General features: G+C 49.9%; 57 protein-coding genes and 1 tRNA gene (1 of these 58 running past the window's edge). 36 read left to right on the forward strand and 22 right to left on the reverse strand.

Annotation, left to right across the window (positions count from 1 at the left end; genetic code table 11):
* Positions 1–22 precede the first annotated feature (22 nt).
* Both B2X65_RS01110 and B2X65_RS01115 read right to left on the reverse strand, forming a co-directional pair.
* Positions 23–109 (reverse strand) — tRNA-Leu (locus B2X65_RS01110).
* A gap of 79 nt (positions 110–188) precedes the next feature.
* Entirely contained in the window at positions 189–1499 is a 1311-nt protein-coding gene (locus B2X65_RS01115) for a hypothetical protein (protein ID WP_290609994.1), read from the reverse strand.
* Between the two features lie 373 nt (positions 1500–1872).
* On the opposite strand from B2X65_RS01115, the gene leuA reads away from it, so the two are divergent.
* From leuA to B2X65_RS01160, 9 genes are all read left to right on the forward strand, one after another.
* Entirely contained in the window at positions 1873–3480 is a 1608-nt protein-coding gene (leuA, locus tag B2X65_RS01120) for a 2-isopropylmalate synthase (protein ID WP_290609995.1), read from the forward strand.
* Positions 3480–4556, forward strand: a complete 1077-nt coding sequence (gene leuB / locus B2X65_RS01125; protein ID WP_290609997.1) for a 3-isopropylmalate dehydrogenase — start codon at positions 3480–3482, stop codon at positions 4554–4556. The genes leuA and leuB overlap by 1 nt, the downstream gene beginning before the upstream one ends.
* Positions 4556–5995, forward strand: coding sequence for a 3-isopropylmalate dehydratase large subunit (gene leuC / locus B2X65_RS01130; RefSeq protein WP_290609999.1), 1440 nt, complete (start codon positions 4556–4558; stop codon positions 5993–5995). Before leuB ends, leuC begins: the two co-directional genes overlap by 1 nt.
* Positions 5992–6594 carry a 3-isopropylmalate dehydratase small subunit gene (leuD, locus tag B2X65_RS01135; RefSeq protein WP_290610000.1) on the forward strand — a complete coding sequence of 201 codons (603 nt, stop codon included), beginning with the start codon at positions 5992–5994 and terminating at the stop codon, positions 6592–6594. Before leuC ends, leuD begins: the two co-directional genes overlap by 4 nt.
* 48 nt (positions 6595–6642) lie before the next feature.
* On the forward strand, positions 6643–7041 hold the full coding sequence (locus B2X65_RS01140; protein ID WP_290610002.1) for a hypothetical protein: 399 nt from the start codon (positions 6643–6645) through the stop codon (positions 7039–7041).
* Between the two features lie 29 nt (positions 7042–7070).
* The gene (locus tag B2X65_RS01145; protein WP_290610003.1) at positions 7071–7418 is read left to right on the forward strand and encodes a gamma-glutamylcyclotransferase family protein; all 348 of its coding nucleotides are present in this window, start codon (positions 7071–7073) and stop codon (positions 7416–7418) included.
* 6 nt (positions 7419–7424) lie between these two features.
* Positions 7425–8015, forward strand: a complete 591-nt coding sequence (locus tag B2X65_RS01150) for a uracil-DNA glycosylase family protein (protein WP_290610005.1) — start codon at positions 7425–7427, stop codon at positions 8013–8015.
* A gap of 88 nt (positions 8016–8103) precedes the next feature.
* Positions 8104–9354: a S1C family serine protease gene (locus tag B2X65_RS01155; protein WP_290610006.1), complete on the forward strand. Its 1251-nt coding sequence runs from the start codon at positions 8104–8106 to the stop codon at positions 9352–9354.
* Positions 9342–10337, forward strand: a complete 996-nt coding sequence (locus B2X65_RS01160) for an FHA domain-containing protein (protein ID WP_290610007.1) — start codon at positions 9342–9344, stop codon at positions 10335–10337. Before B2X65_RS01155 ends, B2X65_RS01160 begins: the two co-directional genes overlap by 13 nt.
* 76 nt (positions 10338–10413) lie before the next feature.
* Here B2X65_RS01160 and B2X65_RS01165 read toward each other — a convergent pair whose 3' ends face one another.
* Positions 10414–11367, reverse strand: a complete 954-nt coding sequence (locus B2X65_RS01165; protein ID WP_290610009.1) for a hypothetical protein — start codon at positions 11365–11367, stop codon at positions 10414–10416.
* Positions 11368–11641: 274 nt separating this feature from the next.
* On the opposite strand from B2X65_RS01165, the gene B2X65_RS01170 reads away from it, so the two are divergent.
* The 11 genes from B2X65_RS01170 (at position 11642) to B2X65_RS01220 (ending at position 24223) form a co-directional block, all read left to right on the forward strand.
* Positions 11642–12274: a trimeric intracellular cation channel family protein gene (locus B2X65_RS01170; protein WP_290610011.1), complete on the forward strand. Its 633-nt coding sequence runs from the start codon at positions 11642–11644 to the stop codon at positions 12272–12274.
* A gap of 2 nt (positions 12275–12276) precedes the next feature.
* On the forward strand, positions 12277–13497 hold the full coding sequence (locus tag B2X65_RS01175; protein WP_290610012.1) for a DUF418 domain-containing protein: 1221 nt from the start codon (positions 12277–12279) through the stop codon (positions 13495–13497).
* A gap of 3 nt (positions 13498–13500) precedes the next feature.
* Complete coding sequence (locus B2X65_RS01180) at positions 13501–14127, forward strand: YigZ family protein (RefSeq protein ID WP_290610014.1); 627 nt, start codon at positions 13501–13503, stop codon at positions 14125–14127.
* Positions 14128–14256: 129 nt separating this feature from the next.
* Complete coding sequence (locus tag B2X65_RS01185; protein ID WP_290610015.1) at positions 14257–17922, forward strand: ATP-binding protein; 3666 nt, start codon at positions 14257–14259, stop codon at positions 17920–17922.
* Complete coding sequence (locus B2X65_RS01190; protein ID WP_290610016.1) at positions 17922–18542, forward strand: condensin complex protein MksE; 621 nt, start codon at positions 17922–17924, stop codon at positions 18540–18542. Before B2X65_RS01185 ends, B2X65_RS01190 begins: the two co-directional genes overlap by 1 nt.
* Positions 18542–19801, forward strand: a complete 1260-nt coding sequence (locus B2X65_RS01195; protein WP_290610019.1) for a hypothetical protein — start codon at positions 18542–18544, stop codon at positions 19799–19801. The genes B2X65_RS01190 and B2X65_RS01195 overlap by 1 nt, the downstream gene beginning before the upstream one ends.
* On the forward strand, positions 19801–20670 hold the full coding sequence (locus tag B2X65_RS01200) for a DUF7281 domain-containing protein (RefSeq protein WP_290610020.1): 870 nt from the start codon (positions 19801–19803) through the stop codon (positions 20668–20670). Before B2X65_RS01195 ends, B2X65_RS01200 begins: the two co-directional genes overlap by 1 nt.
* A 119-nt stretch (positions 20671–20789) precedes the next feature.
* On the forward strand, positions 20790–22166 hold the full coding sequence (locus B2X65_RS01205; RefSeq protein WP_290610021.1) for a hypothetical protein: 1377 nt from the start codon (positions 20790–20792) through the stop codon (positions 22164–22166).
* A 101-nt stretch (positions 22167–22267) separates the two neighbouring features.
* Positions 22268–22882 (forward strand): hypothetical protein, encoded by a 615-nt coding sequence (locus tag B2X65_RS01210; RefSeq protein ID WP_290610023.1) that lies wholly within the window; start codon positions 22268–22270, stop codon positions 22880–22882.
* A gap of 175 nt (positions 22883–23057) precedes the next feature.
* On the forward strand, positions 23058–23417 hold the full coding sequence (locus tag B2X65_RS01215) for a helix-turn-helix domain-containing protein (protein ID WP_290610024.1): 360 nt from the start codon (positions 23058–23060) through the stop codon (positions 23415–23417).
* A gap of 107 nt (positions 23418–23524) precedes the next feature.
* Positions 23525–24223 (forward strand): CPBP family intramembrane glutamic endopeptidase, encoded by a 699-nt coding sequence (locus B2X65_RS01220; protein ID WP_290610026.1) that lies wholly within the window; start codon positions 23525–23527, stop codon positions 24221–24223.
* 94 nt (positions 24224–24317) lie between these two features.
* Here the strand turns inward: B2X65_RS01220 and B2X65_RS01225 are convergent, their stop codons facing one another.
* Positions 24318–24461, reverse strand: coding sequence for a DUF3096 domain-containing protein (locus tag B2X65_RS01225; RefSeq protein ID WP_290610027.1), 144 nt, complete (start codon positions 24459–24461; stop codon positions 24318–24320).
* A 178-nt stretch (positions 24462–24639) separates the two neighbouring features.
* Here B2X65_RS01225 and B2X65_RS01230 point away from each other — a divergent pair, with 178 nt between their 5' ends.
* Positions 24640–25779 carry a PQQ-dependent sugar dehydrogenase gene (locus tag B2X65_RS01230; RefSeq protein ID WP_290610028.1) on the forward strand — a complete coding sequence of 380 codons (1140 nt, stop codon included), beginning with the start codon at positions 24640–24642 and terminating at the stop codon, positions 25777–25779.
* 70 nt (positions 25780–25849) lie between these two features.
* Here the strand turns inward: B2X65_RS01230 and B2X65_RS01235 are convergent, their stop codons facing one another.
* Positions 25850–26158, reverse strand: coding sequence for a nucleotidyltransferase family protein (locus B2X65_RS01235; RefSeq protein WP_290610029.1), 309 nt, complete (start codon positions 26156–26158; stop codon positions 25850–25852).
* Positions 26151–26561, reverse strand: a complete 411-nt coding sequence (locus tag B2X65_RS01240; RefSeq protein ID WP_290610030.1) for a nucleotidyltransferase substrate binding protein — start codon at positions 26559–26561, stop codon at positions 26151–26153. Before B2X65_RS01240 ends, B2X65_RS01235 begins: the two co-directional genes overlap by 8 nt.
* Positions 26562–26713: 152 nt before the next feature.
* Between B2X65_RS01240 and B2X65_RS01245 the strand changes: the two genes are divergently transcribed.
* Complete coding sequence (locus tag B2X65_RS01245; protein ID WP_290610032.1) at positions 26714–26950, forward strand: helix-turn-helix domain-containing protein; 237 nt, start codon at positions 26714–26716, stop codon at positions 26948–26950.
* On the opposite strand, the gene B2X65_RS01250 is transcribed toward B2X65_RS01245, so the two are convergent.
* Positions 26947–27273: a YceK/YidQ family lipoprotein gene (locus B2X65_RS01250; RefSeq protein WP_290610033.1), complete on the reverse strand. Its 327-nt coding sequence runs from the start codon at positions 27271–27273 to the stop codon at positions 26947–26949. The genes B2X65_RS01245 and B2X65_RS01250 overlap by 4 nt on opposite strands.
* A gap of 181 nt (positions 27274–27454) precedes the next feature.
* On the opposite strand from B2X65_RS01250, the gene B2X65_RS01255 reads away from it, so the two are divergent.
* From B2X65_RS01255 to B2X65_RS01270, 4 genes are all read left to right on the forward strand, one after another.
* Positions 27455–27964, forward strand: a complete 510-nt coding sequence (locus B2X65_RS01255) for a hypothetical protein (protein ID WP_290610034.1) — start codon at positions 27455–27457, stop codon at positions 27962–27964.
* A gap of 86 nt (positions 27965–28050) precedes the next feature.
* The gene (locus B2X65_RS01260; RefSeq protein WP_290610035.1) at positions 28051–28269 is read left to right on the forward strand and encodes a DUF4177 domain-containing protein; all 219 of its coding nucleotides are present in this window, start codon (positions 28051–28053) and stop codon (positions 28267–28269) included.
* A gap of 1 nt (position 28270) precedes the next feature.
* On the forward strand, positions 28271–28531 hold the full coding sequence (gene yidD / locus B2X65_RS01265; protein WP_290610036.1) for a membrane protein insertion efficiency factor YidD: 261 nt from the start codon (positions 28271–28273) through the stop codon (positions 28529–28531).
* Positions 28509–28895, forward strand: a complete 387-nt coding sequence (locus B2X65_RS01270) for a TM2 domain-containing protein (protein ID WP_290610037.1) — start codon at positions 28509–28511, stop codon at positions 28893–28895. Before yidD ends, B2X65_RS01270 begins: the two co-directional genes overlap by 23 nt.
* Here B2X65_RS01270 and B2X65_RS01275 read toward each other — a convergent pair.
* Both B2X65_RS01275 and B2X65_RS01280 read right to left on the reverse strand, forming a co-directional pair.
* Complete coding sequence (locus B2X65_RS01275) at positions 28892–29557, reverse strand: hypothetical protein (RefSeq protein ID WP_290610038.1); 666 nt, start codon at positions 29555–29557, stop codon at positions 28892–28894. The genes B2X65_RS01270 and B2X65_RS01275 overlap by 4 nt on opposite strands.
* 174 nt (positions 29558–29731) lie before the next feature.
* Positions 29732–30292 carry a histidine phosphatase family protein gene (locus B2X65_RS01280; RefSeq protein WP_290610039.1) on the reverse strand — a complete coding sequence of 187 codons (561 nt, stop codon included), beginning with the start codon at positions 30290–30292 and terminating at the stop codon, positions 29732–29734.
* Positions 30293–30570: 278 nt separating this feature from the next.
* Between B2X65_RS01280 and B2X65_RS01285 the strand changes: the two genes are divergently transcribed.
* The 3 genes from B2X65_RS01285 to B2X65_RS01295 all read left to right on the forward strand — a co-directional run bounded on the left by B2X65_RS01285 (position 30571) and on the right by B2X65_RS01295 (position 33027).
* On the forward strand, positions 30571–31260 hold the full coding sequence (locus B2X65_RS01285) for an SDR family oxidoreductase (RefSeq protein ID WP_290610040.1): 690 nt from the start codon (positions 30571–30573) through the stop codon (positions 31258–31260).
* A gap of 192 nt (positions 31261–31452) precedes the next feature.
* A complete protein-coding gene (locus B2X65_RS01290) occupies positions 31453–32076 on the forward strand; it encodes a DUF2799 domain-containing protein (protein ID WP_290610041.1) in 624 nt (207 codons plus the stop codon).
* Between the two features lie 84 nt (positions 32077–32160).
* Positions 32161–33027, forward strand: coding sequence for a hypothetical protein (locus B2X65_RS01295; RefSeq protein ID WP_290610042.1), 867 nt, complete (start codon positions 32161–32163; stop codon positions 33025–33027).
* Positions 33028–33030: 3 nt separating this feature from the next.
* Here B2X65_RS01295 and B2X65_RS01300 read toward each other — a convergent pair whose 3' ends face one another.
* Complete coding sequence (locus tag B2X65_RS01300; protein ID WP_290610044.1) at positions 33031–33885, reverse strand: PA4780 family RIO1-like protein kinase; 855 nt, start codon at positions 33883–33885, stop codon at positions 33031–33033.
* Between the two features lie 263 nt (positions 33886–34148).
* On the opposite strand from B2X65_RS01300, the gene B2X65_RS01305 reads away from it, so the two are divergent.
* Entirely contained in the window at positions 34149–34478 is a 330-nt protein-coding gene (locus tag B2X65_RS01305; RefSeq protein WP_290610045.1) for a four-helix bundle copper-binding protein, read from the forward strand.
* A gap of 27 nt (positions 34479–34505) precedes the next feature.
* Here B2X65_RS01305 and B2X65_RS01310 read toward each other — a convergent pair whose 3' ends face one another.
* On the reverse strand, positions 34506–34901 hold the full coding sequence (locus B2X65_RS01310; protein ID WP_290610046.1) for an MAPEG family protein: 396 nt from the start codon (positions 34899–34901) through the stop codon (positions 34506–34508).
* Between the two features lie 199 nt (positions 34902–35100).
* Here B2X65_RS01310 and B2X65_RS01315 point away from each other — a divergent pair, with 199 nt between their 5' ends.
* Positions 35101–36153, forward strand: a complete 1053-nt coding sequence (locus tag B2X65_RS01315; protein WP_290610047.1) for a hypothetical protein — start codon at positions 35101–35103, stop codon at positions 36151–36153.
* 4 nt (positions 36154–36157) lie between these two features.
* On the opposite strand, the gene B2X65_RS01320 is transcribed toward B2X65_RS01315, so the two are convergent.
* The gene (locus B2X65_RS01320) at positions 36158–36622 is read right to left on the reverse strand and encodes a MarR family winged helix-turn-helix transcriptional regulator (protein ID WP_290610049.1); all 465 of its coding nucleotides are present in this window, start codon (positions 36620–36622) and stop codon (positions 36158–36160) included.
* 142 nt (positions 36623–36764) lie between these two features.
* Here B2X65_RS01320 and B2X65_RS01325 point away from each other — a divergent pair, with 142 nt between their 5' ends.
* Positions 36765–37181, forward strand: a complete 417-nt coding sequence (locus tag B2X65_RS01325) for an organic hydroperoxide resistance protein (protein WP_290610050.1) — start codon at positions 36765–36767, stop codon at positions 37179–37181.
* A gap of 88 nt (positions 37182–37269) precedes the next feature.
* Here the strand turns inward: B2X65_RS01325 and B2X65_RS01330 are convergent, their stop codons facing one another.
* Positions 37270–39207 (reverse strand): alpha/beta hydrolase family esterase, encoded by a 1938-nt coding sequence (locus B2X65_RS01330; RefSeq protein ID WP_290610051.1) that lies wholly within the window; start codon positions 39205–39207, stop codon positions 37270–37272.
* Between the two features lie 223 nt (positions 39208–39430).
* Between B2X65_RS01330 and rlmF the strand changes: the two genes are divergently transcribed.
* Entirely contained in the window at positions 39431–40318 is an 888-nt protein-coding gene (gene rlmF, locus B2X65_RS01335; protein ID WP_290610052.1) for a 23S rRNA (adenine(1618)-N(6))-methyltransferase RlmF, read from the forward strand.
* An 18-nt stretch (positions 40319–40336) separates the two neighbouring features.
* Here the strand turns inward: rlmF and B2X65_RS01340 are convergent, their stop codons facing one another.
* A complete protein-coding gene (locus tag B2X65_RS01340) occupies positions 40337–41377 on the reverse strand; it encodes a DUF2804 domain-containing protein (RefSeq protein WP_290610053.1) in 1041 nt (346 codons plus the stop codon).
* 265 nt (positions 41378–41642) lie between these two features.
* Between B2X65_RS01340 and B2X65_RS01345 the strand changes: the two genes are divergently transcribed.
* Positions 41643–43280 carry a S41 family peptidase gene (locus tag B2X65_RS01345; protein ID WP_290610054.1) on the forward strand — a complete coding sequence of 546 codons (1638 nt, stop codon included), beginning with the start codon at positions 41643–41645 and terminating at the stop codon, positions 43278–43280.
* A gap of 88 nt (positions 43281–43368) precedes the next feature.
* On the opposite strand, the gene B2X65_RS01350 is transcribed toward B2X65_RS01345, so the two are convergent.
* From B2X65_RS01350 to B2X65_RS01365, 4 genes are all read right to left on the reverse strand, one after another.
* The gene (locus B2X65_RS01350) at positions 43369–43989 is read right to left on the reverse strand and encodes a DUF6445 family protein (protein ID WP_290610055.1); all 621 of its coding nucleotides are present in this window, start codon (positions 43987–43989) and stop codon (positions 43369–43371) included.
* A 78-nt stretch (positions 43990–44067) separates the two neighbouring features.
* Positions 44068–44568, reverse strand: coding sequence for a DUF962 domain-containing protein (locus B2X65_RS01355; protein WP_290610056.1), 501 nt, complete (start codon positions 44566–44568; stop codon positions 44068–44070).
* A gap of 129 nt (positions 44569–44697) precedes the next feature.
* Entirely contained in the window at positions 44698–45438 is a 741-nt protein-coding gene (locus B2X65_RS01360) for an endonuclease (protein ID WP_290610057.1), read from the reverse strand.
* A gap of 94 nt (positions 45439–45532) precedes the next feature.
* Positions 45533–46900, reverse strand: coding sequence for a M28 family metallopeptidase (locus B2X65_RS01365; RefSeq protein ID WP_290610058.1), 1368 nt, complete (start codon positions 46898–46900; stop codon positions 45533–45535).
* Between the two features lie 303 nt (positions 46901–47203).
* On the opposite strand from B2X65_RS01365, the gene B2X65_RS01370 reads away from it, so the two are divergent.
* On the forward strand, positions 47204–48613 hold the full coding sequence (locus tag B2X65_RS01370) for an alpha-amylase family protein (protein ID WP_290610059.1): 1410 nt from the start codon (positions 47204–47206) through the stop codon (positions 48611–48613).
* A gap of 9 nt (positions 48614–48622) precedes the next feature.
* Here the strand turns inward: B2X65_RS01370 and B2X65_RS01375 are convergent, their stop codons facing one another.
* Positions 48623–49714, reverse strand: a complete 1092-nt coding sequence (locus B2X65_RS01375; protein WP_290610060.1) for a serine hydrolase domain-containing protein — start codon at positions 49712–49714, stop codon at positions 48623–48625.
* Positions 49715–49885: 171 nt separating this feature from the next.
* On the opposite strand from B2X65_RS01375, the gene B2X65_RS01380 reads away from it, so the two are divergent.
* Positions 49886–50299 carry a c-type cytochrome gene (locus tag B2X65_RS01380; protein ID WP_290610061.1) on the forward strand — a complete coding sequence of 138 codons (414 nt, stop codon included), beginning with the start codon at positions 49886–49888 and terminating at the stop codon, positions 50297–50299.
* A gap of 89 nt (positions 50300–50388) precedes the next feature.
* On the opposite strand, the gene B2X65_RS01385 is transcribed toward B2X65_RS01380, so the two are convergent.
* From B2X65_RS01385 to B2X65_RS01395, 3 genes are all read right to left on the reverse strand, one after another.
* Positions 50389–52113: a hypothetical protein gene (locus tag B2X65_RS01385; protein WP_290610062.1), complete on the reverse strand. Its 1725-nt coding sequence runs from the start codon at positions 52111–52113 to the stop codon at positions 50389–50391.
* Between the two features lie 189 nt (positions 52114–52302).
* The gene (locus B2X65_RS01390) at positions 52303–55557 is read right to left on the reverse strand and encodes a DEAD/DEAH box helicase (RefSeq protein WP_290610063.1); all 3255 of its coding nucleotides are present in this window, start codon (positions 55555–55557) and stop codon (positions 52303–52305) included.
* Positions 55558–55659: 102 nt separating this feature from the next.
* Positions 55660–56501, reverse strand: partial view of a FimV/HubP family polar landmark protein gene (locus tag B2X65_RS01395; RefSeq protein WP_290610064.1) — the final stretch only. It continues 847 nt past the right edge of the window; the window shows 842 of its 1689 coding nt (coding positions 848–1689); its start codon lies beyond the right edge, outside the window; it ends in the stop codon at positions 55660–55662.

Genomic DNA, 56501 nt, shown 5'->3' on the forward strand with positions numbered 1-56501 from the left:
AACCTTACTGCTAAGCAGTAAATGGTGCCCGGGGCCGGACTTGAACCGGCACGCTTTGTTAAGCGAGGGATTTTAAATCCCTTGTGTCTACCGATTTCACCACCCGGGCAGAGTTGCGTTGCACTGAAAAGTGCTGGCAGAACGGCGCGCATAATAATGAACGCCGCCGGCTTATGCAAGTAATTTATTTACCATTCAATAGACGAAGGCACCCGGGGTGACGATAACAGCCGGGTAAACCGGGCCCAACGCTCGGCCTGATCATCCGTTTGCTCAACATAGTCTCTTACCAGTTGCTTACCCCAGTTATAGTTTATGACGTAAGCGCCATAGGTATCGAAAAAGCGTAGCCGCTGCCGTGCTTCGGCTTCACTGTTCAGGCTGTACTGTTGCAGCAAGGCTACGGCACGTTCGCCATCAATATCGCCGTTAATATATTGGCGGGCAATTTCATTACCGGCATAGCTTAAGCGGTTCATTAACTGTAAAAAGGCCGCATATTCTGCTGCTTTTGCTGGATCCAGCCCGGCCAGCGGATACAACACATCGCGCTCAAACTGCATTTTCTGCTCGCCCGGAAACGCCATTTCAATGCCATAATTGGCGCTGCCTTCGGCTATCAGTGATTGCGGGCTGTATAGCGGATAAACGCTGAATTCCTGCCAGCCAAGCTCATCAACCAGCTTGTGTTCCAACAAGGCGTTGTAAGTATGGTGCCCCGGGTAACCCTCATGGCAACCCAGGTCAACAGCACGGGAAATATCGATCGGCCGTTCACTGTTAATCTGAATTAAACTGTACGCTTTACCTTTGTACCAGTTGTAGCCGCTCCAGGGTTTATCCTGCACATATTCCAGGCTAAAATCTTCGTCCTCGGGCAGGCTAATGTGGGCCTGAGTGCGCTGCTTACATTCTTCAATGGCTCGCTGAAATACCACATCAAGTTTATCGGCCGGGATCACAAAATTTTTGCGGTAAGCCACGACCCGCTCGGTTAAGTTGCCTTCTCCCGGCACCAGCTCGGCAATGCCTGCCAGCACTTCATCAAAATCTGTCAGGGTGTAATTGGGCGGCGTGGTGTCATACAAAGCCTGAGCCTGAGCTTCAAAATTCGCTTTTTTGCCGTTGCTCAGATGCTCAGCATGAAATGCCAGTGCCTGTAATTGCTTATCCAGATAATGCAGCCGCAATTTACGCATATCGCTATCTGCCAGCGGCTGAGTATCAATTTTTTCAAGCAACGCCTTAGCCTCTGCGGCAATATCGGCTGCACTCATACCGCGGGCCACTGCCTCGTCGCGTAGTTGCCCGGGGCCATAATAAGCATCAACATAGTTGCTGTCATGCTCGCCCAGCGCTAATACCAGTTGCGTATACTGGCGGGCAATGTTGTCGACATCAACCGTTGCGGCAACCCGCGGCTCCGGCGCGTCACCACAGGCTGTTATCAGCATCAAGCTGGCGGAAAGTACCAATGGTTTAAACAGGCGTCGTTGCATAATTAGCTTCCTTGGTTTGTTTTAGTTTTAATGAGTTAGAACATTATTATGTGCTTAAGCCTAGCGCGTAGCGTGCCTGCCAGCAACTTTTTCATGCGTTTAGCCATCTATACTGTTGCAGTTAAAAAATAACCGTGTTATTACTATTGGCGTCTTGCTAAAAAGTAATCAATACGAGCAATTAATGAATTTACAACGTTGCGTTTCTACTATCAGCCTCCTCGTGCTCCTCTGCGGCGCGCGGGGTGTGGTTTATTGGTAAAAAACGTAACGACCAATAACGAAAACCCCGTGCCACTGGCCGGGGTTTTTTGCTTTTAAGTCCCCGCCACAGGTTGCAATCCAAACCGAAAAACGGAACAGGAAATACAAGATGAGCGGCGATAATAAAATCTGGATCTTCGACACGACCTTACGGGACGGCGAGCAGGCCTTGCGGGCCAGCTTAAGCCAGAAGCAGAAAATACAACTGGCCCATGCCATTGCACGCTTAAAAGTAGATGTGATGGAAGTTGGATTTCCGGTATCCAGCCCCGGCGACTTCGACTCAGTACAGCGCATTGCCCGCGAGGTAAAAGGCCCGATTATTTGTGGCCTGGCCCGCGCGGTTAGCGCCGATATCGAAGCCTGCGGCGAAGCGTTAAAGGATGCAGAGCGGCGGCGTATTCATACCTTTATTGCCACCTCGCCACTGCATTTACAGTACAAATTGCGCAAAACCCTGGCCCAGGCCAGCGAACAGGCGGTAGCCGCCATTAAACTGGCCAGCCGTTATACCGACGATATCGAGTTTTCCTGTGAGGATGCCGGGCGTACCCCGATTGATGACTTATGCTGGATTGTCGAGCGGGCCATTAACGCCGGTGCCACCACCATTAATATTCCGGATACCGTGGGTTACACCATCCCCAACGAATTTGCAGCCATTATCAGTACCTTACGCAATAAGGTGCCGAACATCGACAAAGCCCGCTTAAGCGTGCACTGCCACAACGATTTAGGCTTAGCCGTTGCCAATAGCATCAGCGCCATTCAGGCCGGTGCAAGGCAAATTGAATGTACGGTAAATGGCATTGGCGAGCGCGCGGGTAACTGCTCGCTGGAAGAGGTGGCGATGATTATTAACACCCGCAAAGACGTATTGGCGCCCTTATATACCGATATTAAAACCACTGAAATTTACCGAAGCTCTCATTTAGTTAGCCAGATTTGTAATATGCCCATTCAGCCGAATAAAGCGATTGTCGGTGAAAACGCCTTTGCTCACAGTTCGGGCATTCATCAGGATGGTGTGTTAAAGGCGCAAAACACATACGAGATAATGGCACCGGAGCAAGTGGGCATTCGCCAGAACGAGCTGAATTTAACCTCGCGTTCGGGCCGGCATGTTATTCAGCATCGTTTAGCTGAGTTGGGTTACACCCAAGACGATTATGACTTAGAGGCGGTATACCAAAGCTTTGTCGCGCTGGCCGACCAAAAAGGCCGGGTGTTTGATTATGACTTAGAAGCGCTGGTATTTTTTGAAAACATGCAGGAGCAAAACGATTACTTTGCCTTAGAGTTTTTAAGCTCGTCTACCCACACCGGTCATATTGCCAGCGCCACGGTTGGCTTGCGCTGTGGCGATCAGCTGTTTACTGAAGCGGCTACCGGCAATGGCCCGGTAGAGGCTGCATTCAGCGCCATTACCCGCATCAGCAAACTGACGATAAAGATGGTCGATTTTAACTTGCAGGCCAAAGGCAGTGGCGAAGACGCCCTGGGCCAGGTGGATATTATCGCCGAACATGAAGGCCGCCGTTTTCATGGTGCCGGTCTGGCAACCGATATTGTTCGCAGCTCGGTGCTGGCCTATGTCCATGTACTGAATATGATCCAGCGCACCCAGACTATCGACGCCCATAAACATGCTCAGAAACAGGCGCGTGACCATACACCAGAAAAAAACACAATAAAAATTGCAGCAGGTGAACAATAATGAACAAGCAATACAACGTCGCGGTGCTGGCCGGTGATGGCATTGGCCCGGAGGTGATGGCCGAAGCAGTAAAAGTATTACAGGTGGTAGCCGATAGGTTTCAGTTTGGGTTAAAGCTTACCCCAGCGCTGATTGGCGGTGCCGCCATCGATGCCAGCGGTGAGCCCCTACCGCCGCAAACCTTGTCAGTTTGCCAGCAAAGTGATGCCATTTTATTTGGCTCAGTGGGCGGGCCGAAATGGACCGGTTTGGCGCCGGATAAACAACCTGAACGTGGCTCGTTGTTACCGCTACGTAAAACCTTCGATTTATTCTGTAATTTACGCCCTGGCCAGATTTACCCGGCGTTTGCCGACTTATCGCCATTACACCCGCGCGTTAGCAGCTTAGGCATGGATGTGTTGTGCGTGCGCGAACTGACTGGCGGCATTTATTTTGGCGAAAAAGGGCGAAGCGACAGCGACGCGTTTGATACCCAGCGCTACAGCGTATTTGAAATTGAGCGGATTGCCAAAGTAGCGTTTGAAGCTGCCTGCAAGCGCAGTAATAAAGTCACTTCAATTGATAAAGCCAATGTGCTGCAAACCAGTATTTTATGGCGTGAAACGGTCGAGCGCATTGCCAAAGACTACCCCGATGTCACCCTGGAACATATGTACATTGATAACGCGGCCATGCAGCTTATCCGCAGCCCTCAGCAGTTTGATGTCTTGCTGTGCGACAACCTGTTTGGCGATATTTTATCCGATGAAATTGCTGCCATTGCCGGCTCATTAGGCTTATTACCGTCGGCCAGTTTAAATGGCAGTGGCTTTGGCTTGTATGAGCCGGCTGGCGGCAGTGCACCCGATATCGCAGGCAAGGGCATCGCCAACCCTATCGCTCAGATTTTAAGTGCGGCGTTAATGCTGCGCTACAGCTTTGGCGAAGAAGACGCCGCCCGGGCCATTGAGCAGGCCGTACAGCACTGCTTAGAGCAGCACATTGTCACACGTGACATTGATCCGAAATCGACTTATGGCACGGCCGCTGTTGGCGCCGCTATTATTGCAACCTTACGCCAGGAGAATAAGTAATGGGCCAGGCCACTGCTAACGCACAAACCTTATATCAGAAAATCTATGCCAGCCATGTGGTCGGTAAGCTAAACCCCAGCACAGATTTGTTATACGTTGATCGTCATTTAATTCATGAGGTGACCTCGCCGCAGGCCTTTTCTGGTTTAAAGCTGGCGAAGCGCAGCGTGCGCCGGCCAGATTTAACCTTCGCCACCATGGACCACAATGTATCCACCCAGCGCCGCAGTATTGATGCGGCCGGTGAAACGTCACGGAAGCAGCTGGAAGCACTGGCGGCTAATTGCGATGAAAATCAGATCCCATTATTAGATTTAACCCACCCCGATCAGGGCATCGTCCATGTCATTGGCCCCGAGCAGGGCTTAACCCAGCCGGGTATGATTATCGTCTGCGGTGACTCCCATACCTCTACTCATGGTGCCTTTGGTGCGCTGGCTTTTGGTATTGGCACCTCAGAAGTCGAGCATGTGCTTGCTACCCAAACCTTGCCGCAGCAGCAGGCCAAAACCTTAAAAGTCGAAATAAATGGCAAATTAAGCAGCCATGTTACGCCAAAAGACGTGATTATGGCGGTCATTGGCAAACTGGGCACTGCCGGCGGTAATGGCTATGTTGCGGAATTCTCTGGTAGTGCTATTCGCGCCATGAGCATGGAAGGACGGATGACCTTATGCAATATGAGCATTGAAATGGGCGCCAAAGCCGGCTTAATTGCCCCGGATGACACCACCTTTGCTTACATAAAAGGCAAAGCCCATGCGCCCAAAGAAGAACATTGGCAAGGCGCAGTGCAATACTGGCAAAGCTTGTATTCAGACATTGATGCGGTGTTCGATCAGACTGTTACGCTTGATGCCAGCAGTATTACGCCGCAAATTACCTGGGGCACTAACCCCGAGCAGGTCATGGCCGTTGACCAGAGCGTACCGGAACCTGCCAGCTTTACAGACCCAACCAAACGCGATGCCGCCGAGCGTGCCCTGGCCTATATGGGATTAGAGCCAGGGCAGAAGCTGACCGATTGCAAAGTAGATGTGGTATTTATTGGCAGCTGCACCAACAGCCGGATTGAAGACTTACGCGCTGCCGCCAGCGTAGTGCAGGGTAAGCAGGTTGCTGCCGGCGTGCGGGCGTTAGTCGTACCGGGCTCGGGCATGGTGAAACGCCAGGCTGAAAATGAAGGCCTGGCCAGTATTTTTAAAGACGCCGGTTTTGAATGGCGCGAACCCGGCTGCAGTATGTGCCTGGGCATGAATGATGACAGAGTTGCTGCCGGCGAGCGCTGCGCCTCGACCAGTAACCGCAACTTTGAAGGTCGCCAGGGCCGCGGTGCGCGCACCCACCTGGTTAGCCCCGCCATGGCCGCTGCCGCTGCCATTGCCGGTAAGTTCGTTAATATCGCTGCCGCGACGACTGAAACAGGAGACCGGGCATGAGTAAGATTTTTGCACAGGGTGTAGTATGCCCGCTGGATAAAAATAACGTGGATACTGATCAGATTATCCCAAAACAGTTTTTAACCAGCGTCAGCCGTGAGGGTTTTGGCCAGGCCATGTTTTTTGACTGGCGTTATTTAGCTGATGGCAGCCCCAATCCGGATTTTGTGATTAATAAGCCCGAGTATCAAGGCGCCAGCATCTTACTAACCCGGGCTAACTTTGGTTGTGGCTCCAGCCGCGAACACGCGCCCTGGGCCATCCAGCAATCTGGCTTTAATGTGATTATTGCCGAAAGCTTTGCGGATATTTTCTTTAATAACAGCGTCAATAACGCCATGTTATTAATTCAGTTAAGTAAAACCAATATCGACCTGCTGTTTAATCGCTGCACTCAGGGGCCACAGCACTGGCAAATTGATTTGCAAAGTCAGGAAATTATGTTCGGTAATAATGCCGCTATGGGCTTTAATATAGACGCCGATATTAAACAGCGGCTATTATCCGGCTTAGATTTTATCGGTAGCAGCGAGCAACTAAACCCGCAAATCACCGATTACGAGCAAAGCCGCAAAGCCAGCCAGCCCTGGCTGGGGTAAACCATAACAGAGGAGCAACATGCAGCAACAACATTACGGTCGGTTACGATGATGCTGAAAATGCTGCTTCTGACATTGCTGCTGGTACCCTTAAGCGCGCCAGCCAACGAAATCGAGCCTTTTACGTCTGATGGCTGCAGCTTATTTCCCGATGGCACCCGCGAGCAAAATGATTTGTGGCTGGCATGTTGTACTGCGCACGACTACGCATACTGGAAAGGCGGTACGTATCAGCAGCGCCTTGCTGCGGATAACGCGCTGCAGGCATGCGTAGCAAAAGTGGGAGAGCCTGAAATTGCCCGTCTTATGCTGGCGGGCGTCAGAGTGGGTGGCACACCCTACTTGCCCACCAAATTTCGCTGGGGGTTTGGCTGGCCATATCCCAGAGGCTATAAAGCCCTGACAGCAGAAGAAATGGCACAAATAGCGCCGTTACAAATCGACTAATTCAAATTCAGTTAATTAAAGGGGTAGGCATGCCTAAACTGTTCTCCTACGGCACTTTACAGCAAAAGAATGTGCAGCTGGCTAACTTTGGGCGGGAGCTTACGGGCAACAAAGACATTCTGCCGGGCTATGTTGTTGGTGAAATAGCCATTACCGACCTGCGGGTGCTTAAGGAAAGTGGCAAAGCCATTCACCCGATACTGCGCTTTACCGGCAATAGCAGTGATGAAGTAGCAGGCACCGTATTTGAGCTTACTGACGCTGAGCTGGAACAGGCCGACGATTATGAAGTGGATGCTTATATCAGGGTAAGCGCCTGTTTGAAGTCCGGCACTGATTGCTGGATCTATGCTGCCGCAGCGCCTGAACTAAGGTAAACCGGTATGGCTGAAGATAATGCTGCGTTACTGGCCAGCGTTCGTCAATGCACCTTATGTGCGCCACTTTTGCCGCTGGAACCAAAACCGATATTACAGTGGCATCCGGCCGCCCGCATTCTGATAGCAGGCCAGGCTCCGGGTAAGAAAGCACATGATGCAGCAGTGCCTTTCGCTGATGCCAGCGGTGAGCGCTTGCGTTCGTGGCTGGGATTAACTGCTGCTCAGTTTTATAACCCCCGGCTGGTGGCGATTTTACCGATGGGCTTTTGTTTTCCGGGTACCGGCAAAAGCGGCGATTTACCACCGCGACCAGAGTGTGCAGCAACCTGGCAGCAAGCCTTATTGCAGCAGTTAACCCAACTGCAGCTAACGGTGGTTATTGGCAAGTATGCGCAGGCTTATCACCTGGCCGACGCTAAACCGACACTGACGGCGACCGTTGCCAGCTGGCAGGATTACTGGCCTCAGAAAATACCCTTGCCTCATCCCAGCCCACGCAACAATATCTGGCTTAAACGTAATCCGTGGTTCGTGGAAGATCTGCTACCGGTGCTGCAAATTAGAGTGCAACAGATACTGGCGAGTGGAGAGTGAGTAAAAGTGTCACAGAATACCGCATCATAGCTTGTATTTCTGGCCACGAATCGCTAGTTTGGCTGCTTAATTAACAGGAATGTAATCTATGTTGTACCGAGTATTTTGCGGCTTAGTAATAATGCTGGCTCAGCCGGCTGTGGCTGACACCGCGCAAAGTGTGTTCAATAATTATCAGGATGCGCTTATTCAAGTGCAGGTAATAGAAAACCAGACTCAGCGCAAGTCAGCAATAGGCAGTGGCTTTTATGTCAGTGACGATTTATTGATCACCAACTACCATGTTATCGCTGAGAAAATTCAGTCTGAACAACAATATCAGCTGATGGCTAACCTGGGTGATGACAATAAACAACAACTGCAAATTATCGCCGTCGACGTCATTAACGATTTAGCCCTGCTGCGTACCCCGCAAAAACAAAACCGCCAGTTTACCCTTGCCAGCAATTTACCTGCTCAGGGTGAGCAGGTGTTCAGCCTGGGTAACCCCCATGATTTAGGCATGGTGGTGGTGCCGGGTACGTTTAATGGTATGAAACAGCAAAGCTTTTACCCAAGGTTACATGTAACAGGCTCAATAAACCCAGGCATGAGCGGCGGACCCAGTGTTAATAGCAATAGTGAAGTAATTGGGGTTAATGTGGCTACCGCAGGCAACCAAATCGGCTTTGTCGTACCGGTTGCGCAGGTCAATGCCTTGCTGGCCGGTGCCAACAGCACTGCGCCAGAAATAGACACATTGAAACAGCAAATTCTGCAACAGTTACTGACCAATCAGCAGCAAATGCTTAGCCCGATGCTAAGCGAACAATGGCAAATGCAGCCGCTTGGTAAGGGCCTGGTGCCGGCAGATATCGCACCTTTTGTGCAATGCTGGGGCCACGCGACAGAGCTTGAGCAAAATAATGGTATTGATACCGCCACAGCCAGTTGTGGTCAGAGCGAGCAAATTTACCTGAACTCCGGCCTGACCACCGGTAAACTGGAAATGCAATTCGAATGGCTGGACGGTAAAGATTTATCCCCCTTGAAATTTAACCACCATTATCAAAACCGGATAAGTTATAGCGGTGCCGACAACCGCGCCGGTAAGCATGATGTCACGGGCTTTAATTGCCATAGTGATATTGTCGCGATGGCGGGCAAGGCCAGCCGGGTTATTTTTTGTGTTCGCGCCTATAAAGAGTACCCCCAGTTATTTGATGCCTTGTATCTGGCCGCTACCGTCGCTGATGGCCAGCAAGGCTTTATTAGTCATTTTACCCTGGCCGGAGTAACCCAGGAAAATGCCACAGCCTTTGCCCGTAAATTTATGGAGGCCGTGGTATGGCAATCCTGATTGAGTTGTTAAATAGCCAGGGCCGGGTCACCGAGCGTCATAAATTTAACCAGCCACAAATTAGTCTGGGCAGGGGATACAACAACGATATTATCTTGCTGGATCCACACAGTTGCGCCGAACACGCCGTATTGACCCTGAACGACCAGCAACAATGGCAGCTAACGGATATGGACTCGGTAAACGGCATGCTTAACCAGCGCGGGCAGCGGGTTAAGCAACAGCCCATAACGCAGTCTGGTCAGCAATTTACCCTTGGCAAGCAGCGGTTAAGGGTGGTCTTCAGTGATCACCCGGTGCCGGCAACCCAACGTTTACAGCCAGCTGAGCGGCTGTTTCAATGGCTTGGCTCACCACTGGTGCTAATTGTGGCGCTGTTACTGGTGGCAATTAGCTTGGGTTATGAATTCTGGCTGGACGGCATTGGCGAAGACAGTCAGTGGCAAAAACAACTACTGCTTATTCCCTTTCTCTTATTGATGTTTGCCCTGTGGCCCTTGTTGCTGGCACTGTGGGCTCGCTTCAGTAACCGCGAACCGCGCCTGAAACCGCTATTAGCGTTGACATTTTGCCTGTTAGTCATCTGGGCCGGCTGGGATATTCTGGCGGCGCTGCTTAATTTTAACCTGAACAATAGCATGCTTACTCGAGGCTTAAGTTACTTACTCCCTACCTTACTGCTGCTGGTGTTTTTCTGGTTTAGCTTTGCCTTAGTGAATATTCAGCGCCGCTGGCTGCATATTGGTCTGACTTTGCTGTTCAGTAGCTTATACTGGGTATACCCATGGCTTGAATATTCCGATGCCCACTACTCGCCTCAATTTGAGCATCAATTGTTGCCTCAGGTTTTGTTATTGCGCCAGCCAACCGCTACCGACATTTTTATGGAGAAAACTGAGCTGCTATTTACCAACACTGCGGCTAAAGCAGAAAAAGACCGGGTTGAAAAGGCTGCAAAAAGAAGCAATGCCCCAGAGGCTTAGCTAAAAAGTGCCGTTAAAAAAAGGCAGCCTGGCTGCCTTTTTTCGGTTGCGGGTACCTCACTAACGCGCTGCCAGATTAATTGGCAACCATTTTCAGGTTAGCAAACTCAATCATTTGCTCCGGGGTTTGCAGTTCAGCCATTAACGCACCCGATTGCACCGCTTCAAAGCTAACCGGCTCGGCAAAGTTAATATTTACCTGCAGTTTTTCTGGCTGATTAATAAAGGTGGTCAGACTTTCTTTCATTGTCAGCGGCAAATTTTCATCAGCAGTAATTGCCATTAACGCCATACCTTGTAAGGCATCCAGCGGTGGCATCTGACCCTGAGCGCTGGCCATAGCGACCAGGCGCTGAATAAAGCCATCGTTAGTAATAACCAATTCACCACTTTTCAGCGCACCTTTTACCAGATTCGCCATTACATCCGTCATGTAGCTATCTGACATACTTAAGGCTTGTTGCTCTTCTGGTGTTTTCTCACTCATGTCACGGGCAAATGCCCACAGTTCCTGCATTTGCGCGAACGAGAAGTTGTAAGCCACACTAAATTCGTCATTTACCCGGGTAACCTGGCTGAAATATAATTCACCGTTCGCTGGGGTATATTGGTAACTGTAGTCGGCATGTAACACCACACCTTTCACAAACTCGCTCATCTGCGGTGGTAACATGGCCAGCATGGGCTCGGACATTTTGGCGCCAATCAGTTGCGCGCTGCCTTTGTCGGCCAGGCCCTTAGGCTTCAAGCCCACTGCAGTTACTTTTTCAATGGTAGCCACTTGCCCCATGCCAGCAACACTGACATCGACACCGCTAACGCTATAGCTGGACGTTAACACGTTGGCCGCCACATCCTGATAACCAATGCTAATTGCTGGCATTAAACCGCTAGCGGCCATCTCTGCATATGACTGATTTGCCAGTTCAATTTGTTCTTTAATGGCATTTTCAGCTTGCGAATTGGCGTAATAAAAGCCCGCAGCGGCGGCAACCACAACAATACCGGCACCAACAACTAATTTATTCATACTAATCCTTTATTCACTATTATTTATAAAACGAATTTTTTACAAAAGCGGGAAATCGTAGCATAACACCTTAGTCTGCGAAAAGTGAGTTGCTTCACTATTTCATGATTAGCTTAACTATGCTGAAATAATTGGGCTGAAATAATTGGGCTGAAATAGTTGGGCTGAAATAGTTGGGCGGTAATAATTGACCTTTGCAACGGGAAAGCATTTACCTGCTTCAGAAAGCCTGCTAGCGTAACGCTATCTTTTTCCGGCAAAATTATCTTTCGCCATGGCAACGTATTTTCTGTGGTTTGACTTACTGGGCGTTGCAGTATTTGCCGTATCCGGCACCCTGGCAGCATGGCGCAATCAAATGGATGGCTTTGGGGTAATTGTGCTGGCCAGTGTTACGGCTATTGGTGGTGGCACCTTGCGCGATCTTATTTTAGATGTGCCGGTGATCTGGATAAACGATAATAGCTACTTTTATGCCATTTTAATCGCTGCCGTTGGCACTATTTTACTAGTACGTAACCGCTTAACCATTCCGCACAATACCCTGCAGCTCTTTGATGCCTTAGGCCTGGCATTCTTCGTTATTATGGGCACCCAAAAGGCGCTCGACTTCGGTACATCCACCCTGGTGGCCATTATGCTGGGTACTATGAGCGCAGTTTGCGGCGGCATGATCCGCGATGTGCTTTGCCGGGAAATTCCCATGGTATTTAGGGGTGAGTTATATGCCGTTACCTGCCTGGTAGGTGGTGGTGTTTATACCGGTTTACTGGCGCTTGGTGCAGCCCAGTTGCCCGCGATGCTGGCCGGAATGTTGGCATTATTGCTGCTTCGCCTGGCGGCAATTAAGTGGCAAATTACTATAGCGGTTTTTGGTAAACACCATAACGAGTTAAATGAGCCCTGATAATGCCTGCTGCCAGCCCACCTTTAATGAACAGTAACCCCAGCCGTTTGGTGCAACTGGATATCATCCGTGGTTTTGTCATTTTAGGCATCATATTGATGAACGTATTTGCCTTCGCCAACCCGCCTGATTATTCGCACAGCCTGATTTGGCAACCCGCTATCAGTGCTTTAGATATTGGCTTGTACAACCTGCAAACGCTGTTATTTTCCGGCCGGTTTTTAACCTTGTTTAACCTGTTGTTCGGAGTAAGCCTGCTACTTATCGTGGAAAAGTATGGTGAGCGCTATCTACGTCGCCGCTTAAACTGGCTGGTTGTTGTGGGTCTTTTGCATATCAGCTTTATCTGGTTTGGCGATATTCTGCTGTGGTATGCCGTTACTGGTTTATTAGTACTAAAACAGGGATATCATAAACTCGATACCGCTGCGCTGTGGCGCAAGGGTGCCATGTTATTTACGATTTCGTTAATAATGCCGGCTATTTACAGTGTGTATTTGCTATTGTCTCCGCCACCACCGCTGCAGCCACTCGATGCCGAGGTATTACTGGCACAGCAGCTGCTGTGGACCGGGCCTTACCTGGCTCAGTTAACCGAGCAGCTATGGCTGAACCTCATTATGCTGATCGGTTTTGTGATGACCCTGTATTGGCTAATGGCGGCACTGATGGTATTTGGCATGGCACTTTATAAGAGCGGCTGGTTTAGCCAGGGCTATTCACGACGCATTACCATCCTGTTATTTCTGACGTCCCTGGCAATCAGCGGCAGCACTGCAGTGCTGGATCATCTGACCGGTTACGGCTACGATCTCGCGGTATCTCTGCCGTGGGAGCAAATCAGTGCCTTATTAATGGCGCTGGCCTTTGCCAGCGTCCTGATTAATGCCCGGCAGCAGCCAGCCTTGTATCAAGGGTTGCAACGCTGGCTGGCACCTTGCGGCCGCATGGCATTTACCCTGTACTTAAGCCAGAGCCTGCTAATGGTACTGCTGTTTAAAGTGATTAAACCCGACTGGTTTGCCAGCCTGGACCGGCTATCGCTACTTGGCATTGCCATTGCCACCATTATGCTGCAACTGCTGTTTTGCCGCTGGTATCTGCAGCACTTTGCCCAAGGCCCGCTGGAATGGCTCTGGCGACGGTTAAGTCAGCAGCCGGTTGCTGCTGCCGACACTTCCGAAGCGAATACCAATACAACCAAAGATATTGAGCATAAATAACTTGTGAACCCCTACACCGAACTGGCCGCGCCGGTAGAGTATCGTCTTATTGAGAAAAATAGTGAATTTCTAAGCTTTCTGCTGCCGGTTCGCAGCCGCGATGAAGCGATGGCCCTGGTTAATCAGTACCGCGAGCAATATCGGGATGCCAACCATGTCTGTTGGGCTTATATTATTGGCAATACCCGCCAACCTCAAACACAGGCTTTCAGCGACGATGGTGAACCGGGCGGCACCGCCGGTAAACCGATGCTGCATGTGCTGACCGAACAAGAGCTGGGCAATTGCCTGGCGGTGGTGGTGCGCTACTTTGGCGGCGTTAAACTCGGTGCCGGTGGCCTGGTGCGGGCGTATTCGGCAGCGGTATCGCAGGCGGCAGCGCTGGCCACTACCACTACAGTTTTGCCACTGGTGCAGCGTATTATTACCCTGGATTTTGCCTTTGAAACCAAAGCCCGACTGTTATTAGAGCAGCAGGGTGGTCAGTTACTCAATGCCCAATACAGCCAGCAGGTGCAGTTAACGGTTAACCTGCCACTGGCCAATATCGATGATTTTAGCCAGCAGCTGCAAAATATCAGCTCGGGCAGTGCGGGAGTTAATGAGGTTTCGCCTTCTGCCGATCGTTAACAGGCCCTGACATAGCTATTGTTACTGCCAGCCTATTTCAAACTGGCATTTGGTCGCATTCCATGGATAATAAGCCTCATTAAAACGACAATAGCGGCGCCGCTTTTCGCGCCGCCGACAGGATGCGCTATGTCTCAGTTACTTCGTATTGTGCTTATTCACACCCACCTGCCAGGGGTGGTGGAATTGCAGCTGGATCAGCACACTAATATTTGCGGCACCAATGCCTCGGGCAAGACCACCTTACAACGTTTAGTACCGGTATTTTATGGCGAGCAGCCCAACCGGGTAGTGCCAAAAACCCGCAAAAAGTTTGATGAGTTTTACCTGCCATTTTCTAACAGCTACCTGATTTACGAATACCAGCGCGAAGACGGCGCCCTATGTCAGGTGGTACTCACTCGCAAAAGTGATGGCGGGGTGGAATACCGCTTTGTCGGCGCAGCCTATCAGAGTGATTTTTACTTAACCGAAAGTAGCGAGGGCGTCAAAGCCTTAAGTTATAACGACTGGGCAGCAGCAATGCGCGGCCGGCCTGAGGTGCAGGTATCAGCGAAAATCAGCGCCACCAGCGAGTATCGCAGCATTATTCAGAACGATGCCGGCGCACTGCGTGGCAATAATGCCGATAGCGTTAAACTGCGCAGGTTAGCTGCCAGCTTTAGCTTAGTCAGCAGTGGCCATAAACTGCGCCATATTGAAAAACTGGTCAGTGCGGTGCATGCCAAAGAAGGCAAAATGGACACGCTAAAGTCGATGCTGGCGGCCATTTTTGAAGAAGACGGCGTTACCCTGCCCACCACCAAAGTAAAAAATACCAAAGCACGGGACTGGATATTGCAAATGCGCCAGTCGATGCGCCTCGATAAACTGCAGCAGGATTTTGGCCGCTTAAAGCAACTGGCCCAGCAACTGGACGGCAGTGAGGCCCAGCTTGCGGCGTTGCTGCCGCTGCTGGTGCAGGACGAGCAAAACCAGAAACAACACAAAGCCGATGCAGAGCAGCAGGTGCTTAGCCTGCGCGGTCAGCTGCAAACCTTAAAAGAGCAATATAGCCAGCAACAGTTAGAGCAAAGTAGCCAGCTGGCCAAAGCCGAAGCTGATTTACATGAAACCAGTGCCCGGCTCGATCAGTTACAGCAGCGCTACGATGAGTTTGACGGCCAGGATATGCCCAAACTGCAGCGCGACACGGACGCACTGCCACTGTGGCGGGAAAATCTGGCCGAAGTGCTTGAGCAATATCAGTTAATGGTAGAGCAGCATGGCGATTTAGAGCGTCAGTTAGAGCAGCGCAAAATGAAGCTGTCTGAAAGCTTTAACCGCTTAAGCGAGCAACACCGCGCTAAGGCCCGCCAGCTGCAGCAACAAAAAGATAGCACCCGTGAGCAGCAAGACAGCAAATTATCAGAGTTAGAGCACGCCTTTAGTCAGCGACAACAACAGGCACAGCAACAGTTTAGTAGCCAGCTTACCGATGTCAGCAGCAGTATTGCCGTGCTGCACAGCCAGTTAAAAGGGTCGATGCTAACGGCAGCCGAGCATGAAGAGCAGCGCAATGCCGACGTACGCTTAGAAGATGCTCAGCAGCAAACACAGCAGCAGGGCCGTCAGTTACAGCAGCTGCAACAGCAGTACCAGCAGGCCAGAAGCGCCCGAGATCAGGCAGATACTGAGCTGGAGCTTAGCCGCAAAGCACTGCACAGCAGCGAGCAGCAATTACAGCAATTGCACCGTCAGCTGACACCAGAGCAAGGCAGCTTGCGCCACTTTTTACGGCTGCACTATAACGGCTGGGAGCAAAAACTGGGCAAAGTACTGGACGAGCGTTTATTAGAGCGCCAGGACTTACAACCGCATTTGGCCGATATCAGCGACAGCCTGTATGGCTTACAGCTTGAGCTGACGGCCATCGACACCCCGGATTACGCCCAGGACGAAGCCGCCATTCGCCATCGCATTCAGGCAGCTGAGCAACAACTGGAGCAGGCCACTGCCGGCAAATTTCAGGCTGAAAAAACCTTAAAAGAGCGCCACGAGCAAGCCGAGCTTAGTCGTTCTCAGGTAGAGCAAGCGCAGTGGCAGCTAACCCAGTATGAGCAAAATATCGAGTACGCCCGCGATGCCCGTAATCGCTTGCAGGCACAGCAGCGTGAACTGAATGCGCAGCGCCAGGCCAGTGTTAAAACCGAATTAGCCGCACAGCAGCAACAGCTGGAAAAACTGCAGCAGCAGCAACACGCCGATTTACAGGCGCTGCAAAGTGATCATCAAAGCCAGAAAATGGAATTAAAAGCCGACTGGCAGGCCGAGCTGCAGGTATTTGATGAGCAAATTGACGAGCTGGAGCGCCAGCTGGAGCATAAGCGCGATGACAATAAAAACCAGATTAAAGAGTTGCAGCAGGCTTTTAATGAAGAGTTATCAGCCAAAGGCATCGACCCGCGCCGTTTAACCGAACTGAAGCAAAAACAAGAGCAGCTAAAAGGCGACATTAAAGCGGTAGAAGCGCGTCAGGATCAGCTAACTGCCTGGCAGCAATTTATTAAACTGGACTGGCAGCAGCTGCGGCCGCAACTGTTAGAGCGGGAAACCGCACAGAAACAACAGCAGCGAACTGCCCAGCAAGCGCTGGAGCAGCAAAAAGCCAGTTACAGCAGCAATGCTAAAAAGCTGGAAGAGCAAAAACGCCAGCAGCAAGAGCGGATGAGCCAGGCCGAGCAATTACTAAACCAGATTAAACCGGCGCTGCACAAACTGCAGGAGCTGCATCTGGCAGCCATTACCCCGGCCACGTTAAGCGGTTCTGCCGATTTAATAGAACGGCTGGCGCGTGCCAATGAAGCATTAGAGCAACGCAGCAAAGCCGACAGCGCATTAAAAACTGCCATCGACCAGTTTGAAAGTATGCTAAGTAAAGATGCCGGCCCGGAGTTTTTAGACCGGCTGCAGCATGAGAAACGCAAGCTGCCTGATTATGCCGCTGAGCGGCAGCAACTGCCTATTTTGCAAAACCTGCTGGAAATATTAAAAGGTGCCCAGCAGCAATTGCTGGAAATGGGCGAGAATATTGGCGGCGATCTGAAAAAGTTCTTTACCGTGTTTAGTGATATTAACCGGCGTATTGCGCTGCAAAGCCGCCGGTTAAGCGAAGCCGTCGCCGACGATTTAGTACTGGAGGGCATCAGCCGCTCAGAAGTGCGCATTTTGTCTACCATTGACGAGCTGGGTTTCTGGCAGCCGTTAAAACACTTCGCCAAATTATATGATGACTGGGGTGCATCGGGCAAAGCGCTGCCCTCTGAGCAGTACTTAAATGCCTTAGCCGACGTGGTAGAACTGCTACGTAGCGATGAGCAGTACAGCATTGAATCCTTGCTGCGCCTGGAGCTGCATTTAAGCGAAGGTGGCTCAGAGCTGGTGATTAAAAACGACCGCCAGCTGCTGGAGTCGTCCAGCCATGGTATGGCTTACCTGATTTTATGTAAGTACTTACTGGCCTTTACCCGCCTGCTGCGTGGCGATGCCAAGGTGGCCATTCATTGGCCGATTGATGAAATCGGCACCCTGGCCTATCACAACGTAGAGAAGTTATTTGCCGCCTGTAGCAGCAATAATATTGTCATTGTCGGCGCCTTCCCTAACCCGGAGTCTGACGTATTAATGCTGTTCAGCCATCGCTATTTAATTGAGCCGAGCCAGCAAGACCCGAGCAAACGCCAGTTAAAACGCATTCAACCTAAAGTCAGCCGGCTGGCAGAGCGGTTGGCCAGTAAACAGCAGGAGGCAAGCTGATGTTACAACACGGACCGATACTCGAGCGCCTGCTGGCCGGCAATTTTATTTGTCAGATAAGCGACGAAGATGCCTTTCGCCATTTAAGCAATGAGCAAACCCAGCAGGACATTAACCACTACCTGCGGCCGTTAAACCGCCGCCTGGTCAGTAACGACGATAACAGTGTGTTTTTTCTGGGTTATCATGAGCTGAACAAAGACGCCCGTGAGCAGTTAAGCAGCCAGTTTTCGTTAACAGTGCAATCGCTGATGCCATTATTAGAATGGCTGCAACTGGTGCAGGAAACCCTGGGCCGCGACAGCGCGCTCACCGCGGGTGACACCATTAAGCTGCAGGAGTTTGTGCTGCGCACCGAAGATAACCAGAGCCTGCGCCAGCGCTTAAACCAACTGGCCAGCGACCGCTTTTTTAATAGCCAGAGTGAGCAGCTGGATAACCAGGTAAAGCTGATTTTCCGCCGCTTAAAAGAGCACGGCTATTTGCTGCAGCCGCATCATGATCGCCAGTACTATGTGGTCACCGGCAAAATTGACTATTTAATTGATGTGATACGCTTTATCCGGGATGAAGAGCAATTACCGGTAGAAGACACCCCGAATCAGGAGGCCCTGCTCTGATGGCAGCATTAGACTCTGGCTCAACAGCGGGCACGGCCTCTAACCTGTTTAATATTGGCAGCGAGCGTCTGGCTTTGCTCGGCAAACACCATAAAGCCTTAATGCAGGGTTATCTGGACGGTTTTATTGATGAAACCGCCTTTAGCGAAGGTGCATTAAAAAAGTTGATCGCTGCGCGTATTTTATGGCGGCCAGATGAGCAGCAACCCCTGGCATTGCGGCCATTAGTCAGCGAGCTGATTGCCAGTATGGTGGCCGATGAAAACCGCCGGCAAATTAACGCCGACGTAGCGGAGAAGCTGGAGCAAATTCGCAACCGGGTACAGGCTTATCGTGATGCCCAGTATAAAGGCGATTACAGTGTGGCCGAGCTGCAACTGCAACGCTTAACCGAGCATGTGCATGATTTAAGCGGCCAGTTTGAAGAGGCCATCGACAGTTTGTGGCACCGGCTAAACAGTGACTTCGGCTTTGTCGCGAGCTTAGATGATAAAATTCGTGAAAACGAACGGGCCCAAAAACAACTACGGCGCTTACTCGATGGTCTGGACTTACTCGACTTCAGCGAGTTAATTGAGCTGTCTGAGGGCAACAACCATTTACGTAAATTGTTGGTCAGCCAGCTGCAAAACCAACTAAGCTCGCACCACAGCAGTTTGTTAGAAGTGCAAAAACGGCTGGTCGAATTACTGGCTAAGTTTCGCCAGCAACAGGCACGCTCGCTGCTTATCAGCAATATGGCGGCCTTTTTACGCCAGCACCCAAAGTATCAGCCAGCCGATTACCCTAACCGCTCAGAATTGCCCGCCCTGTTTAACCAGGCCGCAGCCATAATACCGCAAGCGTCCATTGCGCTCGATAAAGCCAGTGAGCGGCAAACCCTGGCCGAATTAGTGCGGGCGCTGCCGCGTTCCAAGCCGGTTAACCTGCTCGATAACCAAAGCGCCAGCTTTAGCAGTGTCTGGGTAGATGAAGAAATTGCTGCCCGCCAGCAGGCCCTTAAAACCGACGTCGAGAACTTCTACCTTAGGGTGATTGACCAGGGCGGTAAACTCAGCGCGTTAAGCTACCTGGAGCAACAGGCATTAGAATGGGACAGCGAGATCTGGTTATATCAGATCATCGCTGAATATCAGGCGCTGCCGCAGGATGAAAAGCAAATGTTCGCCATACTGCGCGACGAAGCCCCGGCCAGCGCCATGAATCAGCTGTTGCTTATCCGCGATATCAGCCTGCAGTTACAAGTACAGGCGGCGTAATGAGCTACCCGCCGCTAAGCGCGCAGGCACTGCGTTTCTTGCAGCAACTGCAACAGCGCCTGAACGCCAGTGGCAGTGAGCGGGTAAACACCAGCGTAAAAGCAACACAACAGGTGCTGCTGTGGTGTATTGAACATGAATTGGTGCCGGGCAACAGCAATAAGCTACCGCACTTTACCTTTAGTCTGGCCTTGCTAAAAGATATTGCCGTTGTGCAACGAAAATTGCAGCAAGCTTGCTTTTTGGATGATTTAAGCCATAGCAGCCGGCTGAATAATGCCAATTCCAGCCAGCAAGAGCTAAAAAGTATTGGCCTGCAACCGCGCCAAAACAGGGTATTGCTGCGGCTTAATACGGTGGTAGATACCAACCTCGGCATAACCGCAGAGTTTATCGATACCAATTGGCAGCAGCTGCCGCTGGCGCAGTTTGATGCGCTGTTAATAGTAGAAAACCTTGATTGCTTTTATCAGCTAGACGCCTTTTCGCTAGCGCTGCCCTATCAGCAACCGCTGATTATTTATCGCGGCGATGCATTGTATAGCAGAGGCTGTAAGGCACTAAAAGTTGCCTGGCTTACGCAAAATAAACCGCTATTGTACTTCGGTGATTTTGACGCCAAAGGCGTTAGCATAGCCTTAAACGAAGGCTACAGCGCCATACTGCTACCGGACTTTACCAACTTGCAACAACACGCCAGTGCAGCCATGCTGCCAGACAACCAGTTAAGCTTTATCACCGGGATAGCAGCTAAAACACCAGCAACTGAATTTAAGCCATATCAGCAGTTTTTGTGTCAGCAGTTAAAAGGGCTTAGGCAGCAAAATATGCAGGGAATATCGCTGATACCGGTTAATCTGCTCGGCTGAACGGCTTGCTTAGAACGTTGGGGGTCAGATCCATTTGTTACTAAAGCGCGCTAGCAAAGTTTAAAAGGGACCGCTATATTTGCATACATGTGTAGCTTTAATTGGAGCCGGGATATTTGTTGCGATATTTTTATATTTTAATTCTGCTAGTTGCGTTTAATACGCATGCAACTTCATGGAAAGAGCATAAAGTTGATGACCCCATAAAGTCAGGTTCAGAGTGTTTAGTCAATAATGTGCGCAGCTTTGGTGGCTACGTGTATGACTGGCCATCAAAATATGATCAGATTTTCTTTCCATACACGTCTTCTTTAGCGATTTGGTTCTGTAACGATTCGGGTTTTATTGCATTTATAGGCGACTTCGACAATATCACAGCTGCAGAAAAGACAAAGATATCTGAATATCTGCAGGAAAACCCTCCACTGAATATAAAAAGCCTTTTTTCAAAGTTGAAATTACTGGAGAAGATTTACTCTTTTAGAACGCTCTCTGCTGAATCCAGCAATACTCAAAAGAGAGTATTCGCCTACCTGTATGAACAAATTAATGAATTTGAGACCGCTAACAAATTTCGCAGCGCTGCCTTGCGTGACATTTACCAGCTGTTGAATACAGATCTGGCAACACATAAGAGACTTGAGTATTTTTATATAGCAGCTAATTACGAACGCCAACTCGGCAATATTGTTAACAGTAAATTGGCATTGAGCCGCTTGCTAAAAGAGATAGAAAGTATAAAAGATGATGAGCTAAAGAGTTTTGGTAATTACTTATTAAACTTATCCAAAGAAACGCCATTTATCGAACCGGGCGGTAAATTGGCACCGTTATTAGAAAAAGATACAACACCAAAACCTGAAGACGAAATTTATTATCTGGTAAAGAAATTCCCCGAAGCGTGCCACGAAGAATTACAAAAATTTTTTAATAATATAAAACCGATGTTCACATCTCACTTTAATCACACTTTAATCGAAAAGAACATCGTTGAGCTATTAAATATCAGAAGAGTGTTAATTGATACTGGATCTATACCTCACAGCACTCTCGCTGACTATCACAGATACGAAGGAATTGAGCCTGACTTAAATGAAAAGGGAGAAAGTTGGAAAAGTAAATCATCTTCAATGTGCCGGAGTGAGGTTAATGAATTCTATGATATTTTTTTGCTAGAAAGCTCCCGACATATAGCAAATGTTGTCTCAATGATAGCTACGGAACTTACTGGCGTTAAAAGCAATTCTGATTACAAAGATACAGAGATAACCTTAGAGGACATTGACCAGCTTTTAGTCAAAAAGAGCATGTTTTATTTATACTGTCCGGCTCAAGATTATGACGTAACTGAATATGAAGTTTGCCCCGAAAGATCAATGCCTTACAAAAATATATTTATAAAACTGAAAGCTGATATTTTAAAATCGCCATTGAAGGTTAATGATCGAGATGGAATACAGAGATTATTTGCAGGTTTTTCATCGTTGGATATTTAAGCGAAGTCATCAACAGGGCCAGCCCCTGCTTTTTGCCACCTGTCTCTAAAATCCATTACACTTCGTCTATTGATCTCTTTTGATACTTCAGGAGACAACGAATGAAACAATCAGAGCCACCACTGCCTGCGCCACCAACCCATGGCCTGAATATTGTGCCGTTCGCTATTATGGCAGGCGGGTGGCTTGGTCCGCTGCTGATGTTCTGGTTGTATGCCTGGGGGCCGCTCAGGCCTTTTAAGTATGCTGCCGGTAACCTGTTGCCGGAGGCATGGTTTCTTGTTCCTGTCGTTGCCTGCTTCGCCCTCTGGTGGGTATTGCCGGATAGCTACTTTAACATCTATCGCTTCGAACGCTCTGGCAACATTTATGAGAAGTTGGGCGTACTTACTTTTCGAAAGTTTGTTCCTAATGGCGACTTTGCAAATAGGTGGGACCGGCGCACAGATCCTCGCTTCAGAATGATCAGATGCAAAAACTCAGCAGCTGACTTCATCGGTCGTACCAGACAAAGCGAGCGTGGTCACATCGTTCTATTAGCGTTTGGTGCCGTTACATCGGCGTATGCATGGCGCCTGGGCTGGCATGGTTGGGCTATTTATCTCAGTGCAGGCAATATAGTCGTGAATTTCTTTCCCATTATGCTGCAACGCTATACCCGCAACCGCATTAAAAGGGTTTTAGCAAAAGATTACGGGAGATCGGCAAAAAAGTAACCTTTGAGGGCAGATATCGCTTTTGTTACCTGCAGTTACAATCAATGCCTCTGACCCTTTTGCACTCTTTTGATCTTAATTGTCGCCGACAAAACTGGACTATGTCGTGATTTTGTCGTGTTATAACAGGACTAAAACTGCCATAAAGAGTTGTACAGTTGCAAAGGGAAAATACATGGATATTCAACAACGACGTCAAGCAAAAGGATGGACTCAAGAAGATCTGGCTCGCCATTCAGGACTCAGTACTCGTACTATTCAGAGAATAGAGAGCGGCCAGAGTGCTGGATTGGAGTCCCTAAAATGTATTGCTGCTGTATTTGAAGTTTCTACTCACACTCTTATGCAGGATAAAATTATGAATGAACAACATACTGAAGAACAATCTAAGCTAACAAAAAAAGAGCAAGACGCAGTTGAATTGGCTCGATTAATCGTTAAAGGTCCACAAAAAGGTTTGCAAGATCCACTTTTGCCCGTCGAGAGAAAGGCAATTGATAAAGTGAAGCGCTTATATAAAGCGTTTATCAGATGACAGTGCGGATACGAGGATCACGGACACGAGGGTCAGGCTTTGCGTCTTGCAACTGCTTTCCAGAATCAACGCAACTAACCCTTTTGATCTAATCAAAGACCAATGAAATGATCGGACCGATACTCATCATAATTTCGTGGATTCTTCTTCGGGTACAACGTCGTCCTTTGTCCGTTTTGGGCTTTAACAAGCCGTCACAACGAACAGCAGAGTTTGTATGCGGACTAATGGTTGCCGGAATTTTTGCTTCAATTCAGTTTCTTCTTATCTCGTATTTTTCTGAGTTCAAATGGGTAAGAAGCCCTGATTTCAACGGTACTATTTTGCTCGAAAGCCTGCGCTGGAACATCAACTCTGTGCTCTATGAAGAGTTAGTTTTTCGTGGCTATTTGCTCTACAAGGCCATTGAGTTTTTTGGTGTCAGAAAAGCCTGCTTTTTATCGGCCTCGGTCTTCGGTGTCTACCATTGGTTTTCTTACGGTGTATTTGGGTCTGTTGTCCCAATGGCTTATGTTCTCTTACTTACAGGCTCTTTTGGTCTGATGCTGGCGTACTCGTTCGCCCTGACTAAGTCAGTGGTGCTACCGATTGCATTGCACCTTGGTTGGAACATCGTCTCAATAACAATTTTCTCAAATGGCCCTGTCGGGGCGCAGTTACTTCTTCCACATCCGGAAGAGCCAGCAGCAATGAGTATGCACGAACAGCTAATTACCAGTCTGCTGGTGCCAGCAACTCTGGTTCTCCTGGTGTTTTGGGTTCTAACGAAAAAAGTCCGTGAAGAGGGTGTCAGCTCAGGGCCTTAAAGCTAGGGAACTTTAGGGGTCAGATCAAATTGTTACTCAGTTGTGTTTGTCTTTGATCTGCTGCCCGGCTATTACGCCGGACAGGAGGCGGGCACTAAATTCTCAGACCAAAAAGCTGAATAACACCTACGGCGATAAGATAGATAGCCACAACATAGTTCAAAATTTTCGGCTTAATCAATATCAAAATACCGGCAATGATCGAGAGTATTGGAATAAGTTCAATATGCAGCGTCATAATCCTTTCCTTTTATGATGAATGTTAGTCTCGCTTAACAAAATCATTGTGCGACCAAGCATCGATTATAGCAATCCATTTCACTGCAACACGCCACTGAGCGTGCAACTGCAAAGCAGGTCGCGATAGCTTTGCTATACTGACTGCTGACTTATTAATTACAGGCAGGAGCTATTTTATGCGCCGACAGCTAGTTGCGCTTCTTATCGGTATATTTATCACATGCTTTGCATCGGCACAGGATAACCTGCCGTTCAAGGTTGAGGAAATCAGTCAATTTGATGAGCCATGGTCGATGGCCTTTTTGCCGGATGGCCGCATGCTGGTCACGGAAAAGAAAGGGCGACTGCTCATTGTCAGCCAGCAAGGAGAGAAATCGCTGGTCGGCGGTATGCCGGATGTGGATTACGGCGGCCAGGGTGGCCTGGGCGATGTCGCATTGCATCCGGACTTTGCCAGCAATAAGCTGGTTTATCTCAGCTATGCCGAAGCCGGTATTGGCGGGGTGCGCGGAGCAGCCGTGGCGCGCGGTACTTTAGTTGAAGAAGGGCGCAGAAGCTCGCTGCAAAACCTGCAGGTAATCTGGCGCCAGTACCCCAAAGTACTGGGCTATGGCCACTATGGTCATCGCCTGCTGTTTGATAATGACAAGTATTTGTGGATTTCCTCAGGTGACCGCCAGAAATTCACTCCTGCCCAGGATATGCAATCATCTATGGGTAAAATTTTGCGTTTACATGACGATGGTTCGGTGCCTAAAGACAACCCCTTTGTTCATTACCGGCAGGACAATGCGTTTGTCGACGACGAAGCTATTTATCCGCAGATTTGGTCACTGGGCCATCGCAACCCACTGGGTATGGCGTTCGATTTGAATGGCAAATTGTGGGTAATTGAGATGGGCCCCGCTGGCGGCGATGAGCTTAATTTAATTAAACGGGCCGCTAATTATGGCTACCCGGAAGTCTCGAATGGCAAACACTATGATGGCCGGGCTATCCCCGACCACAGCACCCGGCCCGAGTTTGCAGTACCAGCAATCAGCTGGACACCGGTGATTTCACCGGCCGATATGATAGTTTACCAAGGCAAGCTTTTTGCTAACTGGCGCGGTGATGCCTTAGCGGCAGGTCTGTCATCCCAGGCTATAGTACGCATTAAGTTCAATGGCGAAAAAGCAACCGAAGTAGAGCGTTATGAAATGGGTGCCCGTATCCGTGCCGTTAGCGAGGGCCCGGATGGTGCGCTTTGGGTATTGGAAGATGAGCGTGCACAAAGCAAAGGACGCCTGCTGAAGTTAACGCCGAAACCCCGGTAATGAAAAAATGGGGCGCATGACATTGGGAGTTGAAGCCCATTCAACTTAACTGTCACGCCCCTTTTTCACTTTAATTAACCACCAGCTTTTGTTGCTGGATAACCTGCCGGAACCGCTCTGACGTTGTGGCCCAATCGACTAAATCTACTTTCCAGGGTAAATCTGATTCACTAAAGGCTTCGGCTACTTCGGCCAGCAGTGACAGTGGTAAAGGTTGCTCGCTGATTATGGCGAGATCCAAATCTGAGTAAGGCTTGGGTTTGCCGTTAACCCGCGAGCCAAAGGCCCATACCGGGTATTCAGTCAGATAGTGCTGCAGAATCTCAGCTACCTGCTGCCATTGCTGCTCAGTAATTTTCAGGGTAGCAGGCTTAACCATTGGCAAGCCGTTGTTGTAACTGACTTACCAGAAACTCTGCCTCGTTGATAAAAGCCGGTATACCCGCGACGACCTGCAGGGCAATATCTTCATCATAGGTGTGGCTGGTTTTGCTGCGCATATCACGGTAGCCGCGCCAGGCGGGCCAGTCACCCTGCAGCAAACCTTGCTCATTAGCACTGCGTATCAGATCGGCAAACGGCATCACGTCGAATTGTTCAGGAGACGCGGAACTGTGCTCAAGATAACGTTTCAGCATCTTGTGACTGATTTCATAGGTAAACTCAAACCGCTGCACCAGACCGTCACGGATCTGAATATCGCTGATATCTAACTGATAGCGCTGCCAACCTTCCTGCAAACGGGTAATGGCGTTAAGTAACGGGCTAATATCCAATGGCATGGGCTAATCCAGTAAGTAACAAAGCGGTTTGTCGGTTAGCTTAACGTAGAGATGCTACGCTTGCCACTGTCACCAGTTAACAACATCACACCAAACCAAAAAAACCACAATAATTGCAGTAAACCAAAAGCATCTTTCAGATAAGGCACAGTATGCAGCACGGTCAGAATTCCCAAACTGCCAATCAGACGTTGCAACAATCGTTCTACGATTACATTAATGAAGCCAGAATAGCGGCGGCAAAACACTTATTGCTACAAACAAATGACAGCGTGCTGACCATTGCTATGGCCGTTGGTTTTAACGCCCGCTCATCTTTCTATAAAGCTTTTAAAATCTATACAGGCCTGACACCGGCCCAGTACCGGACAACTCACGCCCAGCGCTAATTAACATCAATACTGCCGTGTTTAGTCTGGGTATACAGGGTGTAAGGCAGTACAGCGGTATCGGCGACGAAGGAGAAGGTGCCATCGATAATAAAAAACGGCACATTGTTAAAGCTACTACCCAGGTTAACCTGCCGGCTTGGTTCACCATTAAACTTGCATAAGTTATAGGAAAAGCCGCTGTAAATCCGCGGTATGCTCTGACAGTAACTTTGCTTGCCTTCGTGCTCAATGCTGACATGCGTTGTGCTGGCAGGCAGTGTTTTTACCGTAGCACAGCCTGTCAGGCTAAGTATTATCAATGCTGATCCTAGTGTTTTCATTGCATCGTCCCTGTATTTAAGCAAGCGCCGAGTTTAGAGTTAAGTAAACTTAAAGTAAATAAAAATCAGGTACAAACTGGTGACCGGAGACTACCAATTATCTGCACCTTCAATGCAGCCGGGTAAAGTTGTACTACTATCTTGAGGTGGTGAATTTAATACTTCTCGTAAGGAGAATGAAATGGCTGATCTTTTATCAATTGCCAATATCGTTGCGGCTTTTGCGGCTATTGGCACAGCATGGCTGGGTATTGACACTTACCGCCGGCAAAAAGAGATTGATCTTGAATATCACAAGGAACAGCTGGAGCGCGAGGCTGTTACTGAATATTTGGCTTCACTGGATACATTAATTAATCATGCAGCTTACTGCGAGGGTCATGGCGCTCACGATCAAGCAGATAAGATACTATTATGCAAAAAGAATATTAATAAAATATACATATATGCACCGGCTGAAGTCGTTAAGGCTATGGATAACTTACTGACAGAAGCCACAGACCTGGCCAGTGTTATTTCCAAAATCCCAAATGCTGAGATGTTTGATAAAGATAAAGAGGCGCTGTACGACAACGAACGAACTAAAACCCAGAATGCTTACCTAGTGGCCGTTAACGTGGCAAGAAAACATGTCGGCTTACATAAGCAACCGGTTAGTGCAGTTCAATTGTTTTTGCTTGGTAAAAAGTAATTGTGGCTCGTGCAACTTGCCAACAGCTAAATATACCGTGTACCTTGGCGCTAACCTCTTAAAAGCAATGAAACAGGAAGCGTGATATGGCAACAGCATTTAAAGAGTACAAAATGATTTATATTGCCGAAGGCGGCTGCGGCACTATTTTTCTGGGTGCGTCGGGTTTACCGCTAAAAAAGGTAGAAGCCGAGCTGAACGCCCAGGCAGCACAGGGCTGGCAGGTGGTGTTTCAGCTGATTGAACAAAAGCGTTTCTGGCTGTTCTGGAGCCGTGAAGCCATGGTCGTTACCTTGGGACGCTAAAATGCAGCGGTTATTGTTATGGCTAATTCGTCGCTACCGTAAAACCGGTGGCGGCATGCGCTGGTTTGGCATTGACTGTAACTTTGAACCAAGTTGCTCCGCTTACACTTACACCGCTATTAAACGGTTTGGTTCGCGCAGAGGCATTGCCCTGGGCTGGCAGCGGATTAAACGTTGTAACCGCCATGACAGCTTTTGTAAATGTATAGAACCGGTGCCACTGGCTGGAGAAATTAGCAATGTTGAATCGGCAACAGGTTGATGCCGAAGAAGAACGGCTGCGCGAGCTGGTTGCCGCCCTGCCGGCTGAACAGCGCAAAATATTTTACCAGCAGTTAAAGCCTCTGCTGCGCGACCCTGATACTTACGCCACATTGAACTGGTGTTTTTTAGCCGGTCTGCACCATTTTTACCTCGGCCTGTGGGGCCGGGGACTGGTTAATTTACTGGTTTTTATTGCTGGGGCGGTCTTACTGTTTACCCCTCTTGTTTTAGTGGGTATTGTTTTGCTGCTACTGATTAGTGTAGTGGAACTGTGGGCGCTGTTTCGCGCCCAGATTATTATTCAGGACTGGAATAATAAGATTATGCGCCGCTTATTGCAGCGCTTAGCAGCGAAGGCTTAAAAGCGTTCAACCACTTTGGCCTGCATGGCCGGGTTGGCCAGTTTCAGCTCTACCGGTTGCTCCAGAATAATCTGGCCTTCTACCACAGCATCGGCGGCAATATGCAGGCTAGGTTTGTTATTATTGTTCCAGCCAAAAAATGATTTCTTTTTACCCGCTTTTTTAAATACCACATCGCCCTTTACCACGGTGTTGCCTGCCAGGGTGATATCACCATTTACCGTACTGATATTCTGCGCCAGCTGAGCACTTTGCAGCGTTATATCGCCATTTACTGTACTGACATCACCAGCAACAACCGCGTTATCGCCCAGCTTAATTGCACCATTTACTGTGCTAAGGCTTTGATTAACAGTAAAGTTACGGCCGGCTTCAATTGACCCATTGACTGTTTCAGCACTATCAACTAAGACATCGTCACGCATCTTAATGCCGCCATTTACCAGCGATACGGTTTTGGCGCTGCTATTGCTGGCCATTTTCACACTGCCATTTACCAGTGACACATTGCCATAGTGCTCACCGCTGCCGACCACAGCACTGCCCATCACTTTGTCGATATTGCCAAAAGCGCTATCAGCCGCCGCGCTGTTAAAGACGCCGCTATACATGACTGCAGCAGCAATGAAGGTGGTAATAGTGGCAAATTTCAAGAATTTCATGGTTATTTCCTTATTGGTTGTTTATTGCTGCTTGTACTGCAAAAGCGCTGCCACAAGTTAAACCATTAATAAATAACAGATAAAACCATCTCCCCGTCTGCACCATTCCAAGTTTTCGCCATTATTTGGTGAAAAACACCACTTAATAGAATAATAGCGCGATTCGACAGACCATCATGGCATTATTCTGGCCAGTACCGTTGCAGGGGTGGTAAGAGGTAACGCCAGAATGGCCGCCTCACCCGAAGCAGGAAAGTAGCCGGTCAGAGCGGTAAAGTTAACCTGATGGCTAACCAGTACGGTTGGTGCCGGCAGCTTAGACAGGGAAAACCGTTGTACTAAGGCTGTCGTCTGCTGCTGTCGATCGCCCTGGCCAGCAAAAAAAGAATTAAGCGCCGGCATAGCTTGTACCTTGGCGATGGCCATTAATTCAGCTGTTTCCAGGCAACGGCACCACTGGCTACTGTATACTGCAATATCTTCTGCAACCTGCTGGCGCAGTAGCTCCCCAAAGGCTTTTGCCTGTTGCCGGCCCTGGTTATTTAAATTGCGCTGCGTGCTGCAATCAGCCAGCTCAAAACCTGCCGGATCACCGGTGCCTGGCGCTAACGCATGGCGCATAATGAGCACAGCCTTACCCTCACGCCAGGCAGCCCAAGCCGCGCCATTAGCCGCATCATTGGCATATAGCACACCGCTAAATAAGGTGCATAGAAGTATTATTACGAGTTTCATTGGCATCCCTTGTTGCTTCAAAGTTACCTATGCTACGGCCGATAGCGGTGGCAGGTTTACCACAATGTCCATCACACTAGTGCACTACAGCTCTGTAAGACTTACCTGCTTATACTAAAAATATTACGTCCTTCGTCCGTCAGCGTAGCAGCTAATCGTTGCACTAGCGGTTTTTACTGGTCTGCGCCCTGTTTTGAATGTGGTATCGGTATTGCTTTACTCTTTGCAGTCTTATTTAAACATCCTGCATAATTTTAGCTTAATAGAGGACAACGACGATGAGTAACGACAAAAACGCAAAAGTAGTACTGATTACCGGCGCTTCCAGCGGCATTGGTGCAGCAACGGTGCAAAAAGTGGTCGCCGCGGGACACCAAGCGGTTATTACCGCCAGAAGCGCTGACAAGTTAAATGACCTTGCCGATCGTCTGGGTACCGATAAGGTATTAGCGGTCACTGCCGATGTGTCAAAACTGGCTGAAATTAGTCATGTGGTACAAAAAGCTATAGATAAGTTTGGCCGTCTGGACGTGGTGTTCGCCAATGCCGGCACGGGTGTCAATACCGCAGGCATTGCTGACGGAGACCCGAGTGAATGGCAAACCATGCTTGATGTCAATGTGAATGGCCTGTTGTTCACTGCTAAAGCCAGCCTGCCAGCGCTGAAGAAAACACAGGGCCACTTTATTGTGACCAGTTCAGTGGCAGGCAAAATAACTCTGCAAGGGTCTGTCTATGGCGCATCCAAGTGGTTTGCATATGGCTTTGGCCAGAATTTAGCCGCTGAAATGAAACAGTGGAACGGCCGCTGCACCACCATTTGCCCTGGCATGGTGAATACGCCGTTTTTTGACGAAGCTAAACCCGACAAGTTACAGCCGGAAGATATTGCTGATGCCGTCATGTTTGCTATTTCAGCTAATCCGCGGTGTGATGTGCGGGAAATAACTCTGATGCCCGCCAATTAACTAAGTCACAATGCGTTATTACTATCGAACTAAACTGGACAGCGCGACAGCAAATTCAGGCTTTATTGCGGCGTTTCTGCCTGGCTAAGCGATCATTTCTTGCCAATACAACCGCGCTACAGGTAAGTTAGGACTTTGCAATTACGCTACAACGTGCAATACGCACGGTCTGATACTAACCATGAGATATTTATGACTGACTCAAAATGGCTTGTGCTGTTAACAGCATTACTGATGACGGGTTGCGCCGGGATGGACAAATCGCAGTGCCTGACTGCTGACTGGCGTACTATTGGCTTTGAAGACGGCGCCAATGGTAAGCCTGAAACGGCCATCGCTACTTATCGGCAAGAGTGTGCCGATCACGGTGTCACCCCTGAGCTGAATGCATACCGGCTGGGCCACCGCGCAGGATCAGAGCGTTTTTGCACCCGGGTTAATGGCTTTAATGTGGGTAAACGGGGAACAAGTTATCAGAACAGTTGCATGCCAGATTTAGAAGCAGAATTTTTGCCGGGTTACCGTGATGGCAAAGCCTTATATGACTTGCAACGTGGTTTAAATTTCGCCCGCGCGGCTGTCGATAAGCAACATCGCCTGATTAGTGCGCTGGAGCAGGATATCGTGAGCAACACTGAGTTGCTGGTGGCAGACGGTTTAAGCCGTGAGGAAAGAGTGCAGCTATTATATGACATTGAAATGCTGAAAACCGAGCTAGGTAATGCGATAAACCTGCTGCCTGCATTGGAGCATGATGCCTATTTGGCTGAGCAGGCTTATATTAAGGCTGAGCAGCGTTTGCGGGATCACCTTTAAACCGCATTTATTATAAAAATATGTTTACCTTACAATAACACCAGAGTTATTATTTTAACTCGCGTTATTAGCAAGGAGCCTAAGGTGAAAAAAATAATAGTGTCATTGCTATTCAGTGGCAGTGTGTTGGCCAATTCTGCTCAGCAGGAACAGCAAATTAATATGATGCTGACCATGATGGAAAGCATGGGAGAAATGACCCGGATGGCAGAATGTATCGACCTGCCACAGGCCCGCCTGAAAAATGTCTACCAGCAAACCTTGATGGAATGCGGAGTGGGAGACATGGCAGCAGAAGAGCCTGACCCGCAACACACCGCCTGCCTGAAAAGCAGCCTGGTGAAGCGCAGCGGCGTGCCAGCGGACCGTTGGCTTGCATGTGAAAACAGTGATGAGGAACACGAAGACCCGTTAATGGCCGAACTGGATGCGCTAAATGAGCAGATAGGTGAACGGGAACCGACCGCCGCCGAGCAACGTCAGATGGACCAGATCATTGAGCGAATGCAACAACGTGGCGTTGCTGACATGCAGCAGATGGTAGATGCAATGATTGCAGGCAGCCAGGGCTCAGAAGCATCTGTTACCCTGCCGGTGTATCCAGAGGCGAAATTACTGATTAATATCCCCTCCCAGGGCGACATTGAAATTGCAGAACAACGTTACATCACCTTACCGGGGGCTTCATTTGTAACAACGGCAAGCCCAGCCCAGGTATTGGAATTTTATCGTCAGCAATTACCCGGCTACCGGATACACCGTTCAGCATTATCGGCGGCAACCGATGTCGCTTATATGCAAAATATACCGGTAGATTTTGATTACAGTCGAGATTTTGGCCGGGCTTTCAGTATTCCACACATTTATATTCAGCCTGCTAAAGCGGGTTCGCAACAGCAGTTACCTGGCGCACAAACGTTGTTTTTTGTGTACTACCAACCCGCTGAATAAGCACTAATCGTCCTGGTCCGCGGCAACGCGGGCCCGGCGTTCTTCCTCTTCGGCAAATGCGGCTTTAATTTGCTCCAGCACCGAATCCACATCAGCAGCGCTTTCGTCAGCAATAAATTCACCGGTCAATTCGGTATCCGGGGTAAGCTCGCCGGCTTCGTACAGCGCCCAGATCTCGCCGGCGTAGTTAGTACTCAGTAATTCAGGCGCATAGAGGCCGTAGTAGTCGCGCATATTGTTAATATCGCGCTCCAGCATCCATTTGGCATTGTTATTGGCGGCGGCGTCTACCGCTTGCGGCAAGTCAATAATCACCGGGCCGTAATCGTCGACCAGCACATTAAACTCAGACAAGTCGCCATGCACCAGGCCCTCGCACAACATCATTACCACGTATTGCATCATGGTCGCGTGATCGGCCAGCGCAATCTCTTCCGCCATAGCAACATCGCCTAAGCGCGGCGCGACCATACCTTCATCATCGCATACCAGTTCCATCAGCAGCACACCGTCATAACAGCCATAAGGTTGCGGCACCCTTACCCCGGCTTTGGCCAACTTAAACAAAGCGTCTACTTCGGCGTTCTGCCAGCTTTGCTCTTGCTGGGCCCTGCCGAATTTTGAGCCTTTTTCAATAGCACGGGCCCGGCGGCTATTGCGCCCTTTTCGGCCTTCCTGATAGAGAACTGCCTGTTTAAAGCTACGTTTGTCCGCTTCTTTATAAACTTTGGCGCAGCGAATATCCTCGCCACAGCGGACGATATATACGGAGGCTTCTTTGCCACTCATCAGTGGCCGGATAACTTCATCCACCAGACCTTCGTCGACCAGCGGCTGAATACGTTTCGGTATTTTCATAGCGCCCTTATACCCTAGTTAACAACGCCAGGGAATATGCCAGCGGGGTCCAGACGTGAAAAAAGTTAGTTAATAAGTTGGTCAAGAAGCCAACGTAGCGTAGCTAAGGCCTGCAATATTTACTGCCTCCAGTAACTTTTTACGGGTCTGTGAAAGGTCGCCATAACAAAAAGCCAACAGCTGCAAGCAGTTGGCGCATTGGCATGAAGTTCGCTTCTGTTGCTTATGCAAGAGTTCAGAAACTTTTACTATCTGGAGGTTTTATGTCACATGAAAAATATGATACCTGCATTGATGCCTGTAATACCTGCGCCAATGCCTGCGACCATTGCTCTACTGCTTGTCTGCAAGAAGACAGTGTCGCAGATATGGAACGTTGTATCCGGCTCGATATAGATTGCGCTGCGCTATGTCGTTTAGCTGCAGCAGCGATGTCCCGCAGCAGCGAGCATGTTGCTGATATCTGTCGCCTGTGCGCGACACTTTGTGAAGCGTGCGCTACAGAGTGCGGTAAGCATCAACACAGCCATTGTCTGGAATGTGCCGACGCCTGTCGTACCTGTGCGCAAACGTGTCAGGCAATGGCGGCCTGAGTAGCGCCTCGCCAGTTAGCTTAGTAGTTAACTTAGCAGGGCTCTGCTGCCATACAGCATAAAAATGGCCAGCGCTGCCAGCAACAGTACTGCGAAGGTCAGGATCATACCAAAGACCCTGTATTTTAATGGTTCCTGTTGCTGGCTTACGCCGTAAGCGTGCGACAAGCGCCCCACAAGCAAAGCAACGCCCAGAATATGCAGATATACCGCGGCCAGGCCACTGTATTCAGCCAGAAACATCAGCAACAGGGCAAAAGGTACGTATTCGGCAAAGTTAGCCTGCACTCGTATTGCCCGCTCAAGTAATATCTGGCCATCACTGCCTATCGCTACCTGATACTGATTTCGTCTGTTAATAACCCTGATACTTAATACAATAAACAAGATTGCCAGTATGCCGGCGTATAAAGCGGTTGTCATGATGCCATACCCTATTATTACAGCAGGCCCGGTGCCGTGCTGGTCGCTAGCAGTATAAGCACAATTATATGAAATTGTGTGATACCGGATGTTTAAAATCACCTGGCCAAAGCTAGCGTAAATTTACTTCCCCGCTTGGTTGGGATAATCTCTTTGCAACAATTACTTAATTCTAATATCTAAATCAGGGAATAAATGCATGGCTGTACTGAAGACTGTGGCCCGACGCACCGTTAAACTCTTGCTCGGGTTGTTTTTGCTGGTTACCGCTTTGTATTTAATTCTGCTGGTTATTAACTGGCAGGACGCTAAACCCAATGCCGACAGTTTGCATATGCAAAGCCTGTTGCAGCAGGATGCGATACCAGCAGAGCAAAATGGCTACCACTATTACCTTGCCCACAATGCCAAAAACGAGCTTTTATTAAGCGGACCACTAGAAGAGCTTTATCGCCAGTGCAACGAAGCAGAGGCTTGCAAAGCATCGCTAAATGCCGAAACTGACTTAGCGGCGCAGGTAGCTGAGCAACATCAGTTAATGGCGTTTTATCGGCAGTTATTGCAATACCCACAATGGCAGGAACCGCCACCGACAATACAGAGCATACCTGCCTATCAGGGACTATTGCATGGCCAGCGTTTATTTCTATGGCAAACCTGGCTGGAAGCTCAGAACGGCAACATTGAACAGGTTAACGCTGCCCTGCAAGCAGATTACCAGTTCTGGCATACCGTGTTGACTAACAGCAATAGTCTGATCACCAAGATGGTCAGTAGCGGCGCACTCAAGCACCATTTTCAGTTTGCTCCCGATATAATCAAGCAACTGCCCAAAGAGCAACGCCCGGCAGCGGTGCCGGCAGCCTGGGCGAGCGCCTTAAGTGATAAAGCCTTGAGCCTTGAACTGGTGATGGCGGGTGAATGGCATTACGGATCTGATATTATATACAGCGCTTGGAAAGACATTCCCCCGTCAGAGGCTGGTGATAGCAGTGTTTCGGAAATGCTGTTGGTCTGGCTATCCCGGCCACTGTGGCTACCAGAAGACACTAAAAACATTCGCGCCACACAACTGCTGCAACTACAACAGGATGAGGCTCATCAACCTGCTTCCGCCACCTGGTATAGCTGGCTGCGCAATCCGGTGGGTAAGTTGTTTATGGCAACCGGCACTGTGACCTATACAGACTATCAGCAACGACTGTTAAAACTCGAGCAGCAGCGCCAGGATGTCTTGCAGAACCTGAGTTAGCAGGTTAAAGCTTATCAGCCGTGGCCGGGCTGCAACTGGCCGCTGCGCTAACCTGTTGCTGTAATTGCTGCGCCAGTTGCCGTAACTGCACCAGCTGATTATCTTCCATTGCTACCTGGCAGCGCAGTGCCTGCATTACCCCACTAATTTCTTGCTGCAAGGCTTTACCAGCAGGGGTTAGCACCACCTGCTTTACCCGTTCGTCATGCGCGCTTGGCAGGCGCTGCAATAATTGCTTTTGCTCCAGCTTTTTGACTAATGGCGTTAAGGTGCCAGAATCAAATAAGGTGGCCTGCCCGAGCTTACCCAAACTGATATTGTCCTGCTGCCATAAAGCCAGCAATACCACGTACTGCGGGTAGGTCAAATCGAACGGCTGCAACAGTGGCCGGTAAAGTCGCACCATCGCATTCGACACACTGTATAGCGCAAAACATAATTGTTGATCAAGCGGTAAAGTCAGGCTCATATCAGGGTCCGGGTTAGCAAAGCACTGCCGCGTAGTATAGCGACTTGCAATTAAGCAGTACACAACAAACTTGCACACAAGATTATTGCATGCTAACGTGTTGTCACTTACCGAAGCATTTATCATTAACTTAGGAGTTACCATGGATATTCTTTATAAAGCAGTTGTTACCTCTACCGGCGGCCGTAACGGCGAAGCAAAATCAGATGATGGTTTATTGAATGTAAAATTATCTGCCCCGAAAGAGCTTGGTGGTGATGGCGGTGCCACTAATCCGGAACAACTTTTTGCCGCTGGCTATTCTGCCTGCTTTATTGGTGCATTAAAGGCCGTTTCGGCAAAAACCAAAACCAGCCTGCCAGATAACTTAAGCCTGACCGCCGAAGTGGGCATTGGCAAAATTGAAGGCGGCTTTGGGTTAGATGTAGATTTATATATAAAACTGCCGGGTATGGACCAGGCTGCCGCCGATAAGCTGGTTGAGCAGGCGCATCAGGTGTGCCCGTATTCAAATGCGACCCGTGGCAATATTGAAGTGCGGTTGCACGTTTCAGTATAAGCACTGACTGAACCAAAAGCGCAGGCTATGGCCTGCGCTTTTTTTCTTTATAGTAGTGCTCTTTACTACGGTTCTTTAATGCGGATCTTTACTGCGGACAGGCTCCTGTTTGCCAGAAAGTGCCGTCATCCGATGACAACGTAGTCACCCCCCAGGTAGAGCCCGCCATTGCCGCATTACTGCCGTTAGCAAAATAGTTTGGCGTGTAAAAGTTGCCGGTACTGTAGGCCCGACCCGCCACTTTATGGCTGTAATTATTGGTAGTAAAAACAACACAATCGGTTGCAGGTGGCGGGTTGTCATTATCACCACCATCATCACCATCGCCCGGATTAGCGCTGCTACAGGTCTGAGCCGGGCCAAAACAACTGGCATCTTCATCCTGCCAGCGACACTGGTTGCCGGTGATCACGTTTTCACGTAATACAAAGCTGGCCGTGCTGTATTCCAGATAGCAATTAGCATAATTGGTATAATCCAGCCGGCCGGCACTAATATGTTGCGCCAGGGTGGCATTCTGACCGGCATCAATAGTAAAGCTTAGCGGCTCAGCACTGAATAAGCCGCCAACATCGGTCGCGGTGATTAAGGCTGTTTGCTCGCCCCCCGCCAGCTGGCATTGCTGTGCACTAAACCTATCACCGCTGATGTCGGCGGTAACAGTGGTGCTGTTAAATTCCACCGCTACCGTATCGAGGTTACGATTTAAGTCAAACACCCGACCGCTTATTACAGCGCACTGGCCATCTACTGCCACAGCCAGTTCTGACAATTCCGGTGGCGCAGCCGCCGGCGGCGGACCAATTAACAGCTGCTCGGTATAAGCGGTACTGACCAAACCGCCGCTGTCGGCTGCTGTGACAGTAAGTTGATACCAGTCATCTGCCAATACCGGGCTGTTAAGGCTGAAATCACCAGACGAGCCGGGCACAGTGCTTACCAGCTGTTGCTGACCAACACTATCGGTAAAGCTGGCCGTTACGGTGATAGCATCACCATCAACATCGTTTGCATTGCCGGTTATTGTGACGATGCTGGCTTGCTGGTTTACACTAACGCCGCTAAGTTCAGGTGCACTGTTACGATTAACCCGCTGGTTATTATCCTGAAAATACTGGCCCAGATAGCTAGCGTAATTAATGCTGTTGCCATTAATGTAAGAGCCGCTGGCACCCTGGCCACCCGACCAGGCATGATCAACATTATTAAACCACAACATGGAGACACGACCATCCTGCCACAATGATTCGTCAGCGGTGCGGCCAGCGCCACTACTGATCAGATTTTCACCACTAAGACGCGATACATTGTATAAATCGGCCAAGCCATTAGCGTTTTGCTCGTTGTAGCACAAATTAACGGTGGTATCGTTGCGCCCTTGAGCAATCGAGGCAATCTGGCTGTCAAAATGACCAGAAAAACTGCCGGCATACTGAGCACAGCGGCTAGCGACATTGGCGGTTTCACAAGGCCCGATAGCACCGCTTGAACTGGTGCCGATGCTGGGGCCGGCGCTAATACCCATGCCAGCAAACACATCGGGTGCCAGGCAAGCGGTAGTATTGGCAAAAGCAGCACCGGAGGATAGCCCCGCGATATACACCTGATTGGGGTCAATCTGGTAGTTAACATCAGCAACCAGATTATTGGCCAGGGTAATTAAATTTTTGTAGTCACCAGCACTGCGGGCTTTGGTGCCCTGCCAGTAAGACCAGCAACCAAAACCGGCTTTGTTCATGGCATCAGGTACCGCAATCACCAGGCCATATTGCTCTGCAGCCTGGGTTAAATTGGCAGTTAAATAAGCATCAATAGACTGAGTACAGCCATGCAGCACCAGCAGTAAACCGCGGCCCTGGCCAATGGCGGATACGCTGTCTGGCGAATACAAATGCACTTTATTAAAACCGCCTACCCTGACATTCTGTTGCCAGCTGCCTGCTATTGCCGGGCTGGCAAGTAAGCCAGTGGCGAGCAATAAACCGGCTAGCATGCGCCTGGCCCGGCTAAGATTCTGAATTTTCACGTCTGTAGTTCCTTATTTTTTTAGGTTAAGTGAACACCGCAGCGACGCTACTTTTCCTTGTTTCGACCTCTGACTCCCCGTAGCAAGCTGGGGTGCCCAACAACTATAGAAGCCGATCAGCAATAACGGTTTAGTACTTTAGTGCTGCCCCCGGTTTTGCATCTGCTCGCCAGCAAACCCGGAATAACGTAAACTGCCTGCAACATAGCAAACAGCAGCTTTTATGAATAAACCCGCCAAACTTCACCCGCGTAACCTGCATCACGGCCGCTATAATTTAGCGGAGCTTTGCCGCAGTTATCCGGCGTTACAAGCCTATCTGGTGTTAAATCCTGCCGGCGAGCAAACCATTAACTTTAGTGAGCCGGCGGCAGTACAAGCTTTAAATGCGGCCTTGCTTAAGCACTACTATCATGTTGACTACTGGCAGTTACCGCCGGGGTATTTGTGTCCGCCTATTCCGGGCCGGGCCGATTATATTCACACTGCCGCCGATTTGCTGGCCGGGCCGGATGGCGTACCAACGGGCAAACAAATTACCCTGCTGGATATAGGCTGTGGTGCCAACCTTATTTACCCGATAATTGCCAGTCGCAGTTATGGCTGGCGCTGTATTGGCAGCGACATTGACACGGTGGCACTCAAAGCAGCGCAGCTAATTATCGACAGTAACCCGCCATTAAAAGGCCAGATCAGCCTGCGCCGGCAGCCAGACAATAATGCTATTTTGCGCGGTATCATCAAACCGGATGACCAATTTGCTTTAACGGTGTGCAACCCGCCATTTTATGCTTCAGCGGTAGAAGCAGCGGCGGCTAATCAGCGCAAACGATTCAACCTGAAGCTGGCTGACAGCCCACAACAACGTAATTTTGGCGGCCAGCAACACGAGCTATGGTGCCCGGGTGGTGAGTTAGCCTTTATTGGCCAGATGATCAGCGAAAGCGTGGCCTTTGCCAGCCAGGTTGGCTGGTTCAGCAGTCTGGTGTCGCAGCAAAGCCATCTGAAAACATTGTTGGCAAAGGCGCGCCAGGCCGGTGCAGCGGAGGTAAAACAAATAAACATGCAGCAGGGACAGAAAAGCAGTCACTTACTGGCGTGGCGTTTTTAAGCGACCCATAAAACGTGCTTACCAGCGCGCAAAATGATCCTCCGCCAGCCCCTGCTGACCGCTGCAACTGATTTTCTGACCATCACAGAGGGTGATGGTGCCATGCCAGCTGCCACAATACTGCCGAAAATTACTGGCCAGCAGCCCCAGGTTAAGCCGCTCTTGGCGTTTTACCGCCGGAATAAACTGTAATTGCACCGTGCCACACTGACTGAACACTTGCCAAGATGCATCGGGTTGCTGGCGGTTAAACACAAATTGCAGCGGTGGTAATAGATAGCGCTTACCGTTTAACCAGCAACAGTTCTCAGTACCGCCGGTTTCATTAACCCCGGCTGCCAGGTTGAAACCGATCCGGTGCTGGCCGTCATAGCCACTTAAACTGCCCCAACGCCAACTGGTTTCCCGGCGCATATAACCTGCTGAAAAATCATAGCCGCCGAGCGCACTGTCTAGCGCTATCGGCTGTTGCTTTAGTTGTATCTCGCCGCTTACCTGCAAGGCATTGTGTTTTTGGGTGTAGGTCCAGCCGCTATAACCGGTAGGCAAACACAGCGCCAGTGGCTCTGCGGCTTCGCCCGGCGTTAAGTGTAAATTAGCACTGAGCTCAGCGCTTTGTAGCGTCAGCTGCCAGCTAAAGCCCTGCGGCTGAATACTGATACGATTCGCGCCCCCGGTAATCCGCGCCAGCCCGGCAGTGGGAGAATCACTCATCCGGCTATTGCGGGACAACGGTTGCAGCAATTTGAATTCAGTTAGGCTGGCATCTTCGCGCTGATACAAATAGGCAAAACCAGAACACAAGTAGCGAATATCGGCAATGGCTGCCGCCAGGATCCAGTCGGGGTGGCAGATACTGACAAACTGAAATTGCTTATAATGCGCCCAACGTGCCAGCCGGCTGGCGAGCTTGTCCATCGGCGTACGGTAGATAAAATCTGCCTGGTTCAGCTCGGTAACCGGCTGCTTAAAGATACCAAATTGTGGCTGCCCATCAGGTTGGATCAGCTTAAAAGGGCGGGGTTGTGCGCTGGGATCTGAAGGAACCGTGATTGCCATAATGCTTCCGAGAGTAACAATTCGCCGATTAATCTAAACGTTACGCCGTTACTCCGCACCCCTTTTTTAACAAAAATACCGTTTAACAAGCGTATGTTTAGATTAGATTATGAAACGGTCGATGTCGCACACAATTATCGATTGCCGATTTGCCGCAACTTTGCTAACTTTCCGATGTCAATTACTTACATTTGCCCAACTGATTTGTTAACAACTTAACAAGCAACGTGGGCCTTCATTTTAAGCAATGGTGGTAGGGTTACCCATGTTAAAACGCAGCTTGTTAATCTCTTCTGTTTTTTTACTCACTGCCTGTGGTGGTGGTGGTTCTGGCAACATCGGTAGCGGTGGTGGCACAGGCGGTGGCTCAGGTGTGACGCCGCCTACCTGGACCGCTGGCGTATTCCCGGCAGAAAGTAATTTTAAAAATTACTGTGCCACACCGCGCACCGGCACCGATCCTTTTAATAATAATCAGCCTTTCCCGGACAGGGCTGGCACCAGCATGCATGAAAAAATGTGGCTGCGATCCTGGAGCAACAACACCTACTTATGGTACCGAGAGCTGCCTGATAATAATCCGGCAAATTTTAATACGGTAAAAGCCTTTTTTGACCAACTGAAAACCGACGAGCTGACCGATTCCGGCGCCGAAAAAGACAATTTTCACTTTTCTGAAAACACAGCCAGTTATAAACAACGCACCCAGTCGGGTGTCAGCTCAGGTTATGGCATTAGCTGGTCGTTTGGCAGCACCACGCCACCGCGCTCATTACTGGTCGCTTATACCGAGCCAGATTCACCGGCAGCCAATGCCAATATATTACGTGGCGCTGATTTAGTTGAAGTAAATGGTGTGGATTTTGTTAATGACAATACCAATGCTGGCGTTAATGCAATAAATGCCGCGCTGTTTCCTGAGAGCGCCGGCGAGCAGCATGAATTTGTGTTTTTAGTAAACGGCGGTGAAACCCTTACCGTGACCCTGACCTCAGCTGATGTTGCCAGTAGCCCGGTGCAAAATGTCCAGATACTGGATACCGATGCCGGCAAAATCGGCTATTTACAATTTAACAGCCATATCTCGCTGGCACAGGGCCAACTAATTAATGCGGTAGACAGCTTTGCTGATGCCAATGTCAGTGAGGTGGTGCTTGACTTACGTTATAACGGTGGCGGTCTGCTGGCGCTGGCCTCGCAATTTGCCTATATGGTCACCGGCGATGCCATTATTCAGGACCGGATTTTCGAAAGAACCATTTTTAATGATAAATACCCCAACCGTGATCCGGTAACCGGCCAGACCTTAAGCCCGATGCCGTTTTACGGCTTTGAAATTGACTATGAAGCAGGTCGTTTAACTAATACCCCTTTGCCGGCACTTAACCTGAACCGGATTTTTGTGTTGTCGACCGGCGATACCTGCTCGGCCAGCGAAGCCTTTATCAACGGCCTGCGCGGTATTGATGTCGAAGTTATTCTGATTGGTGACCAAACCTGCGGTAAGCCTTACGGGTTTTACCCAACCGATAACTGCGGCACCACCTACTTTACCATTCAGTTTAGCGGCGCCAATGCTAAGGGGTTTGGTGAATATGCCGACGGTTTTTATCCGACCCCGGTACCCACTTTTGCCGCAGACGTAAAGGGCTGCCAGGTAGCGGACGATTTCTCGGCCCAGCTTGGCGATCCGAACGAGAATATGCTGGCCAGCGCGTTGCACTACGCCACCTTTGATAGCTGTCCGGTAGGCGTTGCAAGCCAGAGCCTGAACAGCCAGCAACAGCGGCAAAATGACGACAGCGGTCTGAGCATTCGCCGCCATGATCCGCGGATGGAAGCCTTTTTACTGGAAGATAAAATTAATCAGCCAATTAAACCGGCCCGGGATACCCAACAATAAAGCGTGGGTTATTATTGAGCTGATTGGTGGCGAGCCGGTAAAGCTGGCAAATAGCTATTGCCAGCCGGCTGCTATATCCGGGCAGTCATTAACGTCTGACTGCTCCGGCTGAAGCAAAAAACATCAGATAGACTAGCCGGGAATCTTCAGGGGTTGAACCAAACGACTCGCCGGCAGAGTGCCATAACCAGGGCCGCAGCAAAATCAGTCGGTTAAAGCGCATCGGGATCCGGTGCGTCATCTCCCACTTGGAATCATCGTTCGAATCGGTTGCCAGCAGGTCAGAAATCCACTTTTTCGCAGAAGGCGCGCCAAATCGTTGCATGGCTTCCTGATCGTTATATGGCACCCGCTCGGTATTGGTGGCTTTATGGCGAAAAAACTCAGTACCACCTTTGCAATCTTCCGGCCGCGACATATACAAAATACCTGACCAGTGCGAGCTATCAACGTGTACTTTAGCCGTCCCAACATCATTTGCAGAAGCAAGCCGAAACTTACCATGCGCCTGATTATGCGCCATGGCCATTAACGGCTCGCCTACCAGACGGGAAACCTGCTCGTTCAACCCTTCAAGATTTAAACGCTGCGCAGAGTTCCTGCCCGGATACGGTCCTTGCGCATCAGGATAGTTTAAGCTAAGCCCTGCATCCCGTAACTGATGCGGGTTATCCAGAAAGTCGTCTACTACAATAAATGAGGTGGGCACTATAAAATCCTTTGTTATTTTTTTTGTAGTGCCAGTCTAGGCCGTTCATCCTTAGTAGATCAACCCATTTAATTTGTCTTAATGCACCTTGCCGGCAACTTGCTCAATATCATGCTGTAGCTTTTTACGAAAGCCAAGGCTAAAACCAATTTCCGCCACCACAAACAACGGCCCGACAAACAGCCCGACGATATCGTCGACAAAAGCTGGTTTTTTACCTTCGTAATAGTGGCCGATAAACTGTAACACCCAGCCAGCCATAAAAATAAGCAGTGAGCTGCTAAGCCAGATAGCAAAAGGTTGGGCGGCGAGCAAAGTGGCCAAAGCGAAGCAGCTGCCGCTAAATACCAGCATCACCAGGCCGAATCGCAGGTCGAGTCGGAAATAAAAAATGGCCGTAGCCACAAACAATAATAACGCTGGGGTAAGCATCACACCCGCCAGGCTAAACATCGGCAATGATAACAGGCTGAAAATAGCCACGATAATAAGCGGGATGCCAACATAATGAGTTGTAACATTGCGATGGTCGCGATGGTACAACGCATACTGGCTTAAATGCTCCGTCAGGTTTTTCATCGTTAGTGGCTCCGATTAACAAAGGGTTGGGCAAGAATAGTTTTTGCTAACAACTGATGCTGCCGTTTTTAATAAATCACTCTGACCCATTTTTTTTATTTTAGTGTAATTGAGGGTACTAATGCCAGTTTACTGGCTCACTACCAAACCATAGCCAGTGGGGCGGTAGCCAAGGTGCCATTCGCGGTTGCCGCTGATAAAGGGGTTGTCGTGGCCCATATGTTGGCGGGTACGCTGGTTAAGCTGCAACTCTGCCGGGCTTACCGGGTCGAGTTTATGCCAGGCCATAAATAATTGCTGTTGGGCGCGGGACAGGCTCAGGTTGTATTTGTCGGCCATATAAAAGTAGGTGCGGGCGATATCACCACGTACGGTTTGCGGCGGCTCGAATACCCTTTGTTTAAAGTCGACTTTTACCGGGCAGGCGCCATGCTGCGCCGGTGCAGCGGGTAGCATACCAAAACGGTAATTGCTGCGATCGCCGTTTACTTCGCCAATCGCCGGCACCAGGTTATATAAATCTGCCTCCATTGCCTTAAACGCACTGTCGGTTTTAACACAGTTTTTGCGTCCGCCGTTTTGCCAGCACTGGCGCTGATGGCCAAAATGATGGGCCGGTACCACATGCTCCCACTCAATACGGCTCGCGCGCGGGCCATTTTTACGAACCTGATAACCGCAACCCGTAAGGTCGGGAATACCTTTACTACCCTGCCAGCGAATGGCGCAGTCGCAATAAAAGCTTGTCGCTTCTGGCGCATGAATACGCTGTGCCAGTTTTTTCGCCTGATCAAAATTAGCCGGCGCCGCCTGGGCAACAGCTGATAACAACAGCAGTACGCTGCTGCCAACAAACATAAGAAACCGCATTCACTACCACTTACTTCAGTGAAACTAACCGCCGCCAGTGTAACGCTAAACACTGAACAGCGGCTGATTAACTTTAGCCTAATTTGGGTGGGCTTTAGTTACCAAAAGAGCCTGCGGCACCGGGAAATACTACCGGGCTTTCAATCCCGTGCTGGCTGATGCTGGCTACGCCAAAGAAGTAGTTATCAATCACTACATTTTCCAGGGTGAATTCAGTCACCTTGCCCACTTCACGACTGAATTGCCAGTTCGGCGCATCGGTATAGCGCCAGTAAATTTTATAGCCTTTCACCAATTCAGCTTCCTGCGGCAGAGGTTTGGCCCATGACAAGGTGGTGTCGGCAGACACGGCACCTTTTATGGTTACGTCAGCCGGTGGATTTGGCGCCCAGGCCAAACTGGCCAGGGTTACCGCATTTAACGCAGTAAGTTTAGCGGCATAAGCAAAGTCGACGCCGTCGATGGTATCACCGTATACAACACCATTTTCGGTGCGCAAGTCCTGATGCTGGCGGTCATAATGCTCGTTGGTCTCCATAATACGCACCGCCGGATACCCTAAGTCATTGAATGGCCGGTGATGGCCACCACGACCAAAACGATCCAGCCGGTATACCGGCATCACATCCAGATTAGGGATGTAACGATCGGCAATGACATCGATGTAACGGGCCAGGTTACGGGTGGGCGAGTCGTTCTCACCACCCGTAAAACGGCGTTGCCGTGCTTCCTGCTCCGTTTCGTTAGCCCGGGTACCTTCGGCAAACACGCGGGCGGTGGTGTTATCGATTACGCCATTTATACCGGCAGTGTTACCGATCATGTCATTGTTCAGCACGGCTTTAATTCGCCAACCCGCTTCTTTTGCCTGTGCTGCCAGAATTTTGCCACCAAACAAGCCTTGCTCCTCGCCAGACAACGCCGCATAAACAATGGTGCCATTAAACTGATACTTGCTCAGCACCCGCGCTGCTTCCAGTGCGCCGGCCACACCCGAGGCATTATCATTTGCACCTGGTGCATCGCTGGTGTAATTCATTACATCGCTAACCCGTGAGTCGATATCGCCGGCCATAATGACATAACGGCCAGGATCAGTCTTGCCGCGCTGCACGGCAATAACACTTACCACATCGGTGGCATTAGGTATGCGGGCTTCGCCTTCGATAACTGCACTGGAGTAAGACACTTCCAGGCAGCCGCCACACTCGGCAGAAATACGCTCAAATTCAGCTTTGATCCAGCGCCTGGCGGCACCAATACCTCGGGTATCCGACTTAGTTTCTGACAAGGTATGGCGGGTGCCGAAACTCACCAGCTTAGCAATATCGCGCTCAATATTTTCCGCCGACGGGGCAGTGGCTATTGCATGCAGCTGCTGGGTCTTGTCGTCGCCAGGCGCAGCATAAAGTGGCAGTGCGCTAAACAACAACACGGGCAGTAATGGGTTTCTGCAAAACATAATATGTCCTGAAATAGTCAACGTCATATCTACTATACGGCTTTTTCAGCATGCTGGTGGTTGCTTCTGGCGTTATCTGTGGCATTTTGCCAGCCGTTTATCTTATTTTGCAGGCCTTGCCGTTCCCAACATTTATAAACTGTAAACCAGTTGTCATATTGGCGTGAAATGACAATATTTCAGCGCAACAGCTCAGTATGCTGGTGCGGTGTTAAAGGGGTTAAGTTGTCACTAACACTTCGCTGGCGTTGCTGGCGGCTCATGCACGGATGTCTTGAAAACAATAAATTACAGGACGAAAACATGCGAGCTTTTACTTTAGGTTGTCGCAGTATGCTGCTTGGCACACTGCTGTTTATCACGCCACAGGCGCTGGCCGACGTTATTTTACATGCCTTCGACTGGCATTATAACGAGGTAGCCAACCGGGCAGAGGAAATTAAAAATCTGGGTTATAAAGCAGTACTGGTAGCCCCACCCTTAAAATCAAACGCCGGCAACTGCGCCTGGTGGCAACGTTATCAACCGCAGGATATCCGGGTTATTGATCACTGCAAAGGCAATAAGCAATCGTTTCAGGCGATGATTAATGCCCTGAACGACAGCAATCCGGCACGGCGGGTTGAGGTGTACGCTGATATAGTATTAAACCATATGGCCAATGAGCGCAGTGCAGCTACCGACTTTCCCGGCCAGGCAGCGCTTAATAATTATGCCAGTAACCCTACTTACTGGAATAACCAGCGCTTATTTGGCAATTTAACTCAGGGGTTATTCAGCCCCTGGGATTTTAACCCCGCCAATTGCATTCAGAATTACAACGATGTCTGGCAAGTGCAGAACTGGCGTTTGTGTGGCGGTGGTGGCGATACTGGTTTACCGGATCTCAACCCGAACAGCTGGGTAGTACAACAACAACGCGCCTACCTGCAAGCCTTGAAAAATATGGGTGTGAAAGGCTTTCGGGTTGATGCAGCCAAGCATATGACTATCTGGCATATTAACCAGATCTTTACCAGCACGATCAAAAGCGGCATGTACGTGTTTGGTGAAATTATTACCAGCGGCGGCGCCGGCAATAATGAATACAACAGCTATCTGGCGCCGTATATTCAAAACACCGACCATAAGGCCTATGATTTTCCGCTATTTGAAAGTCTGCGCCGGGCATTTAACCCCAGCGGTAGTATGAATGAGCTGGTTGATCCCGGCGCTTATGGCCAGGCACTGGCCAATAGCCGGGCGGTAACCTTTACCATTACCCACGATATTCCCACTAATGATGGGTTTCGCTATCTGATCATGAACCCAACCGACGAGTATCTGGCGTATGCCTATGTGCTGGGAAGGGACGGCGGTAAGCCGTTGGTATTCAGTGACAGTACCGGCACCGACAATAACCGTTGGGTTAACGCCTACCGCGCAACCTCTGTGCAGCGGATGATTAACTTTCATAACCGGATGCAGGGACAGGGCATGGAAGTACTGGCATCAAGCAACTGTGCTATTTTGTTTCGCCGCGCTCAGGAAGGGGTAGTTGGCATTAACAAATGCGGTAGTCAGGTTACCTTCAACGTCAATACCAATGGCCGCTTTTACTGGTACCGCACATATCGGGATGCACTCAGCGGTGGCGCCACGTTCAGTATTGGTGGCAGTAACCACAGCTTTAGTATTCCGGCCCGTCAGGCCAGAATGTGGTACGCCGATTAAACAACATCTTCATAGTGCCGGCAGTATGTACTGCCGGATAAGCGCCATCGCAGCGTTAGTCTGACCGGGTACGCCGGCCTGAAAATTCTGCAACAGCACAATTGTCAGATTTTGCTGGGGTATGGTCAGGATAAATTGTCCGCCAAACCCCCAGCCTAACTGAAAATCTCCGGCATTGACGCTGCCCAGCCACCACTGCCGACCATAGCCGGTTAAATTCAGCCCCCCCAGAGGTTGATTAAGTGGCTGACTTACTTCAGATGCCTGGATGACCCAGCTGGCAGCAATGATTTGCTGGTTTTGCCAGCGTCCTTGTTGCTGCAGCAATACTGCTATTTTAGCTAAATCCCGGGGCCTCAGTGTTAATCCGGCAGCGCCATTGGTAGTACTGTTATGCAGGGTTTCCCAATTAAACTGACTGATACCAAGCGGGCTAAACAAATATTGTTCAGTAAAGTCAGCCAGAGAGCGGCCTGTAGACTTAGTGATAATATAGGACAGTAAATGTGAAGTACCTGAATTATAGTTAAAGCTGCTGCCAGGCGCACTGACAACCGGCCGCTGCAATACATAGCCAACTTGATCAGTGGCAGTCACCCAGTTGTTGTATCCCTGGGCTGTACTCTCGTCCCAGTCAATACCACTACTCATATCCAACAGGTGCGCTATGGTGAGATCAGCCTTATCCGTCAGAAATTCGTTATAGTCTTCAGTGAAAAAATCGGTAATTGGTTGATGAACCGAGCTAATCGCACCAAGCTCAATAGCCTTACCGATCATCAGCATAGTGATGGTTTTGGTTACAGAACGTAAGTGCTGTAATGAATCCCGCTGCTGCCCATGATAATAGGCTTCGCCAACCAGCTTGCCATTTCGCAGCACCAATAACCCATGCATTGGGCTTAGTTCAGCCGCCTGATTAAATGCTTGCTGTAGTAAAGCTGCATCCATTGCTTCAGCCGCTGCCGTACTGACAGGCCAGTCACCTGCCACGGCCGGTTGCCAGTTTACATTGGCCACAGGCATGTCGCTGACAGCGCTATCACTTCCGCCACATGCGCTGACACAAAAGCAAAGTATTAAGCTTATAAACAGGCGCACAGGCAGTTCCGCAAAGTTGATTTACCGTTCAGCCTAAGCGCTGAAATAACAAATAGCAAACCCTTGTGACGTAAAGACGCTTAACAGGGATAAGCGGCATTTTACGGCGCTTTTGCTGGGCTTTTTACTGCCGCTGTGGCAGGCTGACGATACTAAATTCAGGAGCTGTCAATGAAGAAAGCCTTTGCCCCCGCTAGCCGGTTTACATTATTTTCTGCTGTTATTATCCTTAGTATCAGCAGCCTCACATCCTGCTCTGATCCTAGCCCTGATGCCAGTCAGCAGCAACTTATTGCCAGCCTGAGCGAACCACAACGGCTGCTATTTGAACAGGGCCAGCTAAAAGCATACAGCTGCGCAGCGTGTCATGGCCGTAATGGTATCTCCAGCCACCCAAACTATCCCAGCCTGGCTGGCCGCTCTGCCACTGAGTTAGCCAGCGCGCTAACAGCTTATCGCACAGGAGAGCGCAAGCATGCATTGATGACGCCACAAGCAAGAGGTCTTAGCAACACGGATATCGACGCGCTGGCGTATTATTTTTCATTGCAACAACCGATGGTAGCGAGCAAGCAAGCTGACTGATTATTACGCCTCAGTATTAGCCCACCATTCACCATAAAAAAGGGCAGCTGCTAGCTGCCCTTTGGTATTGCAAAGCGAGCTTTAAACGCTTACTGAGCGCCACCTATAGTCATTTCGCTATTCATCACAACACCCTGATCATCAATATCCATATTAACCTGAATTTGCATATCCATATCGGTCAGTGCCTGTAATTCATCTGGCACCGGCTGGCCACTGGCCTGCATTGTCTGGGTCATAATGCTGAAAAACCGGGAGTAATCCATGCCAATGCTTAGCATGCCGTTCTTCTCAATAGCCTGGCCTAAAGTCGCTTTTGCCTGAGAGGTACCTTTATCACCGGCATACACCACCAGATGCGAATCATTTACCTGCAGCATTGGCGTAACGCCAAACGCGTCCAGCATCGGCAATACACTGTTTAACGCCAACTCTTCACCATCCGCTGGCAGTTCAATTTCAGCCATACCCGGTACCATCCCTTTTAAGCCTTCCAGGTAGCTACGGGCATTTTTCACGGTAACGCTAAGCATGGCATCCACTGCAGATAGCTGCATGGTGTTAGGGTCCAACACTAAATCGTTAATGGTTACCGACGCTCCGCGAACCGCATTCACCATAGCACCTGCAGCCAACATGGCCATCGGGTTTGCCTGCTGCATTTGCTGCTGCAGCTCTGCCAGTTGCGGGCACTGATAAGCCGGTTGGGTTAAACCACGCCATATTTTGGTCATCGCCGGGGCAAACTCGGCCATATCTAAACCCAGCGCCATGCTAAATACCGCACCGTTCATGCCCTGTGCCACATGGCTGGGGACAAAGCCACGAATGCCACTTAGGGTAGTCACGGTTTCGGTATTGCTGGTAGGCACCAGCATTTTACTGCGAACATGAGTGCTCTGGCCGGCTTTGCTGTCAATCTTGCTATCCAGATAAATACCCGGCCAGCTGCTGGTAATCGCGGTAAGATCCTGCTGACATTCAGCACTGCGCCACGGCTCCATCATGGCATTAAATTGCGGGTTAGCCATCAACTGCACATCGTTTGCCAGGCGGTTGCCATCGGTGGTGGTCAGGCCGGTTACAATTTGCTGAAAACTGATAAAACCAACAGCATTCGGATTTAACTTATACTGTGACACCATATTGGCCAGTTGGTTATCGCTGGTAATGTTACGCTCAGGCTTGGCCGCCATTAACACCAGCTGGCGGGTTTGTTCACCCTGAATAGGCAGCACCAGCGCCATATTACCCCAACCCTCGGTAACCGACACCAGCAGCTCTGCGCTGAACTCTCCCATCGTAAAGCTGTACGAGCGGTAGCCACCGTCATCACCGGGTATAGCCTGATGACTGATACCACTGGCCTCTTCAGCGCGGTCGAATAATTGCCAGAATGCCGCCTCATTTGCCAATTCAATCCGCATCACCGGTGCCAGCCCCACCAGATAGCTTAGCGAGCGCACCTGCGGTTTAATGCCGGTGAGCACCTCTAGCTGCTCGGGTTGTGCTACTGCCCGCATATAGTCGTGCGCTAAACTAAAAAGAAACTGAAGTTGTGGCTCGTCAGAATTCGCTGTAAGTTCTGCCAACTGTTGCAGGCTGGTTTCACTGTAATAATCCGGGCTTAAACCAAACGCATTAAGGTAGGCCACAAAATCTACCGGCTCTAATTGCGCAGATAAAAAAGCGGTGTCTGCCGGCACATATTCCAGCTCAGCGTGGTGCACAACGGCACTGTCTGTTCCGGTGAGTTTGATATAACCATAAACCGCGCCGGCAATAATAGCCGCCACCACGAGTAATTTACGCATTACTGTCTCCTTGATATTGTTGTTAAATCCTGAGTTTTCACTTACCAGTATTGTTCTGCAGCCGCCGCGGTTCTGCAACGCAGGTGGGGCAATGGCTGGCACTTGGCCCGCTAAAAACGCATCAATATTACATTCTTAACGGCTTAATAACAATGCAACGGCGCTGGCTTCAACCATTTTCTGGCAGGCTTATTCGTCGCTGGAGAATAACGCCAGTAAGTCTGCCGCTTCACCCTGCCATAACTGGCCTTTACTGCCGCCTAATAACTGATCGGCAAGGCCCTGCTTAAAGCTTTGCAACTGCTGAACTTTTTCTTCAACGGTGTTGCGGGCGATCAGTTTATAAACAAACACCGCTTTATCCTGACCAATACGATGCGCCCTATCGGTTGCCTGTTGCTCTGCCGCCGGGTTCCACCACGGATCATAGTGAATAACCGTATCGGCAGCCGTCAGGTTTAAGCCGGTACCGCCCGCCTTTAAGCTAATTAAAAACACTTCGGTCTCACCATTTTGAAACGCATCAATCTGGGTCTGGCGTTGTTTGGTCTGGCCGGTTAGCTTGCTATAGCTAATGCCCATGTACTGCAATTCCTGCTCAATTAAATGTAGCATGCTGGCAAACTGACTGAATAATAATATGCGCCGTCCCTCTTCCAGCATCTCCGGCAGCGTGTCACGCAGCCATTGCAATTTGGCGTTATGCCGCACTGTTTGCGCCTGCTCTATCGGCACTAAGCGGGCATCACAACACACCTGCCGCAATTTTAATAAGGCATCTAAAAACTCAATCTGGCTGGCCGCCACCCCTTTGCGCACAAACAACTCACGCACTTTTGTTTCCATAATTAAACGGATACTTTCGTAAAGGTTGCGCTGATCAGCTTCCAGTTCCAGCAACTGCACTATTTCGGTTTTTTCCGGAAGTTCAGTCGCTACCTGGCCCTTAGTGCGGCGCAGCATAAACGGCGCTATTTTCTGGCGCAATACCCGGGCCCGTTCGGCGTCGCCGTGTTTCTCTATCGGCTTACGGTACACCTGGCTGAAATGTTGCTCGGTGCCTAGCAAACCTGGCAGCACAAAATCAAACAACGACTTTAACTCACCCAGATGGTTTTCCAGCGGGGTGCCGGTTAATGCCAGGCTGAAGTCGCGATGCAGCACCCGCACGCTTTGCGCTGCCTGGCTGCCAGCGTTTTTAATGTGCTGCGCTTCATCCAGCACCACGACACTAAAGCGATGCTGACGGTACAGGGCAATGTCGCGCACCAGTAGCGGATAACTGGTGACAATAAGCTGATAATCCGCCAGCTGCTCAAATAACGGACGTCGTTTCGGCCCATACACCTGCAGTACTTTTAAATCAGGGGTAAAACGACGTGCTTCCTGCTGCCAGTTACCCAGCAAGCTGGTCGGGCAAACAATTAATGCCGGTTGGTTAAGCTCACCCTTTTGATACTGCTTTAAGATAAAACTCAGCGTTTGCAGGGTTTTACCCAGCCCCATATCATCAGCCAGCACGCCGCCTAAGCCATACTGTTTTAAAAATGTCAGCCAGTTCAAGCCCTGTTGCTGGTATGCCCGTAAGGTTGCCTGCAGATTATCAGGCAAGGCAACATCGGTAATACCACTGAAATTATGCAGTTGCTGGTTAAGGCTGGCGAGGCGGTTAGCATTCAGGTATTGAATCTCAGCCGCACCGGGTGGCGGTAAAATCGCTGCTTTAAAGTCCGGCAATTCCAGCGTTAGCGGCGCCTTATGCATATTCAGCAACTCGACAATCGTATCGATTAATGGCTGAATTAAGGTCATTGGCAGGGCCAGTTTACCCTGGGGCAAACTAAGCCAGATTTGCTGCTCTGCGCCAGGCAGACCATTCTGGCGCAGCCACTGGCTGATTAACGGTAGTAAGGGTACCTGCTGGCCGTCAATATCGACCTGAATACCCAGTTCAAAACCGGTTTTTTTACCGTCCTGCACCTGCAAATAAGGGGTTGCCGCCAGAATATCCAGGTTAAAGTCACTGGCCTGCTCTACCTGCCAGCCATCATCGCGCAGGCTATCAAGTTGCTGTAACAATGGTTGCCACAACTCGGGGTTGTCGGGGCCATCGCCCACCCCAAACGCCGCTTGTTGTTCGTTCGGGGCCGGCAAAGCAGGCAGGCTTAGCAGCTCCAGCTCCAGTAACACTTCCAGCGCCGCAGTTTCGCTGGGCCGGTGTCGTTTGACAAAATAGGTACGCGAGCCTTGTTGCACCTCAGTTTGTGATGCTTGTAAATCCAGCGGCAGCCGCTGCTTGTCGTAATCAAAGCTAAGTAAGGCTACGGGCTCCTGCCGCCCTTTGCTGTGGCGTGGTAACATTTTTAACTGCAGTACCGGAGTCGGCTTAACGTTAATTTGCTCAACCCCTAAACCTGCTGGCATTGGCAGGCTTATTTTGGGCAATAATTGCTGTAACCGACCCAACCGACTTTGTAATAGTGCGGCCGGGGCCGGTGGCATTTTCGATAGTAGCTTTAATTCGCGGCCACTTAATGGCGTTACCAGTAACCCCAACTGATAAGTATCGGTATCCAGATAGCAGGGCGGATCGGTAAATACCAGCACGCTATTGTGATCATCGCCAATTTGCCAGCCTAATTGCTGACCGGCTTTGCTATTGTGCCAGCTTAATTCCAGTGGCCGTTGTTCACCCCAGCTTAGTGGGTAGCGGGCTTCGCTGAACATACAGCGTTCGGTGGCCAGCAACTGTTGCAACAACTGATAGCCCCAGTTATCTTCCAACACCGACTGGTCGGCCAGGTTATGGCTGCGAAACAGTGTCAGCAACTGATAGTCGCTGTCATTCAGCCAGGAGGGCGGCTGCGGACTAACTAAATCGTATTTGCCAATTGTCTGGCCTTTGGTGTAGCCGCCCTTTTTCATCGGCCTAACCCGGCGCGGATACAGCTGTAAGCCGGCCTGGCCGTAGCTTAGTAAATACAGCACGGTGTCGCCACTGTCATCCCGCACCGGTTGCTGCAGCTGTTCCAGCTCGGTAAACCAGTTATCCAGTTTAAGTTGCGGCAGCTGTTTTATGCGCAATTGCTGCTGAGAATAGTCACGTTTTAAGCGTAGCAACACCGCCAGAATATGTTTGCACCTATGGCCCACCGGGCAACTGCAGCTGTCACGCAGCGCCCAGCCAGTGTCGGTTTGTGCCAGTACAATATTTTGCCGGTACGGCGAAAAGCCCGCCCCCCATACCTGAGCACTGATCTGGCTTAAATCATCGCTGTACTCCAGCTTCAGCACTTTGCCGGCTTGCAAATACGCCCGGGCCCGATGCAGGGTGGCACTGTCAAACCATTGCAGCAAACGGTCTTCGTCCAGGGGGAAAGCATGCTGTTCGGTGGGGTTATTCAAAATATCGTTAACTCTTACTGAAGTGACTTCTGGCGGCAACGGTCAAGCCTGACACCAACGAAAACTCCCATGCTAGCTTACTTTGCCGGCAGACCAAAGCGTCTTCGTCAGTTACTGGTCGTTTTTCAACGAAATGGGGTATTAAAAATAGTAGTCCAGGCTTAACTCAATATAGTCATCACGGCGCAGATTATAGAGTACATCAGTGACATCATCGCTTTGAAACAACCAGCCATTCAGGCGAAGTCGCAGGCTGTTCGTTAACCGCATCGAGGCTTCAAGCCTGGCACTGCGGCTATCACTACGGTCCAAATCCTGCAATACCCCAAATAATAGCTCGCTGCCGGCCACATCATTCAGCGCCAGCCGCCAGCCAACAAAAATGTCATTCTGTCCGGTAACCGGCGCCTGTAAACCGCGGCTGTCATATTGATACTCTGCCAGCCAGCCTAAATCCCAGCTGCGGTTAAATACTCCTACCCGGGTATACTCATAGCCCACGGTTGTCGCCACAAACTCTTGCGGGCCACTGCGCCGGTAAATACTCTCCAGTTTCCATAGCCAGTCACCTGCCACGTATTGGGCATCGACGCCAAATTGCTGCATCTGAAAGTAATAGGGTTGCAGTTGTTGTGCTGCAGGTTGCGGTATCAGCAGGGGCTCGCGGCTGTTGCCGGCAAAATAACTGAGTCCCAAATCCAGTGCACTGAAACGCTGCGACCAGCGCAGGGCAACATCCAGGTTGCTACGCTTTTCACTGGACTCATACAATGCGATATCTTGTTCAACCGGCCAGGGCGTGGTCAGCCGGCCAGCGGGATCGGCAAACAAACGTTCTCTGAAATACGGCAGTAAATATAGCTCGAGGGTACCGGCGCTATTCCAGCCTTTGAAACTGAGCATTGGCTGGCCCAACCGGGCTTCCATATCCACGCCGCCCGCCATATCTACCTGGTTTATCACATCGACCAGGCGCTGTGATT

Origin of the sequence: Arsukibacterium sp. UBA3155, from assembly GCA_002364615.1 — a bacterium.
Lineage (GTDB): Bacteria > Pseudomonadota > Gammaproteobacteria > Enterobacterales > Alteromonadaceae > Alishewanella.

What these genes read in the sequence shown, in the direction of transcription:
- B2X65_RS01115 (WP_290609994.1), bottom strand. Translation starts at nt 1,499, where the DNA reads ATGCAACGACGCCTGTTTAAACCATTGGTACTTTCCGCCAGCTTGATG.
- leuA (WP_290609995.1), top strand. Translation starts at nt 1,873, where the DNA reads ATGAGCGGCGATAATAAAATCTGGATCTTCGACACGACCTTACGGGAC.
- leuB (WP_290609997.1), top strand. Translation starts at nt 3,480, where the DNA reads ATGAACAAGCAATACAACGTCGCGGTGCTGGCCGGTGATGGCATTGGC.
- leuC (WP_290609999.1), top strand. Translation starts at nt 4,556, where the DNA reads ATGGGCCAGGCCACTGCTAACGCACAAACCTTATATCAGAAAATCTAT.
- leuD (WP_290610000.1), top strand. Translation starts at nt 5,992, where the DNA reads ATGAGTAAGATTTTTGCACAGGGTGTAGTATGCCCGCTGGATAAAAAT.
- B2X65_RS01140 (WP_290610002.1), top strand. Translation starts at nt 6,643, where the DNA reads ATGATGCTGAAAATGCTGCTTCTGACATTGCTGCTGGTACCCTTAAGC.
- B2X65_RS01145 (WP_290610003.1), top strand. Translation starts at nt 7,071, where the DNA reads ATGCCTAAACTGTTCTCCTACGGCACTTTACAGCAAAAGAATGTGCAG.
- B2X65_RS01150 (WP_290610005.1), top strand. Translation starts at nt 7,425, where the DNA reads ATGGCTGAAGATAATGCTGCGTTACTGGCCAGCGTTCGTCAATGCACC.
- B2X65_RS01155 (WP_290610006.1), top strand. Translation starts at nt 8,104, where the DNA reads ATGTTGTACCGAGTATTTTGCGGCTTAGTAATAATGCTGGCTCAGCCG.
- B2X65_RS01160 (WP_290610007.1), top strand. Translation starts at nt 9,342, where the DNA reads ATGGCAATCCTGATTGAGTTGTTAAATAGCCAGGGCCGGGTCACCGAG.
- B2X65_RS01165 (WP_290610009.1), bottom strand. Translation starts at nt 11,367, where the DNA reads ATGAATAAATTAGTTGTTGGTGCCGGTATTGTTGTGGTTGCCGCCGCT.
- B2X65_RS01170 (WP_290610011.1), top strand. Translation starts at nt 11,642, where the DNA reads ATGGCAACGTATTTTCTGTGGTTTGACTTACTGGGCGTTGCAGTATTT.
- B2X65_RS01175 (WP_290610012.1), top strand. Translation starts at nt 12,277, where the DNA reads ATGCCTGCTGCCAGCCCACCTTTAATGAACAGTAACCCCAGCCGTTTG.
- B2X65_RS01185 (WP_290610015.1), top strand. Translation starts at nt 14,257, where the DNA reads ATGTCTCAGTTACTTCGTATTGTGCTTATTCACACCCACCTGCCAGGG.
- B2X65_RS01190 (WP_290610016.1), top strand. Translation starts at nt 17,922, where the DNA reads ATGTTACAACACGGACCGATACTCGAGCGCCTGCTGGCCGGCAATTTT.
- B2X65_RS01195 (WP_290610019.1), top strand. Translation starts at nt 18,542, where the DNA reads ATGGCAGCATTAGACTCTGGCTCAACAGCGGGCACGGCCTCTAACCTG.
- B2X65_RS01200 (WP_290610020.1), top strand. Translation starts at nt 19,801, where the DNA reads ATGAGCTACCCGCCGCTAAGCGCGCAGGCACTGCGTTTCTTGCAGCAA.
- B2X65_RS01210 (WP_290610023.1), top strand. Translation starts at nt 22,268, where the DNA reads ATGAAACAATCAGAGCCACCACTGCCTGCGCCACCAACCCATGGCCTG.
- B2X65_RS01215 (WP_290610024.1), top strand. Translation starts at nt 23,058, where the DNA reads ATGGATATTCAACAACGACGTCAAGCAAAAGGATGGACTCAAGAAGAT.
- B2X65_RS01220 (WP_290610026.1), top strand. Translation starts at nt 23,525, where the DNA reads ATGATCGGACCGATACTCATCATAATTTCGTGGATTCTTCTTCGGGTA.
- B2X65_RS01225 (WP_290610027.1), bottom strand. Translation starts at nt 24,461, where the DNA reads ATGACGCTGCATATTGAACTTATTCCAATACTCTCGATCATTGCCGGT.
- B2X65_RS01230 (WP_290610028.1), top strand. Translation starts at nt 24,640, where the DNA reads ATGCGCCGACAGCTAGTTGCGCTTCTTATCGGTATATTTATCACATGC.
- B2X65_RS01235 (WP_290610029.1), bottom strand. Translation starts at nt 26,158, where the DNA reads ATGGTTAAGCCTGCTACCCTGAAAATTACTGAGCAGCAATGGCAGCAG.
- B2X65_RS01240 (WP_290610030.1), bottom strand. Translation starts at nt 26,561, where the DNA reads ATGCCATTGGATATTAGCCCGTTACTTAACGCCATTACCCGTTTGCAG.
- B2X65_RS01245 (WP_290610032.1), top strand. Translation starts at nt 26,714, where the DNA reads ATGCAGCACGGTCAGAATTCCCAAACTGCCAATCAGACGTTGCAACAA.
- B2X65_RS01250 (WP_290610033.1), bottom strand. Translation starts at nt 27,273, where the DNA reads ATGAAAACACTAGGATCAGCATTGATAATACTTAGCCTGACAGGCTGT.
- B2X65_RS01255 (WP_290610034.1), top strand. Translation starts at nt 27,455, where the DNA reads ATGGCTGATCTTTTATCAATTGCCAATATCGTTGCGGCTTTTGCGGCT.
- B2X65_RS01260 (WP_290610035.1), top strand. Translation starts at nt 28,051, where the DNA reads ATGGCAACAGCATTTAAAGAGTACAAAATGATTTATATTGCCGAAGGC.
- yidD (WP_290610036.1), top strand. Translation starts at nt 28,271, where the DNA reads ATGCAGCGGTTATTGTTATGGCTAATTCGTCGCTACCGTAAAACCGGT.
- B2X65_RS01270 (WP_290610037.1), top strand. Translation starts at nt 28,509, where the DNA reads ATGTTGAATCGGCAACAGGTTGATGCCGAAGAAGAACGGCTGCGCGAG.
- B2X65_RS01275 (WP_290610038.1), bottom strand. Translation starts at nt 29,557, where the DNA reads ATGAAATTCTTGAAATTTGCCACTATTACCACCTTCATTGCTGCTGCA.
- B2X65_RS01280 (WP_290610039.1), bottom strand. Translation starts at nt 30,292, where the DNA reads ATGAAACTCGTAATAATACTTCTATGCACCTTATTTAGCGGTGTGCTA.
- B2X65_RS01285 (WP_290610040.1), top strand. Translation starts at nt 30,571, where the DNA reads ATGAGTAACGACAAAAACGCAAAAGTAGTACTGATTACCGGCGCTTCC.
- B2X65_RS01290 (WP_290610041.1), top strand. Translation starts at nt 31,453, where the DNA reads ATGACTGACTCAAAATGGCTTGTGCTGTTAACAGCATTACTGATGACG.
- B2X65_RS01300 (WP_290610044.1), bottom strand. Translation starts at nt 33,885, where the DNA reads ATGAAAATACCGAAACGTATTCAGCCGCTGGTCGACGAAGGTCTGGTG.
- B2X65_RS01305 (WP_290610045.1), top strand. Translation starts at nt 34,149, where the DNA reads ATGTCACATGAAAAATATGATACCTGCATTGATGCCTGTAATACCTGC.
- B2X65_RS01310 (WP_290610046.1), bottom strand. Translation starts at nt 34,901, where the DNA reads ATGACAACCGCTTTATACGCCGGCATACTGGCAATCTTGTTTATTGTA.
- B2X65_RS01315 (WP_290610047.1), top strand. Translation starts at nt 35,101, where the DNA reads ATGGCTGTACTGAAGACTGTGGCCCGACGCACCGTTAAACTCTTGCTC.
- B2X65_RS01320 (WP_290610049.1), bottom strand. Translation starts at nt 36,622, where the DNA reads ATGAGCCTGACTTTACCGCTTGATCAACAATTATGTTTTGCGCTATAC.
- B2X65_RS01325 (WP_290610050.1), top strand. Translation starts at nt 36,765, where the DNA reads ATGGATATTCTTTATAAAGCAGTTGTTACCTCTACCGGCGGCCGTAAC.
- rlmF (WP_290610052.1), top strand. Translation starts at nt 39,431, where the DNA reads ATGAATAAACCCGCCAAACTTCACCCGCGTAACCTGCATCACGGCCGC.
- B2X65_RS01340 (WP_290610053.1), bottom strand. Translation starts at nt 41,377, where the DNA reads ATGGCAATCACGGTTCCTTCAGATCCCAGCGCACAACCCCGCCCTTTT.
- B2X65_RS01345 (WP_290610054.1), top strand. Translation starts at nt 41,643, where the DNA reads ATGTTAAAACGCAGCTTGTTAATCTCTTCTGTTTTTTTACTCACTGCC.
- B2X65_RS01355 (WP_290610056.1), bottom strand. Translation starts at nt 44,568, where the DNA reads ATGAAAAACCTGACGGAGCATTTAAGCCAGTATGCGTTGTACCATCGC.
- B2X65_RS01360 (WP_290610057.1), bottom strand. Translation starts at nt 45,438, where the DNA reads ATGCGGTTTCTTATGTTTGTTGGCAGCAGCGTACTGCTGTTGTTATCA.
- B2X65_RS01365 (WP_290610058.1), bottom strand. Translation starts at nt 46,900, where the DNA reads ATGTTTTGCAGAAACCCATTACTGCCCGTGTTGTTGTTTAGCGCACTG.
- B2X65_RS01370 (WP_290610059.1), top strand. Translation starts at nt 47,204, where the DNA reads ATGCGAGCTTTTACTTTAGGTTGTCGCAGTATGCTGCTTGGCACACTG.
- B2X65_RS01380 (WP_290610061.1), top strand. Translation starts at nt 49,886, where the DNA reads ATGAAGAAAGCCTTTGCCCCCGCTAGCCGGTTTACATTATTTTCTGCT.
- B2X65_RS01385 (WP_290610062.1), bottom strand. Translation starts at nt 52,113, where the DNA reads ATGCGTAAATTACTCGTGGTGGCGGCTATTATTGCCGGCGCGGTTTAT.